This is a genomic window from Paenibacillus sp. JT31N7, from assembly GCF_059692095.1.
Genome location: NZ_JCAUAT010000006.1, coordinates 57,672 through 115,342, shown reverse-complemented (window position 1 = coordinate 115,342; position 57,671 = coordinate 57,672). Strand labels below are relative to the sequence as shown.

Annotated in this window: 35 protein-coding genes and 1 CRISPR repeat array (1 of these 36 only partly in view); of the genes, 10 read left to right on the top strand and 25 right to left on the bottom strand. The window is 54.8% G+C overall.

The genetic code is table 11. From position 1 onward, the window contains the following. Positions 1-134 precede the first annotated feature (134 nt). Entirely contained in the window at positions 135-692 is a 558-nt protein-coding gene (locus AC58P5_RS22660) for a phosphodiester glycosidase family protein (RefSeq protein WP_497390603.1), read from the bottom strand. 294 nt (positions 693-986) lie between these two features. On the opposite strand from AC58P5_RS22660, the gene AC58P5_RS22655 reads away from it, so the two are divergent. From AC58P5_RS22655 to AC58P5_RS22645, 3 genes are all read left to right on the top strand, one after another. After that, positions 987-1,577, top strand: a complete 591-nt coding sequence (locus AC58P5_RS22655) for a DUF1989 domain-containing protein (RefSeq protein WP_497390601.1) — start codon at positions 987-989, stop codon at positions 1,575-1,577. Positions 1,578-1,659: 82 nt separating this feature from the next. Beyond that, a complete protein-coding gene (locus AC58P5_RS22650; protein WP_497390599.1) occupies positions 1,660-2,286 on the top strand; it encodes a LysE family transporter in 627 nt (208 codons plus the stop codon). A gap of 102 nt (positions 2,287-2,388) precedes the next feature. Further along, a complete protein-coding gene (locus AC58P5_RS22645) occupies positions 2,389-3,150 on the top strand; it encodes a YqcI/YcgG family protein (protein WP_497390597.1) in 762 nt (253 codons plus the stop codon). 56 nt (positions 3,151-3,206) lie between these two features. Here the strand turns inward: AC58P5_RS22645 and AC58P5_RS22640 are convergent, their stop codons facing one another. Together AC58P5_RS22640 and AC58P5_RS22635 are read right to left on the bottom strand one after the other, a co-directional pair. After that, positions 3,207-3,863, bottom strand: a complete 657-nt coding sequence (locus tag AC58P5_RS22640; protein ID WP_497390595.1) for a spore coat protein — start codon at positions 3,861-3,863, stop codon at positions 3,207-3,209. Positions 3,864-3,951: 88 nt separating this feature from the next. Further along, a complete protein-coding gene (locus tag AC58P5_RS22635) occupies positions 3,952-12,975 on the bottom strand; it encodes a glycoside hydrolase family 94 protein (RefSeq protein WP_497390593.1) in 9,024 nt (3,007 codons plus the stop codon). A 210-nt stretch (positions 12,976-13,185) separates the two neighbouring features. Between AC58P5_RS22635 and AC58P5_RS22630 the strand changes: the two genes are divergently transcribed. Further along, entirely contained in the window at positions 13,186-13,719 is a 534-nt protein-coding gene (locus tag AC58P5_RS22630) for an LURP-one-related family protein (RefSeq protein ID WP_497390591.1), read from the top strand. Positions 13,720-13,797: 78 nt separating this feature from the next. On the opposite strand, the gene htpG is transcribed toward AC58P5_RS22630, so the two are convergent. From htpG to AC58P5_RS22580, 10 genes are all read right to left on the bottom strand, one after another. Next, positions 13,798-15,678 carry a molecular chaperone HtpG gene (htpG, locus tag AC58P5_RS22625; RefSeq protein WP_497390589.1) on the bottom strand — a complete coding sequence of 627 codons (1,881 nt, stop codon included), beginning with the start codon at positions 15,676-15,678 and terminating at the stop codon, positions 13,798-13,800. Positions 15,679-15,875: 197 nt separating this feature from the next. Next, the gene (locus AC58P5_RS22620) at positions 15,876-20,045 is read right to left on the bottom strand and encodes an S-layer homology domain-containing protein (RefSeq protein WP_497390587.1); all 4,170 of its coding nucleotides are present in this window, start codon (positions 20,043-20,045) and stop codon (positions 15,876-15,878) included. A 289-nt stretch (positions 20,046-20,334) separates the two neighbouring features. After that, positions 20,335-21,468: a response regulator gene (locus tag AC58P5_RS22615; protein WP_497390585.1), complete on the bottom strand. Its 1,134-nt coding sequence runs from the start codon at positions 21,466-21,468 to the stop codon at positions 20,335-20,337. After that, the gene (locus AC58P5_RS22610; protein ID WP_497390583.1) at positions 21,449-24,586 is read right to left on the bottom strand and encodes a hybrid sensor histidine kinase/response regulator; all 3,138 of its coding nucleotides are present in this window, start codon (positions 24,584-24,586) and stop codon (positions 21,449-21,451) included. The genes AC58P5_RS22615 and AC58P5_RS22610 overlap by 20 nt, the downstream gene beginning before the upstream one ends. A gap of 415 nt (positions 24,587-25,001) precedes the next feature. Beyond that, complete coding sequence (locus tag AC58P5_RS22605; RefSeq protein WP_497390581.1) at positions 25,002-25,436, bottom strand: hypothetical protein; 435 nt, start codon at positions 25,434-25,436, stop codon at positions 25,002-25,004. A 167-nt stretch (positions 25,437-25,603) separates the two neighbouring features. Then, a complete protein-coding gene (locus AC58P5_RS22600; RefSeq protein WP_497390579.1) occupies positions 25,604-26,788 on the bottom strand; it encodes an acetyl-CoA C-acetyltransferase in 1,185 nt (394 codons plus the stop codon). 6 nt (positions 26,789-26,794) lie between these two features. Then, positions 26,795-27,469, bottom strand: a complete 675-nt coding sequence (locus AC58P5_RS22595) for a 3-oxoacid CoA-transferase subunit B (RefSeq protein WP_497390577.1) — start codon at positions 27,467-27,469, stop codon at positions 26,795-26,797. Further along, a complete protein-coding gene (locus AC58P5_RS22590; protein ID WP_497390575.1) occupies positions 27,466-28,176 on the bottom strand; it encodes a CoA transferase subunit A in 711 nt (236 codons plus the stop codon). The genes AC58P5_RS22595 and AC58P5_RS22590 overlap by 4 nt, the downstream gene beginning before the upstream one ends. 37 nt (positions 28,177-28,213) lie before the next feature. Next, on the bottom strand, positions 28,214-28,999 hold the full coding sequence (locus AC58P5_RS22585) for a 3-hydroxybutyrate dehydrogenase (RefSeq protein ID WP_497390573.1): 786 nt from the start codon (positions 28,997-28,999) through the stop codon (positions 28,214-28,216). Positions 29,000-29,254: 255 nt separating this feature from the next. After that, positions 29,255-30,634, bottom strand: a complete 1,380-nt coding sequence (locus AC58P5_RS22580) for a GntP family permease (RefSeq protein ID WP_497390884.1) — start codon at positions 30,632-30,634, stop codon at positions 29,255-29,257. 211 nt (positions 30,635-30,845) lie between these two features. On the opposite strand from AC58P5_RS22580, the gene AC58P5_RS22575 reads away from it, so the two are divergent. Next, the gene (locus AC58P5_RS22575) at positions 30,846-31,730 is read left to right on the top strand and encodes a LysR family transcriptional regulator (RefSeq protein ID WP_497390571.1); all 885 of its coding nucleotides are present in this window, start codon (positions 30,846-30,848) and stop codon (positions 31,728-31,730) included. A gap of 150 nt (positions 31,731-31,880) precedes the next feature. Here AC58P5_RS22575 and AC58P5_RS22570 read toward each other — a convergent pair whose 3' ends face one another. Further along, a complete protein-coding gene (locus tag AC58P5_RS22570; RefSeq protein ID WP_497390569.1) occupies positions 31,881-32,264 on the bottom strand; it encodes a response regulator in 384 nt (127 codons plus the stop codon). A gap of 213 nt (positions 32,265-32,477) precedes the next feature. Further along, positions 32,478-33,293: a GNAT family N-acetyltransferase gene (locus tag AC58P5_RS22565; RefSeq protein ID WP_497390567.1), complete on the bottom strand. Its 816-nt coding sequence runs from the start codon at positions 33,291-33,293 to the stop codon at positions 32,478-32,480. A gap of 465 nt (positions 33,294-33,758) precedes the next feature. Between AC58P5_RS22565 and AC58P5_RS22560 the strand changes: the two genes are divergently transcribed. Both AC58P5_RS22560 and AC58P5_RS22555 read left to right on the top strand, forming a co-directional pair. Further along, positions 33,759-39,437 carry an OmpL47-type beta-barrel domain-containing protein gene (locus AC58P5_RS22560; protein WP_497390565.1) on the top strand — a complete coding sequence of 1,893 codons (5,679 nt, stop codon included), beginning with the start codon at positions 33,759-33,761 and terminating at the stop codon, positions 39,435-39,437. A 438-nt stretch (positions 39,438-39,875) separates the two neighbouring features. Next, positions 39,876-41,171: a hypothetical protein gene (locus tag AC58P5_RS22555; RefSeq protein WP_497390563.1), complete on the top strand. Its 1,296-nt coding sequence runs from the start codon at positions 39,876-39,878 to the stop codon at positions 41,169-41,171. A gap of 257 nt (positions 41,172-41,428) precedes the next feature. Further along, positions 41,429-41,800: direct repeats of the CRISPR family, unit length 32 nt; unit sequence ATTTCAATCCACGCACCCGTAAGGGGTGCGAC. 472 nt (positions 41,801-42,272) lie between these two features. On the opposite strand, the gene AC58P5_RS22550 is transcribed toward AC58P5_RS22555, so the two are convergent. Continuing rightward, positions 42,273-42,728: a hypothetical protein gene (locus AC58P5_RS22550; protein WP_497390561.1), complete on the bottom strand. Its 456-nt coding sequence runs from the start codon at positions 42,726-42,728 to the stop codon at positions 42,273-42,275. 241 nt (positions 42,729-42,969) lie between these two features. On the opposite strand from AC58P5_RS22550, the gene AC58P5_RS22545 reads away from it, so the two are divergent. Then, positions 42,970-43,770, top strand: coding sequence for an endonuclease/exonuclease/phosphatase family protein (locus tag AC58P5_RS22545; RefSeq protein WP_497390559.1), 801 nt, complete (start codon positions 42,970-42,972; stop codon positions 43,768-43,770). A gap of 219 nt (positions 43,771-43,989) precedes the next feature. Here the strand turns inward: AC58P5_RS22545 and AC58P5_RS22540 are convergent, their stop codons facing one another. Beyond that, positions 43,990-47,190, bottom strand: coding sequence for an FG-GAP-like repeat-containing protein (locus tag AC58P5_RS22540; protein WP_497390557.1), 3,201 nt, complete (start codon positions 47,188-47,190; stop codon positions 43,990-43,992). A gap of 263 nt (positions 47,191-47,453) precedes the next feature. Here AC58P5_RS22540 and AC58P5_RS22535 point away from each other — a divergent pair, with 263 nt between their 5' ends. Beyond that, the gene (locus AC58P5_RS22535) at positions 47,454-47,693 is read left to right on the top strand and encodes a hypothetical protein (RefSeq protein ID WP_497390555.1); all 240 of its coding nucleotides are present in this window, start codon (positions 47,454-47,456) and stop codon (positions 47,691-47,693) included. Positions 47,694-47,760: 67 nt separating this feature from the next. Then, positions 47,761-48,177 carry a hypothetical protein gene (locus AC58P5_RS22530; RefSeq protein ID WP_497390553.1) on the top strand — a complete coding sequence of 139 codons (417 nt, stop codon included), beginning with the start codon at positions 47,761-47,763 and terminating at the stop codon, positions 48,175-48,177. A gap of 160 nt (positions 48,178-48,337) precedes the next feature. On the opposite strand, the gene AC58P5_RS22525 is transcribed toward AC58P5_RS22530, so the two are convergent. The 8 genes from AC58P5_RS22525 to AC58P5_RS22490 form a co-directional block, all read right to left on the bottom strand. Beyond that, positions 48,338-48,619: a hypothetical protein gene (locus AC58P5_RS22525; protein ID WP_497390551.1), complete on the bottom strand. Its 282-nt coding sequence runs from the start codon at positions 48,617-48,619 to the stop codon at positions 48,338-48,340. A gap of 48 nt (positions 48,620-48,667) precedes the next feature. Beyond that, on the bottom strand, positions 48,668-51,085 hold the full coding sequence (locus tag AC58P5_RS22520; protein WP_497390549.1) for a DUF2357 domain-containing protein: 2,418 nt from the start codon (positions 51,083-51,085) through the stop codon (positions 48,668-48,670). After that, the gene (locus AC58P5_RS22515; protein WP_497390547.1) at positions 51,057-53,276 is read right to left on the bottom strand and encodes an MrcB family domain-containing protein; all 2,220 of its coding nucleotides are present in this window, start codon (positions 53,274-53,276) and stop codon (positions 51,057-51,059) included. Before AC58P5_RS22515 ends, AC58P5_RS22520 begins: the two co-directional genes overlap by 29 nt. Positions 53,277-53,303: 27 nt before the next feature. Beyond that, the gene (locus tag AC58P5_RS22510) at positions 53,304-54,101 is read right to left on the bottom strand and encodes a hypothetical protein (protein ID WP_497390545.1); all 798 of its coding nucleotides are present in this window, start codon (positions 54,099-54,101) and stop codon (positions 53,304-53,306) included. Positions 54,102-54,158: 57 nt separating this feature from the next. Then, positions 54,159-55,145 (bottom strand): restriction endonuclease, encoded by a 987-nt coding sequence (locus AC58P5_RS22505; protein WP_497390543.1) that lies wholly within the window; start codon positions 55,143-55,145, stop codon positions 54,159-54,161. Positions 55,146-55,194: 49 nt separating this feature from the next. Continuing rightward, positions 55,195-55,878, bottom strand: a complete 684-nt coding sequence (locus tag AC58P5_RS22500; protein WP_497390541.1) for a nuclease-related domain-containing protein — start codon at positions 55,876-55,878, stop codon at positions 55,195-55,197. 196 nt (positions 55,879-56,074) lie between these two features. Further along, entirely contained in the window at positions 56,075-56,341 is a 267-nt protein-coding gene (locus AC58P5_RS22495; protein WP_497390539.1) for a hypothetical protein, read from the bottom strand. A 276-nt stretch (positions 56,342-56,617) separates the two neighbouring features. Further along, positions 56,618-57,671, bottom strand: the 3' portion of a protein-coding gene (locus AC58P5_RS22490; protein WP_497390537.1) for a hypothetical protein. It continues 629 nt past the right edge of the window; the window shows 1,054 of its 1,683 coding nt (coding positions 630-1,683); the start codon falls outside the window, past its right edge; the stop codon is at positions 56,618-56,620.

The following is a 57,671-nucleotide window of genomic DNA, read 5'->3' as shown; positions in this document are numbered from 1 at the left end:
GCAGATGAACTAATTCGTTAAATGCCCATACAGTATACTTTTAAATGGCAATAACTGTATATGTTTTTTTATTAAGCAGCTTTACTATTTCATTTTTCATCAACAAAAAAAGGGCACAAGGCCCTTTTTAACAATCAGCTCTTCAAAGCGACCATCTGGTAAACAAGCCGCGGATTGGCATCCGATCCGCCGTAGGATTTTTCGGCCACTTTATACTGCGAGGAGCCGCTTCCGTCCAGGAAAATGCCGTCCACCAGCGTCCCGGAGCCGATCTTCTCCTTGATCGCGGTGCGGAAAGCGGCCGCCGTGGGCTTCGAGTCGGTCACGATCAGCCAAATATTGTTCGTGTTGTTGTACACGAGGGCGGTCCGGTTGGCCGCGCCGTCCGGGTTCTGGATATTCTCCGCGGCGGCCTGGGTTTTCCAGGCGGACTCGCTGCTTTTCAGCATCATGCTGATGCCGCCCTGCGCCCAGTAACTGCTTTTGTTGGCTACCAGAATGTCGTCCGTCTTGCGGACGACCTGAACGGAGAACTCTTCGTATTTGTTGTCCCACACCAGCGTGCCTCTGGCATACTTCGCGTTCTCGCTGCCGTTAGGCGCAACGGGAATGTTGTTGTTCACCGCAATTTGCAGTAGAGTCCCGTCGTAAAAATACCCGCCGTTCACCCCGTACGACGTCTGCCCGACCACGCTGGACGCGCCGATGGATTACATGTAAATGTTTTTAGGGCTCGTTTTAATCGAATAGAGCTTCACTCCGTTGGATGCGGTAACCGTAGAAAAGGTATAGGCCATTCACATTCACTCCCCTTTACGTTTTCAGGGCTTCAGCCCCTTCACTTTAAAGGCGGAAAACGAGGTCCGGTTACAACCACCCGTCCCGATTTATTGCCGACTCCAGCTGCGGCAACCCCTCCGCGAATACCTCCCCCGGACCGGAGCCATACTAATAAAATCTTTCCATACAGAGGAGGAGGACCCGTTTTGTCCACGCAAAAATGGCGGATTCCCGCAGGCGAAGGGCTCGGATTCCGGCTGCGCAAAGGCCAGATCGTGCGGATCACGGACGTGGAAGGCGAGCAGGTTGCCGATATCGTAGCCTACCGGGCGGATGATCCCGCGGAGAAGTTCGACCCGACCGTCACAATGGATGCTCTGCGCAAAATGAAAGTAACGCCCGGTGACATTCTGTATTCCACCCGGTATACGCCGCTGCTCACCATTGTGGCCGACACGGCGGGCCAGCACGATTTTATCAACTCCGCCTGCCGGCCGGAAATGTACGAGTTCACGTACCAGAAAAAAGATCATGCGTGCTGTTACCACAACTTGAACCGGGCCATCGCCCAATTCGGCATAGAGCCTCCGGAGCAGCATTATCCCTTCAATTTGTTTATGTACACCGTGATACAGCCGGACGGCTCCATCCAGGTTAAACGCCCTCTCTCCAAACCCGGCGATTACATCGATCTGCGCGCGGAAACAGACCTGCTTGTCGCGATGTCGGCTTGTCCGGCCTCGGAAAGCATCTGCAACGGTTACGTCTGCACACCGATCGATGTAGAAATTTCGTAAATTCTTCTAAGTGGGACATCCCCTGAATACAATGACTTGTACGCTTGTACCTGTCATCCATTTCTAAGGGGAGTGTTGCTTTTTGAATGCCTTCTTGACCTATATCGTGCTTGGCATATCGTTATCCGCGCCCGTTGGCCCCATCAATGCCGCCCAACTCGAAAAAGGTGTCCGTTTCGGCTTTCTTCACGCCTGGCTGGTCGGAGTAGGCGCAATGTTTGCCGATCTTTTTTACATGCTGCTGATTTATTTCGGCGTGGCCCATTTCCTCGATACCCCCTTTATGAAAACCTTCCTTTGGCTGTTCGGCTGCTTTGTTCTTCTCTACACGGGAATCGTTACCCTGAAAAGTCTCAAGCTGAGGGAAAGCGGCGAAATGCGGGAGTCTCCTTCCGAAATGAGTTCTTTCCGGTCCGGCTTTTTTATGGCGCTTACGAGTCCCTTGACCATTCTCTTCTGGCTGGGCATCTACGGCTCCATCCTTGCCCAGAGCTCGCAGAGCCACGGCGCCGGCCAGGCGCTTTGGCACAGCCTCGGCATATTTGTCGGCATTATGGTCTGGGATATCTCGATGGCCCTTATCGCAAGCTCTTTCCACCGGTTCGGCAACCGCCTGATTCTTCAGATCACTTCCCTGCTCGCGGGGACCTCGCTCCTTATATTCGGGCTTTATTTCGGCTATCAGGCTCTTCTGATGCTTGCGGGCTGACCCTCTATTCTCTCCGGTAATCAAAAGTCCTCACGGGACAGGGGCATTCACCTAATCCCGCCCGATCTCATACACTGCTATGTGTGAAGAGGAGGTGTGGAGATGGCAGAACTCCGCAGCAAGATGTGGATCGAGGAGCACGGGGCGGAGCTTTCGGAATGGCAGCGGAAGGCGTTCGGGGAATTCGCCGGGATGATCGCGGGTCCCGAGAACAATTATCCGTGTGTACCCGGGCATAGAGGCTTCGTCACAAACAATCTCCGATTCGGCTTCGCACCCGATCCCCGGTCTGCCCAAGCCGTTTCGGATACGGCTGAGCTTCTGAACGTATATGGCGAATGTGCGCGTGAAACGGGAAGATATGCTTCTCTCGTTATCTTCTACGAAACGCCGGAAGACTTGAAGAATAAAGCGGACGTTCGGGAGTACGAGCTCCTTTTCTGGTCCCTTCTCAACCGATTGCACGACAAAGATTCGGCCCCTTGGCCCGAAGATGTCCCGCAGGACCCCAGGATGCCCACGTGGGAATTTTGTTTCGCCGGTCAGCCTTATTTCGCCTTCTGTGCGACACCTGCGCACGGACAGCGCAGAAGCCGGCATTTTTCTTCGTTCCTAGTCGCGTTCCAGCCCCGCTGGATTTTCGACGAGATCAACGAAACGACTGCATTTGGACGGAATATCAGCAAGCTGATCCGCCAAAAACTCGCGGCCTACGACGATGTGCCGGTGCATGCTTCACTGAAATGGTACGGACAGCCGGACAATCAGGAGTGGAAACAGTATTTCCTGCGGGACGATGAAACGTCCCCTTCCAAATGCCCGTTCATGGCAATGAAAAATAAGTTGAAAAATGAACGCTCCTGAACAAATAAGAAAACCCGGTAAGGTTCAAACGAACCGTAACCGGGTTTCATGTGTTTTTACTGGTAGCGCGGAGCGAAATTCGCCGGAATGCCTTGATTGCCGATAGGCGATTGCGGGTAACCCGGCGTCGGTACGAACGTGTTCAGCATGCTCTGCATATCGTTTTGCTGAAGCTGAGGCACCTGATAGTACGCATGCTTGTTTTGGTAAAGGAAAATCTCATAGGCCAGCTCGATGAAATTCTGCACCTGCGAAGCAAGCACGCGGCGGACAACCGGGTTCGTGACTTCCAGAGCGGACATGGTCAGAAGTGCCGCATGCGTTTTGATCAGTCCGAGCATATGGCCGCTGATGCCGGCGTCTTTTACGTCCGCCAGGGACTGGTTCGGCTTCTTGGGCTGGCTCGGCTTGATGCCGTACTGAATGTTGGTCGGCTGCTGCATCATGTACGTGGACGTCTCATGGCTCGGCTTCCGGCCTGTCGCGAAACATTCCGCGGTGAGGTTGTACTGGGAAAGGATAAAGCTGTACTGGCGGTCGATGATGTCCAGAAGCTCCGGGTCTTTGACGAAAGTCCGGAACAGCATAAACTGGTCGAGTACGTTAATCGTGCCGGAAAGCACCTCGTGCATGTCAAAAAATTCATGGCCGCCGTGGTTAAAGTTAGGCAATCCTTGCTGGTTCTGATTGTTGAAATAATTTTGCTGCTGCATGTGAAATCCCTCCGCTATGTTGATGGTTAACAACTTGAATAGTTTAGGTTTCGAATCGTCATTTTATGAGGAAACTTTCTCCCTCTGGTTACAAAGTCAGAACAACCTCATGAAGCCGGTTGTCGTCGATCAGCGGAACGAACGGACCGTCACCGGAGTTTGCGGCCGGCACTTCCTGTCCGTCGAGCGTCAGCCGGGTGTACCCGCTTGATTTCCGCGACGGATTAAGGACCGTGATCCGGTATTCGGATCCCCCGAAGCGGTATACCGCCGAGAATTGCGGCCATTCCGAAGGAATACAAGGACGGATGTGCAGCTTCGCGCCCCGGCGTCTAATCCCGAGAATCCACTCCAGCCCCGCCTGGTACATCCATCCGGAGGCGCCTGTATACCAGGTCCAGCCCGCATGTCCCCTGTGAGGCGGCTCCGTGTATACATCGGCAGCCATGGCATAAGGCTCCCCGACATACTTCCGGACCTCCGCCGCCGTTTTGGTATGCATGATAGGGTTAAACATTTGGAACAGCTCGACCGCCTTTTCCCCGTTCCCCAGACCGCACCATGCCACAATGCTCCAGATCACGCCATGCGTATACTGGCCGCCGTTTTCCCGGATACCGGGAGGATAGCCCTGAATATATCCGGGGCTCGGATCGGTCTTGTCGAACGGAGGCGTCAGAATATGGGCGACGGACAAGCTGCGGTCGACGAGTTCCCGGTCGAATGAATTCATGGCCTGGCGGGCTCTCTCGTCCGGAGCCATGCCGGAGATGACGGACCATGACTGGGCGATGGAATCGATGCGGCATTCCGCATTGTGGATCGACCCGAGCCATTGACCGGCATCCGTGAAGGCGCGGCGGAACCACTGGCCGTCCCAGGCGCTTGCGTTCAGTGCCGCGGCCAGCTTCTCCCGCTGGCTTCGGAAGCGTTCGGCGAGTTCTTGTTCTCCGCGGATTCCGCAAAGATCGGCCATTCCCTGGAGCACATCTCCAAGGAACCATCCCAGCCAGACGCTCTCTCCCCGGCCCTCGGGGCCGATCATGCTCATGCCGTCGTTCCAGTCACCGATGCCGATCAAAGGCAGCCCGTGCTCCCCGAACTTCAGAGCGCGGTTCACGGCCCGCAGACAGTGATCGAAGATCGTGCCGCTTTTGCCGGACAGGACCGTTTCCTCGTAGCGTTCGTGTTCATCCGGTCCCAGGGGCTGACTGGTCAGGAACGGCATAGTTTCATCCAGGATACTCATATCCTCCGTATGATCGATATACCGGGATACGGCGTAAGGCAGCCACAGCAGGTCATCCGAAAAACGGGTGCGGATGCCGCGGTGCGTTTCCTCGTGCCACCAGTGCTGGACATCCCCTTCTTCGTACTGATGAGAGGCGTGAAGCAGAATCTGGGCCCGGGTCAGGTCCGGACGGCTGTTCAGCAGTGCCAGCGAATCCTGAAGCTGATCGCGGAACCCGTAGGCTCCCCCCGCCTGATAGAATGCGGTACGGGCCCACATGCGGCAGGCCAATGTCTGGTAGAGGAGCCAGTGGTTCAGCATCATATCCATCTCCGGCACGGGAGTGGAAACCGTCACGGTTCCAAGCAAACCGTCCCAGAACGTACGGATGTCCTCATAAGCGGCCATGCAAGCCTCAGGCTCCCTGTACTTACGGGCTATCCTCACCGCTTCTTCGCGGGAATCCCCGCAGCCCAGAAGAATATAGACCGTTGCCGAGGCACCCGGTTCCAGTTCAAACTTCGTCCGCACGGCCCCGCATCCGTCATAGCCGGGACCGGTCACCCCCGACAGATCGAGGCGGCTCATCGCGGCCGGATCTTCTGTCGTCCGGTTGCGGCCGATAAATTCAAGCCTGTCACCGGACCAGGACAGGCGGCTTCCGTCGGCATGCACGGTCAAGAAGGCGGTGGCATTCCGGAAGTTTTCCTGGTACGCATTGCGGGCGATCAAGCTGCCCGTCTCGTCATCCCAGTCAGTCATAATGAAGGAGGCGTTCCCTTCCCGCTGGACGCCCAGCACCCATTCCGCATAGTAGGTAGCGGATAAGGATTTTTTATGGGAAGTTGTATTGCTCAGCTTCACTTCGACAATCTTGACGGGGTCCTCCAGCGGAACGAATACCTTCATTTCCTGCCGGATTCCCCGGCTTTCATGCTCATAACGCGAATATCCCTTGCCGTGAGCCACCCGGTAAACGGACGGGTCATCCTTCCGACGAGAAGGCGTCATTTGCCAGAAGTCCCCGTTTTGTTCATCGCGGATATAAAAGACTTCGCCCGGCGGGTCCAGGGAGGGATCGTTCGACCACGGGGTCAGCTTGCATTCCCGGCTGTTGCGCCACCACGTGTATCCCGTATACAGCTCGGAGGCCAGGCAGCCGAACCGCGGATTCGCCATCACGTTAATCCACGGAGCCGGAAGATGCTCCCCGTTTTTGAGCGTAATCCGGTACTCCCGGCCATCCGGTGAAAAGCCTCCCCACCCGTTGAAAAATAAGGTGTTGTCGGAATCAGCCGCCGGACCGGAGGTTGGAGGCACCTGTTCGGCGCCAGCCGAGTCAGCTGGCGAGCCCGCGGCCGGCGCTGCGGCGGCAGTACCGGGAGCGGCCGTTGTGCCTGTGGCAGTGCCGAAAGCCTCCGTTGTGCCTGCGGCGATATCGCTTGCTGCGGTCGCACCCTCGGCTGTGCCGGATACTGCGGATCTGCCCGCGGCAGTATCCGTAGCCCCAGCCGTATCCTCGGCCGCACCGGAGACTGCGGACGCATCCGGCCGGAGCGGAGCCGATGCTATCGCAGCCGTAACCGGCAGCGGCACATCGTAGGCATCCTTCCGCGGCCAGACCTTCAGCTGAGCCCTCAGGCTCGGCCCGTCCGCACGCAGGATTACTCGCGCGGCCGCCAGCAGAAGCGTATGGTCCTCTTCCGGCATTGCGGAAGCGGGAACGACGTGAATGCCGCCCTGGCCTGCGGCATCCGGATTTCCGGTTGCCTGCTCCGACAAGCGGACGAGCGCATCCCTCAGCTCCTGCTGATACCCGCCCGGAGATTCGTTAAACAGCACGAGATCGAAAAACAGGCCGTGCCGCCGCAAATACTCGAAGCCTCCGAGCAGCTTCTGCACGAACGGCAAATTTGCACGGTCGGCGATTCTCGCCAGCACGATGGGCCTGTCGCCGGAAACTCCGTACGCCCAGAGACCCTGCTGCCCTTTGCTGTTGGCGGCGATGCTTTCCGCCTGTTCAGGCTTGAGCGGACACGTATAGAGCACTCGGCCCGCCAGCGCCCGGTAAACAGCGGCCTCCGCCGGTGTGATATGCAGATGCTGCAGATCGATCTGGCTGCGGGTCCAGGCGAGCCGGAAGGTTCTGTCGACCTGCCGGGCCTCGGAAAGCTTCCGGGCCATGTCCAGGCTCTGTTCCTTCGAATCCGCGACACCCGTAACCGCGCAGAGCTGGACGCTCTCGCCCGGATTGAGACGGATGCGGCGCCGCATGACGAAGGCCGGATCGGCCACCGAACCGACCGTTCCCTCAAGGCGGGAAGAGAGCCCTTTCGGCCTCGCAAGGGAATGCCCGCGGCCGATGAAAGCTCCCCGGTCGGTCTCGAATTCGGCCGGACCCAGAACAGCGCCGAAGGCCGACAAGTTATGAAAGGCCCAAAGCGACTTCTCCCCCGCATTCCGCGGGCGTTTGCGGGCAAGCAGGCAGCCCGTCTCCTCTTCGAACTGCGTTTCGACAAACAGTTTCGTGAAAGCCGGATGAGCTTTATCCGCATCGGGCAGCGCCAGAGCGATTTCCAGAAACGTCGTCACTTCGACGATGCGGGCCTCGCTGCTTTTGTTCTCCAGCGTCAGCCGCCGGACTTCCGCATTCATCTCGGGCGAGACCGTAATTTCAAGCAGGGTCTCCATGCCGTCGTCTTGGCGGCGGAAGGTAGTCCTCTCCTGGGAGAAGCGTACGCTCTGAGAGTCCGAAGGAACGCGGCAGGGCTGGAAGGTCGGGGACCATACCTTCTCCCGGGTAACATCGCGGATGTACAGGTATACCCCCCACGGGTCTCCGACCGGATCTTCCCTCCAGCGGGAAACGGCCAGTCCGTTCCAGCGGATAAACCCGCTTCCGCTGTTGGTAACGCCCGTCGTGAACGTCCCGTTGGAGTGGACGCCCACTTCCGGAACCGGCGTATCGGCCGGTATGTTCTCCGGCGCGGAATGAGTTCGTTCCGCCTCCGGCTTTTGAATGCGCGACTTTCCCGTTAATTCCCGGGTCAGCATCGACTCGCGCGGCGGTATGCGTTCGACCAGGAGAAGCTCGGCCGCCTGCACGCGTTTGTCGTTATGAAAATAATCGTACATTTTAACAGGGAGAAGAAGGTTCGCGATCGTCAGCAGGCTCATGCCCTGGTGGTGGGCCATAAAGCTGCGGATAATTTTGCAGTCTTCCCCCTGCGGCATTCTGTCCGCCGTAAAATCAATCGCCTCGTAAAAGCCGTATTTCCCCCTCGCTCCAAGCTCCTCCATCCGGTTCAGGTCCTTCAGCCCTTCCCGGAGGGCAAACGGAAGCGCCATAACCGCCGCATAAGGCGCGACGACAAGATCCTCCTCCAGCCCCCGCTTGAAGCCGAGGCCCGGCACGCCGAATGCCCGGTACTGGTAGTTCATCTGGTAATCGAACGCGTAATAGCCCGATTCCGAGATGCCGAACGGGACGCCACGTTCATGCGCGTATTCCATCTGACGCTTGACGACGCCCCGGTAGGTGCTGTCCCACAGAGTATTCCGGTAAGTCCGCATAATGAGCCACGGCATCATATACTCAAACATCGTGCCCGACCAAGAAATCAGCGTGGTCTTGTTCCCCTGGAGCTTGACCGTACGGCCCAGCGCCATCCAGTGGGATACGGACACCTGGCCCAGCGCGATAGCGACGAAGCTGGTCTGCCTCGCCTCGGACGCCAGCAGATCGTACAAAATGCTGTCCCGCTCCCCTGTCGCGGCATGATAACCGAGAACAAACAGCTTCGCCTTATGATCGTAAAGCTGCGTAAAATCGGTCGCCCCTATGAGCGCTTCAAGCCGCTGTACTAGCTGCTGCCCGCGAAGCAGCCAATCCGGTAGGTTCGACGGAGCCGCATGACCCACGTGCTCATGCTTTCTTCCGCCAGCCGTGAGGACAGCCGGGCGGTCGCCGTTTCGGGGTTGCCGGTCTTCACGGTTTTCACGGCTTTCGCCATCTATGCCGTTTTTGCCGTCTTCCCTGCCTTCTCCGGTCTTTCCGTCTATCCCGTTCAGCGCGGATTCCCCGGGCGGAGTCTGCTCCAGATCGACGGCAAATTCTACGCCGTAGGCTCCTGCCGCTGCCGGATTAATCCCCGTAAAGCCGCCCTGCGTTTCCGCTTCTTGCCGCAGCCAGCTTGCCAGTCCCTGCTTGACCGTCATCAAGCTTGCGACGAAATTGCCCGAATCGACTGTGGACACATAGGCGGGCGGCAGAGTCCGGAGCGTCAGCGTGTCGTACCAGTTGTACAAATGACCGTGCCATTTATCGAGGTTTTCGACCGTGCCGATCGTATTTTCCAGCTTTTCAACCAGCGAGGGCGTGTCGATAAAACCGAATTCGCGCGCCGCAAGCGCCGAAGTCAGCAAAAAGCCGATATTGGTCGGGGACGTCCTGTGGGCCACTCCGTTCGGCGGGTCAACCTGGACGTTATCCGGAGGCAGATAATGATCCTTGGGACCGGCATAGTCTTCATAGAAGGACCAAATTTGTCTCGCTAGCACCCGGAGCTTCTCCTGTTCCTCCGCTCCAAGCGGAGCTTCCTCCAGCGCCACAGGCCGGTCCAGCCATGAGACAGCCAGAGGGGCCAGCGCCCAGAACAAGCTTAGCCCAAGGCCCGCCCACAGCAGGGACGCCGAGGACTGCACAGCCGAGGCAAGCGCAAACACGATAAGGAGGACATAGCCCCAACCCGCTTGAAGAAGCGGTGTGCGCTGCTGTTCCCGGCTTTTTCGCTCGATATGAGACGAACTGGTCCATTCCAGCAGCCGCCGCTTGCTGACGAACACCCGGTACAGCGTTCTGCCGATCGCATCCAGCAGCACAGCCGTTTGAAAAGGCAGCGTCCAGATCTGGATAAGGACGTGCAGGGCCGTCGCCAGCAGCCGTCTAGGCTGGCCATACATCCGGTGGAGCACAAAGAACTGCCGCAGCAGAGGTAGAAGCATCGTCGCCAGCAGCACAACGGCCCAGCGCCACGGCGATCCCGGCAGAACGGTCCAGGCGAGGACGAGCAGGACGAACACCGCAGGCGGAAGCAGGCTCCGTCTCAGATTATCGAGCATCTGCCAGCGGGTCAGAAAAGATAAATCAATGGGCCGGAGTACTCCCCGACGGTCGCATATACGGGAAAAAAGCCAGCACAGAAGCTGCCAGTCTCCGCGTACCCACCGGTGCAGCCGCTTCTGGTAGGAAACAAACTTGGCCGGATGATCGTCGATCAGCTCGATATCGGACAACAATGCGGCACGCATAAAACCGCCTTCCAGCAAATCGTGGCTGAGTACGGTATTGTCCGGAATCCGTTCGCACAGAAGCTCGGCGAAAACATCCACATCGAAGATACCCTTGCCCGTAAAAATCCCTTGGCCCAGCGCATCCTGGTAAGGGTCCGAAGCCGCGAACGCATACGGGTCCATGCCGGGCTCGGACCAGAAATATGCCAGCCGCGAACGCATCGCCGAATCGTGGCTGATCCCGATGCGCGGCTGAAGCACCCCGTAGCCCTCCACGACCCGTGTACGGGCTTTGTTCAAGCGGGGCCGGTTGTACGGCAGATGCAGGGTTCCGATCATCCGCTGCGCGCTGCCCATCGGAAGCTGCGTATCCGCATCCAATGTGATCAGATAGCGGATACGCGGAAGTATGGACGCGTCGCCTTGTTTCACCGCATAGCTGGTATCGCCGCTGCCTTTCAGCAGTTCCACGAATTCGACCAGCTTGCCGCGTTTGCGCTCCCAGCCCATATACACGCCCTCACGTGGATTCCACAACCTGCGCCGCTGATAAAAATGAAACGTCGTTCCGCCTGCCGCGGAATACTTCTCGTTAAGCGCACGAATTTTGTCCTCCGCAAGACGGACCAGCCGGTCATCTTCCGGAAGCGTTTCTTCCGATGCATCCGTAAAATCGCCCAAGAGAGCGTAGTGAATGTTGGAATCGCGATTTGCCAGATAGTGAACCTCCAGGCGGTCCGCAAGCTCCGACACCTCGTCGGGCGAGGACCAGATCGCCGGTATGACCACCATCGTGCCGGCTTCCGCCGGAACGCCGGCTGAGAAATCGTAGCGGAGCAGAGGACGCGGACGGCAAATTCGCTCAATGCCGAAATGCAGCCAGGTCATTCCCCATTCGCTCACAGGCAGCAGCAGCGCCGCAAGGACGGCTGTCCAGGCGAGCGCAGACAAGCCGTACCCGCTTCCGATCCATGCGGCCGCGATAAGCCAGAGCACGGCGAACAAGCCGAACATCGAGGCGAAATAGGTACCGGCCGGGCGCTTGGATATCGCGTTCTCCGGCATCGTCCGGGGAGAGCTGCACTTTCGCAGCGAGGCGATCAGCTTCTGTACACCTTCCGATTCGAACAAATAATAGGAAGGAAACTGCAGGCGGGAACGTTCCCCCGCCGCCAGAGGCGCTGTGACTTCTCCATTCTCGTGGAGAATAAGGACATCCCTTTGTGGGGAAGCGGCCAAATCTTCCGGGGATTGCGGCTGGCGGAGAGACTCGCCTGTATGTGCGGCTACACGGTCTGCTCCAGACGTATCCGCTGTTCCTGCCGATGCAGGGGGCTCTCCGGACGGGAAATAGTTCGTGGCCGCGGCCGGATGGTCCGCCTCAGGGCCGACGGACGCGAAGCCCGCTTCCACGGCTGCCCCCGTCGCAGACGCCTCCGCCGCTCGTGCCGATGCAGGCGCTTCCCCGGACGCAGCGTCCGTTTCTGCGGCTGCTCGTACCGCCGCAGGCGAAGTGCCGGTGCGGCCGTCCATGTGGGCGCCGCCGCCCAGGCTGCCGGAACCGGCACGGACTTCCTCCGTCCTCTCCGCCGCTTCCCTGGCCAGTGCCACCGCCTGGCCGGCGACCAGATTCTCGGGCACCCGGAGACGGCGGGCGAGCCGCTCCACCTCGGTGAGAATCTGGTTCCGGCTGTACGCGTCGAGCAGCGGATACACGCCCGTATACTCGAGACGAAGCGTCCGGTCCGGCAGACTGATCTGCTCGAACAGATCGTTCCAGTCCCAGCGCTCGTTTTTGCGCAAGCTGGTGATTAGGCTTCCCGCCCGGACCTGATAAGCCGCCTGGAGCTGATGCTCGTAAGAAACGACCCGGTCCAGATCCTCCGCCCCGTTCTCATAACTGCAAATCAGCCATTCCCGGACGGAAGCCGTATCCCCCGCCCATTCCCGCAGGTGGCCGATTAAATGGACAATCCACGGGCCCGGTAGAGGGAGCGTCAACCCCGTTGTCTCCAACTGGGCATGGACCGTTTCGGGGCTTAAATCGGCCGGCTCGATCCGGGAAAGGACACGCCCGACGTCTATGCAGACTTCACGGCGTTCCCGGACGAAAGCCATCGTTTCCGCCAGCTTCTTCACCAGAACCACGCGCAGAATGAGCGGCACCGAACGGGCTTCGGTCAGCGTTAAGGCGCTCACTTCCTGATAAGCATGGATATAAGCGAGGATCGTTTCCTCGCTCAAAATCCCCTCGACATGTGTCAAATAATCTTCCATCATGGACTGAATGCGAAGAAGCCCGTTGCCGCGCAGTCTCGGCATCCGGCCCAAAGCATCCTGAAGCAGCAGAGCCCTGACTTCCTGGGCCTGCTCTTCTATAAATTCGGCATTATCCAACAGCCATTGCTCGGCCGGTTGGGTACAGCCGGCATGAACCGTCTGGAGGGAACGAACAAATTCCCTCAAGCTTTCTATGTCTTTCGTAAAATGTTCTTCGATATAAGCAGGCCGTGTGCGCGGTACAGTCGTTACGTGCTGCAGCGCAAGCTCCCGCGCTTTTTGACAAAGTTGTTCGTTCGTATAGGTCATCGGTTCCTCCGGAGATCAGTTAGTCAAAGGTGTACTGTTCGTCCGGTGTTACTAAACAGTCCGGGACAACTAAATTATTCCCAGCTCTGGTTGGTTTTATGAGCCGGAAAGCATCCTCCGAAGGAACGGGCCTTAACGAAACCGTTTCGCCTTCATGCCGTATGCAGTAAATAAAGGAAAATGCTTGTTTTTGGAAGGAGTGAGTGGAAAATGGAACTTTATTTCAAAGAAAATTTTTTCAGTACGGGTAAATGCCCCATTCTGGAGGCGAGCGGTCTTCCGGCCGGTACGCTGGACATGAAGCACATGTTAAGTTCGTCTCTATCCGTGCTGGACGCCGGCGGGCGCAAAGTATGTTCCGGCTCATTCCGCCTCTTATCCCTGGGACGCAAATGGGACGTGAAGGACGACCAAGGAAACATTCTCGGTGTTCTGCGCCCCCGGTTTACGCTGCTGGCCAAGAAATACGAATATGATACCGGCAGGCGCGGATTATTCGACATTGAATCGCCGCTCCTGTCCAAACACTATACGATCCGTGACTCGTCGGGCGTTCTCGCTGCCGAGTTCCACCAAGTGAACGGCTGGCTCCAATCCGGCGCCTTCCGCCTGCGCAACGAATCGACCTTGCTGGACAGCTTCGAGCTGATCGCCGTCGTAATGGGCGTCCACGAGCTTCAGCGGCAGAATCATATGACGGGCAGTACGACAGAGAGCCAGACGTACACGCCTAATCAATTTTAGTTTATCCCAAGCGCAAACACGCAAAAAAGGCCTCGTTCCGGAAGGAACGGGCCTTTTTGGTCTAAAGCGCCGGGCGGCTTAGACCATGATTTTGCAAATATTGTTCGTGAATTCGACCGGGTCGTTCACTTGGAGACCTTCGATCAGAAGAGCCTGATTGTACAGCAGATTCGTGTACAGGTTCAGCTTGTCTTTATCGCTGGCGTAAGCCTCTTTAAGAGAGCGGAACACGTCGTGGTTGACGTTGATTTCCAGCACTTTATCCGCCTGGACTTCCTGTCCGTTCGGCATGGCCTTCAAAATTTTCTCCATTTCGATCGTCAGCTCGCCTTCGGTGGACAGGCAGACCGGATGGGATTTCAGACGTTTGGACGCTTTTACGTTCTTCACTTTGTCCGACAGGATCGTTTTCATCGCTTCGAACAGATCCTTGCTGTCGTTTTCCTCTTCTTCCGTCTGCTTGTCCGCCGCGTCCGGCTCGATTCCGAGGTCGCCGCTGGATACGGATTTGAATTCTTTTTCCTTATATGCCATTAGCATTTTAATGGCGAATTCGTCGACATCGTCGGTGAAGTACAGAATCTCGTAGCCTTTGTCGAGGACCATCTCGGTTTGCGGAAGCTTCTCGATGCGGTCGATAGACTCCCCGGAAGCGTAGTAAATGTACTTCTGGTCTTCAGGCATGGCCGATACGTATTCATCGAGCGTAACGAGCTTTTTCTCTTTGGAAGAGGTGAACATCAGCAGGTCTTGAAGATCGTCCTTGTGGGTGCCGTAGTCGTTATAAACACCGAACTTAAGCTGACGGCCGAAAGAATTGTAGAACTGCTCGTATTTCTCTCTTTCGTCCTTAAGCATGCTTTGCAGCTGGCTCTTGATTTTGTTTTTGATATTTTTGGCGATCAGCGTCAGCTGGCGGTCGTGCTGCAGCATTTCCCTGGAAATGTTCAGGGACAGATCCTCCGAATCGACCATTCCTTTTACGAAACCGAAGTAATCCGGCAGCAGATCCCCGCACTTGTTCATGATCAGCACACCGTTGGAATACAGCTCCAGACCCTTCTCGTATTCCTTCGTGTAATAATCGAACGGAGTACTTTCCGGGATAAACAAAATCGCCTTGTATACGACTGCGCCGTCCGCACTGATATGAATATGTTTGAGCGGCTTGTCGAATCCGTACCGTTTTTCCGCATAAAAGTTTTCATAGTCTTCCGTCGTCAGCTCATTTTTGTTTTTGCGCCAGATCGGAACCATGCTGTTGACCGTCTGTTCTTCCTGGACTTCTTCGAATTCGTCGTCGCTGCCTTCTTTGGGCCTGCGTCCGGATACGTCCATCTTGATCGGATAGCGGATAAAATCGGAGTATTTCTTGATAATCGCCTTCAGCCGGTACTCTTCCAAATACTCGTCGTAGTTGTCGTCCTCGGTATTCTCTTTAATTTTCAAAATGATTTCGGTTCCGACCGTTTCTTTGTCGGCAGACACAATCGTGTAACCGTCCGCGCCTTTGGACTCCCATTTGAACGCTTCCTCGCTGCCCAGCGCCCGGCTGATGACCGTAACGACGTCCGCCACCATGAAAGCGGAATAAAAACCGACGCCGAACTGCCCGATAATGTTGTGGCCGTCCTTGGCTTCGTTTTCCTTCTTGAAAGCGAGCGAACCGCTCTTGGCGATCACGCCCAGGTTGTTTTCAAGATCCTCTTTGGTCATACCGATTCCCGTATCGGAAAGCGTCAGCGTACGGCTGGCCCGGTCGGCCTTCAATTTAATGAAATAATTGTCGGAGTTGAACTCCAGGCTGTCGTCCGTCAGGGCCTTGTAGTAAATTTTGTCGATCGCATCGCTGGCATTCGAAATCAGCTCTCTTAAAAAGATTTCCCTCTGGGTGTAAATCGAGTTAATCATCATTTCCAGCAAACGCTTGGATTCCGCTTTAAACTGCTTCTTAGCCATGAGTGAATCTCCTTCCGAAAGATCATAGTTAGCACTCAAATGTCATGAGTGCTAATTCCTAGTTTTATAGTACCTATTCCATTTTTTGAAGTCAACCGCTCCGTTAAAAAACATGCGTGCGTTTCTCTCTTTTTGCATAAAAAAAGAGCTATTCCCCGGCCGTCTGCAAGACCGCCGAAGGAATAACTCTCCTCTTCTTAAATCAGTTCGGATTTCTGAAGAAGTCTCTGCACGATGGCGGCGACTTCCGCTCTTGTAATCGATGCTTTCGGAGCCAGCTCCGTGGCGGTTCTACCCGCAAAGATTGCGCCCTGCAGGCAATCGGCCACGCCGCTTTTCGCCCATTCGGCAGTCGCTGCGGCATCCGTATAAGGAGCCAGCGATTCCGCCGCTTCTTTGGACGGCAGCTTGTCCCGGAGGCCGGTAGTCTTCATCGCTTTTGCCATGATGACCATAGCTTGTTCCCGGGTGATTTTGTCGGACGGACGGAACGTTCCGTCTTCAAACCCTCCGATGAGCTTGTACGCGTAAGCGGTTTGCACCGCAGCGCTGTACCAATCCGAAGTTTTTACGTCCGAGAAAGGCGCGGACGCTTTTTCCTGTTTAAGTCCCAGCGCACGTACCATGATGGCCGCAAACTCCGCACGCGTGATCGCCGTATCGGGGTTAAACGTGCCGTTTTCGACTCCATTGATAACCATGCGCGAGCCCATATCGTTGACCGCATTCTGAGCCCAGTGCCCGGCAACGTCCCGGAATTCGAGCGGGTGCCAGACCACGGAGTAGGTGCTGTTCGTCAAACTGTTGATTTTCGCAAAATAGTGCCCGTCTACGTTTACGATCCGGGTCGGCACGTGACGGACGGTGCCGTCCGCTTCCACGACAACACCGGTCGTAATCTTGCTCGGATCTACGCCATCCGGGATGGCGATCGTACGCTCCACGTAAGCGTTGAAACGGGACACTTCAACCGTTGTGCCGCCGTAAGTTCCTTTAACCGCAAAGTTGAGCGCTGGAGCTACCAGCGTGAAATTCCCGTCGGCCGCCGAATTTTCGACGACTTTCAGCGTTTCCTTGGTCGGAGCGGCCACTTCGATGCGCACTTTGATATCGTCCAGTGCGGCCGGCTTGCCGAGCAGATCCGACAAAGCGGAAACGTTGATTTGCTCCGCAGGGATCGTATACGTGACATTTCCGGCGGAAATTTTAACGACCGCCTGCTTTTGCTCCATGGATTTCACCATTTGGCCCGTCAGCTCGCCAATCAGTACATCCGCTTTCTTGTCTTTCGCAAGCGGGATGGTTACGACTGCGTGCCGGCCTTCGGACGCCAGTTTCTCGTCCAGCTTCTTCGGATCGACTACGATCGTCAGAACGGATTGACCGTTTACTTCGGACGACTTCAAGGTTCCTGCACGTTCGGTTTTCCCGTTAACGAGGATATCGGCTCCTTCGTTAGCCGGTACTTCCGTAACGGGCGGTGCGGTCGGCGTTGACGTGCTCGTTTCCGAGGAACCTCCGCCCCCTCCGCCTCCGCCGCTTGACGGAGCATAAGGCGTGACGGAATTCGATGGAGCCGAAGCCGCGCTTCCGCCCGCCTCGTTAAGAGCCTTAACGGTAAACGTGTACGCGGTTCCGTTCGCAAGCCCGGTCACCGTGATCGGACTTGCCGTACCGCTCACGACTTTATCGCCGGACGAAGCGGTGACTTCGTAGCCGGTGATGACGCTGCCGCCGTCGGAGACCGGTGCCGTAAAGGAAACGACGGCTTGCCCGTTGCCCGCCGCGGCGCTCACGTTCACAGGAGCGGACGGAACGGTGTACACCGTCAGAAGCGCCTCCTCGGACGTTACCGGCTGGTTCCCCGGATTCGCTATGACGACGCGGTACTTAAAGCCGTTCATCGCTTTCGTTACGGGAGACACACTGAGAGAGCGGTTAGTTTCGTGAGGAATTCCCACAAAACCCGAACCCGTATCCACCTGCCATTGATAGGTCAGGCTGAGTCCCGAAGCTTCGACCGAAAGCTTGAAATTGCCGCCTTCGGCCACTGCCTTGCCGGCAGGCTGCTCCTTAATGACCGGTGCCCGGAATGTCGGAATGACCGTTAAGATCACCTCATGAGACGTTACCGGCTGGCCGCCTGTACCTGATACGACAACGCGGTATTTGTAATCATTCATTCCCAGTGAAACGGCCGGAATGCTCAGGATGGCGTTCGTCTCGCCCGGCAGGTCCTGGAAGCCAGTACCGCTGTCTACCTGCCATTGGTACGTGAGTCCCGTTCCCGTGGCCGCAACTGCAAAAACTGCCGGTGCACCTTCAAACACAGGCGGCACGTTTTGCGGCTGTACCGTAATCACCGGAGGGAACGTTGGAATCATCGGCAGCACGTTCAACACCGCCTCATTTGATGTCACCGGCTGGCCGCCCATACCCGATACGACGACACGGTATTTATTGTTGTTCATGCCCATCGAAGCGGCCGGAATGCTCAACGTGGCGTTCGTCTCGCCCGGCAGGTTTTGGAAGCCTGATCCGGTGTCCACCTGCCACTGATACGTCAGTCCCATTCCCGTAGCCATAACGCTGAAAGAAGCGGGGCTTCCTTCAAGCACCGGCAGCGGGCTTTGCGGATGCAGCGTAATCATCGGAGGAAACGTCGGAAACATCATCACGTTCAGCGCCGCCCCGTTCGACGTTACAGGCTGGCCGCCCGTACCCGACACGACGACACGGTACATGTAGCCGTTCATATTTGACGAAACGGCCAAAATGGTCAGTGTGGTGTTCGTCTCGCCAGGCAGGTTCTGGTAGCCTGATCCGGTGTTTACCTGCCACTGATACGTCAGTCCTGTTCCCGTGGCCGTAACGCTAAAGGAAGCGGGCATTCCCTGCAGTAACGGCGGCGTGTTTTGCGGTTGCGCCGTAATCGCCGGAGGGAATGTTGGAATCGGCTGCACGTTCAGCACCGCTCCGAGCGACGTGACCGGCTGGCCGCCCGTTCCCGACACGATGACCCGGTACATGTAGCCGTTCATACCCGGCGAAACGGTCGGAATGCTCAGCGTGGCATTCGTCTCGCCCAGCAGATTCTGGTAGCCCGATCCGGTGTTTACCTGCCACTGATACGTCAGTCCCGTTCCCGTTGCCGTCACGCTGAAAGATGCGGGATTTCCTTCAAGCGCCGGCGGCAGCACGTGTTGCGGTTGCGTCGTAATCGCCGGAGGGAACATCGGCATCATCGGCATCACGTTCAGCGCCGCCCCCTTCGACGTTACCGGCTGACCGCCCGTTCCCGACACGATGACACGGTACATGTAGCCGTTCATACTCGGCGAAACGGCCGGAATACTCAGCGTGGCGTTCGTCTCGCCAGGCAGGTTCTGGTAGCCCATGCCGCTGTTTACCTGCCACTGATACGTCAGTCCCGTTCCCGTGGCGATAACGCTAAAGGAAGCGGGATTTCCTTCAAGCACCGGCGGCAGCACGTGTTGCGGTTGCGTCGTAATCACCGGAGGCGCGGCAGGCGCCGAGCTTTTAACGTTCAAAGTAAAGTCCTTGGTGACACTTTCATTATTTCTGCTGATCTTCGCTTGCAGAACAGCCACCACATCTCCGCCGGCCGAAGGCGTCACTGTGCCCGTCGCCGGGTCGATGACCCCGTTGCCTCCGGTCCAGGTGATTTGCGTGAAATGCGTTCCCGCTGTCGGAAGGGTCACGTTCCGGGTTACATGTTGGGCACTGTCTCCCGCCGCATAACCGATCTCCAGAGCCGTCTTGTCATCCTGGAGTGCTCCGGACACAATCTGTCCGACCGTCGTGTCTATAATGGTTTGAATCCCATACGCGGCGACATACCCGTTGACAGGAATGCCGTCAAGTACGGCCTGGTCTACGACCGCTTGTTCCGTATAGTCCAGAACGGCATATTTGTCCAAATCCAGTCCGGGATTGAGGAAGGTTCCGTCGATAACCCAGCCAAGTGCGGCACTTACTCCCGAATTATCCGTTGCTTCATGAAGAAACAAAAAGAAATTCCGGTTATCCAAAGCACTGCCGTAAGCATCGCGTAGATCCGTAACCGTCGCAAACGGACGCTTGCTGATCAGGTCATCCACGATAAAGTCGTTGTCCGCTTTCCTGTTCGCGTAAAAACTGTCTTTTTGCGGTACAGTTTCAAAAAGTTCGTCCGGGAAATCCGTAATGGCCTGATACATTTCCGCAGCCGTTGCCGCGGCATTATAGGCAGAAAACCCGGGAAGCGTCGCCTTAACCGGCCCCGCCGCACCGAACAAAACATTAAGTACAATCACGCTCATCAACATGACCGAAATCCATCTGACAGAGGATTTTCTCTGATGCATACATTCACCTCATAATTTGTAGAAAACTTTTCACATGCTGACAAAGCGGCTATCCACACAATCTTTTCTCTTTATCTGAGCTTTATCGAGTCCCTTCCCCCTGTCTTTACCATGGAAAATTGTATCAAACGCCGCTGAACGGATTCTGGACAAAATTCGTCATTTTTCGCCAAAAGGGTCTAATTCGTATATCCTCGGTCGCAAATCTCCTCCATTGTTTTCCACGCCGCAAAAAAAAGCCCCGCCGCTCAATAACGGCAAAGGCTTCGTCCGGGACAACCCGAATCGCTTAGATGCTCTGCATCAAGTGTTTATACAGGTTGACCGTTTCCCGTCCGGGTTCGGATTCCAACTCTTCCCGGAGGGAGCATGCGAACGCTTCGTAATGCTTCTTCAGCGAAAGCTTGTCTCTCAGCCCGGCATGGACTTCCATACCCGCCCGGCAAATCTCTTCCGAGAACGGTTCCCTTTTCTGGAGCTGCTCCAGCCGCTGGAGTGCCGATTGGGGCTGGCCTGCCGACACTTCGTAGGCCGAGGCCAGAAGGCTGGCCTGGATATACTGCTGGAGGAGCTGCGCACGGTACGATCTGGCCCAGAAATAATCGTGCTCTTCCAGGTAATCTCCCCGGTACAGGAGCAGCGCACGGTCGAGCCGCTGCCACTGCTCCCGCGACGTAATCTCGCTGACGGAGGCTTCGGCCAAAAACATGTCCACATCAATAAGGGCATCGTCCGCCGTGAAGCGGTAGCTGTCGTGAGAATAATCGATGCCCGCGCCCATTCCCCAGGCTTTGAGCATTTTGCGCACCTGGTAGACGGAGGTGTGAAGCTGGGTTACCGCTTTGTCCAGAGAAAGCTCCGGCCACATCGTTTCCAGAATGATATCCTTGGCCACCCGTTTGCTCCGGTGATGAACGAGGAAGGCGAACAGCTCCTGCGCTTTCTGCGTGCGCCATTTTAAGCTGCCGCCTGACCCGGCGCTTCCGGCCAACGACAACTGCTTGAAGCACCGTACGGCCGGCTCGCCGGACGGTACCGCCTCCCGGCGGACGGCCTGAAGCTGGCTAAGACGCGATTCCAGGCGGCTGACGGTCTTGGCGAACCGTTCCGGGTCGACGGGCTTGAGCAGATAGTCGAGCGCGCCAAGCTCGAACGCTTCGATCGCGTAGTCATTGTAGGCGGTCACGTAAACGATCTGAACCTCCGGGTTCAGCCGGTACAGATGCTCCGCCGCTTCGAGGCCGTTCATCTCGGGCATCTCAATGTCCAGGAAGACGATGTCCGCCTTCTCGGAAGCCATATGTTCAATCCCGTGCCGGGCCTGCGTATACAGGCCACCGACCTCCATGCGCCCGTCCGTCAGGAGCAGGCGCTCCATCTGGATCAGAGCGGGCTTTTCATCGTCAATCAGAATCGCCTTCACTGTTTTTCCTCTCCTCCCGAAAGGCTCCGGCTCCCCCGCTATTCGGCACATGGAAGCGGATAGTCGTTCCCTGTCCCGCCTCGGTGCGGATGTCGAGCCCTTCCCCGAACATCGTCAGCAGACGGGTATGGATGTTGATCAGACCTACCCCTCTCCCGGTCTCCGCAGACAGGAGGGAGGCCGCACATGCGGGTTCCATCCCGACTCCGTTATCCGTAATTTCCACGAGCAGGCCATCATCCCGCTCTTCGACGGTAATGCCGATCGTTCCGCCTTCCGCACGCCTCATGATGCCGTGGCGAACCGCATTCTCTACGATAGGCTGGATGCTGAGCGGGGGGATCAGCCGATTCGGCTCGGCCCGAATATGGTAATCCACCTGCAGCCGTTCTTCGAAACGTGCCTTCTCCAGAAATAAATACGACTGCACGAGAGCCATTTCCTTCTGTAAAGGAACCAACTGGTCGCGATTCTGAAAATCGAAGCTGCCCCGAAGGTAGCGGCTGAGCTCCAGAAGAAGCTTCGTCGTTTTGTCCGGGTCGGAGGGCAGCAGCGCGATAATCGTATTGAGCGCATTGTACAAAAAATGCGGCTTGATCTGCGCCTGCAAAAACGCCATCTCCGCCGAAACCGCGTTCCGGACGGACTTGCGCATCTCAAGCAGGGTCCGCACCCGGGCTCTCAGCTCGTCGGCATCGACCGGCTTGCGCAGAAAATCATTGGCGCCCGCCTGGAAACCGGTACGCACATCCTCCGGCAGACTCCGCGCGGTCAGCAGCAGAACCGGCAGCTCGGCCAGCGAGACACGGGCTCGGATCGCCCGGCACAGCTCCAGGCCGGACATGCCCGGCATCATCCAGTCGGCAATGACCAGGTCGATAGACTGCCCGGAGCCGATATGCGCCATCGCTTTGGCCCCGCCGTCCACCGCAATGAGCCGGTATCCTTCAACCGACAGCAGGTTGTACAGCACCTGCAGGTTGACCGGATCGTCGTCGACGAGCAGAACAGTCGCGTCGATCTTGCGGGATGGCCGATCCTCCCGGCTTGCGGGCAGGGCGGCGGCAGCCGTTTCCTCCCTTGCCGCCGAGGCCAGGGAACTTCCGCCGGAAAAACGTGCCGCTTCGGGGACAGCCGTAGTCGAAGGAACGGTAAACCGGAAAACGGAGCCTTCCCCGAGCCGGGACTCCGCTTCGATTTTCCCTCCCCCCAGTTCGACCAGCTTCTTCGTAATACTCAGTCCGAGACCCGTCCCCTCATAATCCCGATCCCCGGGGCCGGCGGCCTGGTCATACGCATGGAAGATGTCTTCCATACGGTCTTCCGCGATCCCGATCCCCGTGTCTTTGACGTAGACCAGCACATGGCCGTTCTTTGTCTCCGCACCGATCGTGATGCTGCCCCCGGATGTGAACTTCACGGCGTTTCCGAGCAAATTGTACAAAATCTGCTGCAGCCGATCTTCATCCGTGAGCAGCCAGGGAAGCCGGTCCGGCCAATTTTGCTCGAACGTAATTTCTTTATGCCTCGCGACATGCGTCATGACTTCCAGCACCGCGTTCGTTGCGGCTTTGAGATCGACCGGCTGCCGCTTCAGCACGATCTCGCCGTTTTTGAGCTTGCTGAAATCCAAAATATCGTTAATGAGATAAGTCAGCCTCCGGCCCGTCGATACAATGATGGTTAAATCATTCCTCTGCTTGCCGTTCAGATCGCCCGATGCGCCTTCCAGCATAGATTGCGCCATGTTGACCATTCCGTGAAGAGGCGTGCGGAGTTCGTGAGACGTGTTCGCCATAAATTCATCCTTCAGCCCGTCCAGGGAAAGCAGCCTTCGCGAAAGCTGGTCCACCTCCACGAAGGTCCGGTTAAACCGCTGTGCCAGCAGAACGGCCTGGGTCAGCACGAACAGCAGCATTTCCGCCGGAACGAGCAGCAGCCCTTCGTACAAGCCGACCAGATTAAGCACGTACGCCGCTATGACCATCAGAATGCTCATCACACCGGCGATCATGGGCAAGGTGTCCTCGGAGCGCTTGCGCACGTCCCTAAGCAGAACAAACGCCATATAGCACATGCTGAGGAAGGAAACCGCCAGGATCAGCGCCTCCAGCCGCGAGAAAACAACCGGCGGCAGCAGCAGGCCCGCAAGCAGACCGACCGCCGTCACGGCGGAGCTCAGCCGCATGGCAAGCGGATGAACGCCGCCCGGTACGGCAACGGCTACATAACGGAGCAAGAAAAAGTACACGAAGGAGGACACCATAAGCTGCAGCTTGAGCATCCAGATATAAGAAAACCCCGGCCAGGCGGCGGCAAGCAGCTTCTCCCCATGCGTGAGCACAAACAACAGCCCGACCAGACAAAACAGCCCCAAATAAAGCGAGGCGGGATCTTTCCTCCGCATTCTGTACAAAACCAGAAAATAAAGTCCGGGAATCAGGAAGCCCGCCATCGTCATCCACTCGGAAAATAAGGCCGCTTCCCGGCTTTTCATGACGGACTTTTCGTCTCCGAACAAAATCGGCGTGAACATACCGCCGGAGGAATAGCTGTGGTTGGAGATCTGAACCACGATCTCGGCTTCACTGCCCCGCAGATAGGAAAAACCCGTATACGGGACGTTGTCGGGACTTTCTTCGGCGGCCGTACGGCCCGGCGTTCCGCTTGCTCCCACCTCCCGGCCGTTCACGAACACCCGGTTAGCCATGCGGATATTGCCTGTTCGGATGCCGTAAATGGCCCCGTCCGACTCGTTAAGCCGCACTTTGAGCCGGAACGTGGCATACCCTTCTGCGGCGGAATCCTCGTCTGTGCCCATGTACGCATTCCATTTGCCCGGAATTTGCACCATGCCGGTCGGCACGGGAAACGTCCTTGCCGCTTCCGCGGAAGGGTGAAAATCTCCGGGAACGAGCAGCTTTTCCCGGTAAAATTCCCATTCGCCACTGAGCCGGACCGTGCCCTGTTCCGCAAAGTTCCAGTCTCTGAGATCAAGCTCCCCGCCGACCGCATCGGGATTCCGGTCAAGCGACACGACGTGCTGAAGAACGGAATACACCGGCAGCAGCAGAATAAGCACGGCCCCGAGTATAAAAAGCAGTCCTTGTTTTTTCATAGTTTAGTCCGCAGCTCATGAAACCGTTTGCAAAATCCCTGTAAGCCATCCCTGCAGTTCCTGTACCGCTCCTGACCGCCGCACGTGTGCAGCACCGCAGACAAATTGTGCTCCCGTATACTTCTATGATATAAAGTCCTCATTGTTTTTCACCTGCCGGAAAAAAGTAGCGATGCTGTTGTATTGTACCATAGCCCGCGCCAGGTTTCTTTTGTTCGCATAGATTCATAGCTAAGAATTAAGCCGTTCCCTTTCTCCGCACAATACCAGGGCAGCGCTTCGGATACTTCGGTTTTTATTCAGCGAATAAAACAAAACGCCCGCCATAAGAGCGGACGTTTTAATCTCGTAAAATGTTAAGATCCTCCGTACTTACAGGACATCAAGTAATATCTTTGTAAAAAAGTCCCCTGGTTTATTTCGGCAAAAACAGAAACGGCCTTCCTCCCGTTTCTTCCTTTCTGACTAACAACTTATCGGAACCTTTGTACTTCAAGAGCTTCCCGCCCTCTGTACTAAAGTTTTTATCCAGCATGGCGTAAGAAACGGCCTTTCCATCCTTGGAGGTGACCAGAAAATAATTTTCATGGGCCGAAGCTTGCTTGTATATATATTTCTTGCTTTGCTCATCCACTTCCAAACTATCCAGCGCCTCTCCCCCTATGTAGGGCGGAATGATATAGACCCAATCGTATTCTTCGAAATGGTCCGGCTCGACGGTTTGACCGGCTTCTATTTCTTGGACACTTTCCTTTAACCGGTCCGAGATTTTGTCGTCGTAGGGAATTTTAGCAGCCGCACAGCTCATTAACAGCAAAACGGTCACGAGTAGGATCAAATGCTTTTTCATAGGGTCTCCATTCGGGTGTGGTAATGTAAATATTAACCATTAACCGCTTTATTGGCAATCAATATGAAGTCTCCATGCACAAAAAAGAAGATGGGCCTCGATTTAAATAAGAGACTCATCTTCCCGCATAACAATATTAAATTCGAATTACAGATACGCTCGCCGCCCTAATCGCGCTCCACCAGCAGCGCCACGCCCTGGCCGCCGCCGATGCACAGCGAGGCCAGGCCGCGCTTGCCGCCGCGCCGCTCCAGCTCGTGCAGCAGCGTCACGAGCACGCGCGCGCCGCTGGCGCCGATGGGGTGCCCGAGGGCGATCGCGCCGCCGTTGACGTTGAGCTTCTCCGGCGGTACGCCGAGCTCGCGCCCCACGGCAAGCGACTGCGCCGCGAAGGCCTCGTTGAACTCGAACAGGTCGATGCCGCCAATCGGCACGCCCGTCCGGCTCAACAGCCGCCGCACGGCGCTTACGGGCCCGAGGCCCATCACGGCCGGATCTAGCGCCGCCGAGGCGTAGCCCTTGATCCGGGCCAGGGGTTTCAACCCCCGCCGGCCGGCTTCTTCGGCCGACATGACGACAACGGCGGCCGCCCCGTCGTTGATGCCGGAGGCGTTGCCGGCGGTCACGGTCCCGCCGGAGCGGAATGCCGGGCGCAGCCGCGAGAGCGTCTCCGCGGTCGTTCCCGCGCGCGGGAACTCGTCGCGGTCGAACGGCAGCGGGTCCTGCTTCTTCCGCGGCACGGGGACCGGCACGATCTCGCTCCGGAAGCGTCCGGCCGCGGCTGCCCGCTCCGCCTTCTGCTGGCTGTGAGCCGCGAAGTCGTCCTGTTCTTCGCGGGCGAGGCCGTACTTGTCCGCGACATTCTCCGCGGTTTCGCCCATGTGGATGTCGCACACGGCGCACCACAGGCCGTCGCGGATCATGGAATCGACGAGCTTGCCGTCGCCCATGCGCAGGCCCGAGCGGGCGCCTTCCAGCAGGTACGGCGCCGCGCTCATGTTCTCCATACCTCCGGCCACCACAATGTCGGCATCGCCGAGCATAACCGACTGGGCCGCCAGCATGACGGCTTTGAGCCCGGAGCCGCATACTTTGTTCACCGTCAGGGCGGGAACGCCGTCGGAAAACCCGCTTTTCAGCCAAGCCTGTCTGGCCGGGTTCTGCCCCAGTCCCGCCTGGAGCACATTGCCCATGATCACCTCATGGACCTGCTCCTGCTCCGTTCCCGCGCGCTCCAGCGCTTCACGGATAACGATGCTTCCGAGCTCCGTGGCGGGCACGCCAGCCAGGGAACCCTGAAAGCTGCCGATCGCCGTACGTACCGCGCTGACGATAACCGCTTCTCTGGTCATTTCGGTTCACCCTTCCTGTCCGCAGGCTTCGAGCCGCTCTTTTAAAAGAGGGCTGAGCGTGAATGCCGCTTCGGTCTTGACCCGGACTTCGTCCAGTTCCGTTTCACCGAGCAGTTCGGCCAGCACCATGCCCTCCGGCGTAAAATCGAACACGGCCAGATCCGTAATGAGCCGGTCCACCACTCCCCTGCCTGTTAAAGGGAGGGTACAGGTTTTTTTCACCTTGGATTCCCCGTATTTGTTCACGTGTTCCATGATGACGACGATGCGCTTGGCTCCGCTCACCAGATCCATCGCGCCGCCCATGCCTTTGACCATTTTTCCCGGAATCATCCAGTTCGCAAGATCGCCTTCGCCAGACACTTCCATCCCGCCCAGGATCGCCAAATCGATATGGCCGCCCCGGATCATGGCAAACGATTCCGCACTGTCGAAATAGGATGCGCCCGCCACCGCCGTGACGGTTTCTTTGCCCGCATTGATCAAATCCGGGTCCTCTTCGCCCCGCTTCGGATAAGGACCGATGCCCAGCAGGCCGTTCTCGGACTGGAGCATCACCGTGATACCGGCGGGAATTTCGTCGGCCACGAGCGTCGGCATGCCGATCCCCAGGTTGACGTACATACCGTCGCGGATTTCCTGTACGGCGCGTTCCACGATTATTTTGCGCGGATGGCTCATGCCGTCTCCTCCTTCGCTTCGCGGACCGTCAGACGCTCGATCCGTTTCTGGTAAGTCCCGCCCCGCACGACATGCTGGACAAAAATGCCCGGCGTATGAATATCATCGGGGTCCAGCTCGCCCGCCTCCACAATTTCCTCCGCTTCAACAAGCGTAATCTTGCCCGCCGCCGCCGCGAGCGGATTGAAGTTGCGGGACGTTTTGCGGAACACGAGATTCCCCGCGGTGTCGGCCTTCCAGGCTTTCACCAGCGCGAAGTCGCCGGTGATCGCTTTTTCCAGAATATACGGGCGGCCCCCGAAATGTTTCTCCTCTTTGCCTTCCGCTACCAGCGTCCCCACGCCCGTCGCCGTATAAAAAGCCGGAATGCCCGCTCCGCCGGCCCGGATGCGTTCCGCCAGCGTGCCCTGCGGCACCAGTTCAACGTCCAGTTCGCCGCTTAGGTACTGCTTCTCGAACGTTTTGTTTTCTCCGACGTAGGAGGACACCATTTTCTTGATCTGCTTGCTTGCCAGCAGCAGCCCGAGCCCCCAATCGTCGACTCCGCAGTTGTTGCTCACCACGGTAAGCTCCCCGGTGCCCTGCCGCCGCAGGGCCGCGATCAGATGCTCCGGTATGCCGCACAGGCCGAAGCCTCCCACGATCAGGGTCGATCCTTCGCCGATGACACGTACGGCTTCCTCCGCTGAATTCAGAACCTTGCTCATGTCTGCCCCTCTCCTTTCGCGTGATTTTCTTCTCCGTTTACTGCGCCGTATATCCGCCGTCAATCAGCATCGACGTTCCCGTCACGCCCTTCAGCTTGTCGCTGGCGATAAGCATGGCGAATTCGGCGATCTCATCGACCGAGAGGAGCCTTTTTTGCGGCACCAGCGGGTAGATGACCTCCTCCAGCACGCTTTCCAGCGGGACGCCCCGCGTTCTTGCGAGATCTTCCAGCTGGCCGCGTACGAGCGGCGTATCCACGTAGCCCGGACACAGCGCGTTGACCGTGATGCCGTGCGCCGCACCTTCCAGGGCCGCTACCTTCGTAAGCCCGATGAGTCCGTGCTTTGCGCTGTTGTACGCGGCTTTGCCCGCGAAACCGATGACGCCGTTGATCGAAGCCATGTTGATGATCCGCCCGTACTGCTGCTCCTTCATGATGGGCAGGGCGTGCTTGATCCCGATAAAAGCCCCGGTCAGCATCACTTTGATCATGAATTCAAACTTTTCCACCGGGAATTCCTCGATAGGCGCGACATGCTGCAGACCCGCGTTGTTTACTAGAATATCGAACCGGCCGTAGGTTTCGTGCGTTGTCCGGATCGCTCCGGCGAACTGGCTTTCGTCGGTAACGTCGCAGGCCAGACCGATGGCTTCGTATCCTTCATCCGTCAGCCGCTGAGCCGCCGCTTTCGCCTTTTCCTCCTGAATGTCGGAAATAACGACCTTGGCCCCTTCGCGGGCGAATGTGCGGGCGATTTCAAGGCCGATGCCGCTGGCCGCGCCAGTGATCAGGGCTGTTTTATGAGCTAAAAATGGGGTCATGACCGTCACTCCTTCCGTGAGTTTTCATCTGGAATTAAAATGAATGCCGAAACAGGAAACATCTAAACAGTTAAGTGGGCTAAGTTGATCTGAGTTAGCCAATTTGTTCTGAGTTGGTCTAGATTAAGGCTCAATTAAGTTATGCCGAGGTGAACAAATTGGAGGAAGCTCCCTTCATTACCTATGAAAGGCCTTGACAGTTAACAGTTTAAAATATCCGCCGGACGCCCTCGCTGCATCCCGGCCTCTCCCTGCTTACAGGAAAGACAAGACAGCGGCGAGAATAAGCACCGTGAGCGTTTTGACAACGGTTATGGCGAAAATATCCTTGTAGGACTGCCGGTGCGTAAGTCCCGTGATCGCCAGCAGCGTAATGACCGCGCCGTTGTGCGGCAGCGTATCCATCCCCCCGGACGCCATCGAAGCGATCCGGTGCAGCCATTCCGGGCTGATTCCCGCGGCCTGGCCCGCAGCCAGGTACTGTTTGCCCATTACTTCTAGCGCAATGGACAGCCCTCCCGAGGCGGACCCGGTAACCCCGGACAAAATGTTGACCGATACCGCTTCGTTAATCAGCGGCTGGGAACTGATATTGAGGATAAAGTTCTGGATCGCTTTGAAGCCGGGCAGCGTCTTGACCACGTTGCCGAAGCCGACCTCGGAAGCCGTGTTGAAAATCGCCAGAAGCGATCCCATCGCGGCCGCCGTCAGTCCCGCCGCCAGCTTGCTCTGCACGTGCCGGACGTTGATACAGAGCGCCGCCGCGATGCCGATGAACAGGGCGATAATTAGCGCCCATGAAGATGCAACCGTTTTCACATTCGCGATGTTAAACGTTTTGAGAAGCTCCGGGCTGTACCACGTGTTGACCGTCAAAAATCCCCGGCTCAGCAGGTAGTTGAACACAAGCACCAGCGCAAGCGGGATTAGCGAAACCCACAGGTTCGGGTAACGCTGGCCTTCGGCGGTTTCCGGCTCGTTCTTGTGCCCGGTTCCGTAGCCTTCGCTTGCGGCAGCCGCCTGCTTGCGGCGTCTCTCCAGCCAGAACACGCCCGCCGCCAGCACCATGATTCCGCCCACAATTCCCACGACCGGGGCCGCGTAAGCGTCCGTTCCGAAATACGTGGTCGGAATAATGTTCTGCACCTGCGGCGTTCCGGGGAGCGCATCCATCGTGAAGGTGAAGGCGCCGAGCGCGATCGTGCCGGGAATGAGCCGCTTCGGAATATCCGCTTCGCGGAAAACCGCCACCGCGAAAGGATAGACGGCGAAAGCGACCACGAACAGCGAAACGCCGCCGTAAGTCAGCACCGCGCAGGCGAGAACGACCGACAGCATGGCGCGTTTGGAGCCGAGCACTTTGACGATGGACCGGGCAATCGAGGAGGCCGCTCCGTTCAGCTCCATCACCTTGCCGAAAATCGCCCCGAGCAGGAAGATCGGGAAGTACGTTTTAATATAATTCGCCGCATTCGCCATATAGGTCTCCGTGTAGCTCGGCATAAGCGCGAGCCCGGAAATGACCACGGCCAGCAGCGTAAAGATCGGGGCGAACACGATCACCGGATACCCCCGATAAGCGAAAAACATCAGCAGCCCCAAGGCGAGCACAATCGCCACGACCTGAACAAACACCATGCGCCTTCTCCTCTTTTCTGTTAGAAGATCCCTTGTAAGCCCTTACATTCTTTTAAGTTGCGTGCTGCTCTCCATGAAATTCCGGGGCGTCCCCCTGAAATTTGAACGTTCTGTGTCCGCTTCTAGTTTACACGGCAGGTGAGGCAAGGTAAAATTCAGACATCGAATAGCTACCATTCCAAAATTTTATGGCTGGGGATGAACGACCGTGGATGTAAGGAACCTCGCCTCCGTTCTGGAGGTCGCCAAGCAGCAGAATTTCACGAAAGCCGCCGAAATTTTACATATGACTCAACCGACCTTAAGCAAGCTGGTCAAAAGCATGGAGGACGAGCTCGGCGTCACCCTGTTCGACCGCAGCGGCAAAACCGTCAAGCTCACCGACTCGGGTGCCGCCGCCATCCAGCGGATACAGGTCATCCTCCAGTCCGTGAACGACCTCTATACCACGCTGGATGACGTGTCCCAACTCAAAACAGGCACCATCCGAATCGGACTGCCTCCGGTGATCAGCACCGTCTTCTTTCCACGCGTAATCGCGCCTTTTCAGCGGAAATATCCCGCGATTCAGTTCGTCATGATCGAGGAGGGCGCCAAAACCGTCGAGCAGCGCGTCCTGGACGGATCGATCGACATGGGCGTCGTCATCTCGCCGGACGAGGATTCCAGCCTGGGGCGGCTGCCGTTCATTCGGCAGCACGTCTCCCTCGTCCTGCATCGCACGCATCCGCTGGCCGAACGGGAAACGGTCACTCTCGCCGATTTGAGCCGGGAGCCGTTTCTGCTGTTCGCCAAGGGTTTCGCCGTGCGGCATCACGTCTTGGACGCCTGCCACAGCGCGGGTTTTCACCCGGTCATCGCCCACGAAAGCTCGCAGTGGGACCTCCTGGTGGAGATGGTCGCCGGAGGGCTAGGGGTCTCTTTTATCCCGGAGCCCATCACTTCCAAAATAGCGAACCCGGATGTCCGGGTCATCCCTAAAACCTCGCCGGGCATTCCGTGGAATTTGTATGTGCTGTGGAACAAGGAAAGGTATGTCTCTTACGCGATGCGGGAGCTCTTGGAATTTATCGGGGAAAAAGCGGAGGTTTGAGTCAGGGACAAACTCTGATGCGCCCGCTGCGAAACGAAGGCATAAAAAAAGGATACCTGCCTGTGCGTGCGGGTATCTTTTTCATTTTTGGCGCATACCTGAGCATTTACTATCTCATTCCGGTGCTGTTAGCGGAGAAAATCACGAGCCTTACAGAATGCCGATTTTCATCCCCTGCCCGGCAAAAATCTTCTCGACGGCCTCCTGCAAGCGTTCCTTCTGAATCGGCTTGACCACGAAATCGCTGGCCCCGCTGCGGATGGCCTCCATGACAACCCGCTGCTGCCCCATGGCGGAGCACATGATGATTCTGGCGCCCGGATTTGCGGATTTGATGCGCTTAACGGCTTCCAGTCCGTCCATTTCGGGCATCGTAATATCCATCGTCACGAGGTCCGGCTTCAATCGGCCGTAAAGATCGACCGCTTCCTTCCCGTTCTGGGCTTCGCCGATCACGGTGTGCCCCATCTGCTCCAAAAACATACGGACCAGCGTTCTCATAAATGCGGCGTCGTCCGCAATCAGTACGTTCAAAGTGCCCCCTCCTTCTGTCTGTTCCAATGTATCAAAACAAACTGAACAAAAACTAAACATGCCCGGAAAGGAGGCGTTTACTGATCTGAAAGGATACAAAAAAAGCCGGCCATGCAGCCCGCCGTATTGTTAGGCCGACGGCGGATCACCCATTCAGCTCAAGCCTGCCGCGGATGACGGTGCTCAACCGCTTGTCTCTTGGTGCTTCTCGTATTATTCAACCAAGTGCCTATTCTCGTAAACCGTAACCTCGCAGACCGGTTCGAATCCCGCCCGCTTGTAGATCCCGATCCCGTCGGGCGAAGCCTGCAGGACACACAGCCGGGGCTTCCCTTTCCGCGCTTCCCCGATCAGGAACCGGAACATGGCGGAACCGAAGCCTTTTCCCCGGAAGTCCGATAGAGTTGCGATATCATAGATGCCGACGCTGTCATCCGTGAACATAAGCGTACCGGTACTGACCGGCCGCCCCCGGTACGAGCCGATATACAGCTTCATAGGAGAAGGCTCCCACAGCGGCAGACCGGATATTTTCCGGTAAAAAGCCCTCACGTTAGCCCCCTCCTCCGACTCTCCGAACAACGCAGCCAGCACGTCTCCGAATTGCTCCGCTTCGGCAGGGGAGGCAATTTCTTTAATCCGAAAATCCGCCGGGCATTCAGTTCCGGGATGAAGGGCATCCAAGTCCGCGTACATGGCGATGTTCGTTTCCGCTTCTTTCAGACCCGCCCGCCTTAACGTCTCGAACGTGACGCTGTCCTTGTCTTCCCAAGACCATAGCGCCATCGGGTATTTTTTGCCCGTAAAATAATGAACCGCCTCTTCGAGGATATCTGCGTTCTCCGCAGAGAGGCGGGGTTGAAGCAAAACCGCCACGTTAAACGTATCCGAAGGGAGGCCGCAATCCGCCCTTATGTATTCGAGTGTTTGTTTAAGAGTATAGCCTTCTGCCCGGCCGGCCAGATGGGAGATTTTCGCGATAAAGTTATCCCGGATCATGCGGGCCGCTTGGCCCTGCGCTGTGTTCATGACGATGTCCTCCTTGCTTCCGGCTGCGGCCGCAGCCGGTTCGCTTAAGCCTGACGTTTATTAATGACACTTATTTAATGAAAGAAAGCGAACTTTCCTCCCACTCTTTCCTTACTATTTATTCTTCCATTCTAGCACATCTATCCCATTAGACTCTCTTCGCCTCCTATCTCGATTTCCCCCAAAAATACCGGGGGACCGGCTTTTCGAAGGGCATCCGATTTTACGAAAGAAACAAGAGTGTCGCGCTGCCGGTCCTCTACCGTACCTGCAACTTCCCGTACCGGGCCGGCCCCCGGCCTTTCTTCCTGCACGCTCATCGAAATTTTAGGCAATTAACCAAAGTTAATTCTCAAGTCCTATAGTTTTTGCTACACTGGGACCCTGCTAGTTATTTGCGGCCGTCTGAGAAATATTTCTTTCGGCGGCTGCAACCGTATTTCTCAAAGGAGTGATGACATCTTCATGTCTAACAGGCTGCGCAAAATATGGGGGACGACTGTCCTGATAGGAGGAATACTGGCCGGAGGGTGTCAAACAGCGAATGCGGCGGTCATGATGGAAGCTCTTCCCGCTTCGGCCGATTTGCCCGCAGACCTGGCGGGAGTTTCGGCAAGCGGTGTGCTGAACGGCAGCAGCATCTTTGTAACCGGCGGTCAATATAACCGGAACAATTCGTTCGCCCAAAACTCGTACACCTTCTCGCCCTCGACCCAAACCTGGTCCACTTATGCTCCCGCGCTGAACTTGGCCTACCACACCCAGTCGGAGATGAAGGACGGAAGAGTCATCGTCACGGGCGGCAACGCCTTTCTCAGCGGCACCGGGTACGTGTACAACAATTTGACGCGGATTTACAACCCGTATACAAACGCCTGGACCCAAGCGTCCAATCTGCCCAAAAATATGCTCGGCAACTCGCAAAGCACCCTGCCGGACGGCAGAATCGTCAGTGTCGGGGGAGCGGATTCCATCTTCTCGCCGGGAAGCAGTACGCTTTACAACAATACCTACATCTACGATCCCGCCACCAACACTTGGACGGAAAAAGCACCTCTTCCGATAGGCATTTACGGAGCTGCGCAAAGCACGCTGCAGGACGGCCGCGTACTAGTGACGGGAGGCTTGAGCGGTTACGTTTACTCTTTTTCCTCGTATATTTACGACCCGGCCGCAGACACCTGGACTAAAGCGGCAAATTTGCCTTATCAATATAACGACCTTTTCTTCCGGCATCCCCAGGTGACGCTGCCTAACGGCAAAGTGCTCGTCATGGGCAATTACAATTTTTATGTGTATGATCCGGTCAGCAATACATGGACCCAAGACACTCCTTCCCTTAAAAGATTGCAAAACGCCAAACTGTCGCAGACCGGCAGCAGCATGTACGTCATGGGCGGGTACGACGAGAACTACGGCCTCAACACGACCGTATACAAGCTATCGTTTGATTTTACGGCGCCTACGGCTCCCGTTATCATAACGTCCTCGTCTGACTGGTCTCCAGCGGATGTCACCGCGACCCTGACGGCCGGAACGGACGCGGATTCGGGCGTCAAGCAGACGGAATACAGCTTGTCCGGTGCGACTGTGCTCGGCTGGACACCTTATGCTAACGGCGATGTGATTACCGTTTCGAATTCGGGTGAAACCACGATTAGCGCCAGAACAATCGACAAAGCGGGCAACGCAAGCAGCGTGACGACCGCAGTGGTGAGGGTAGATAAGACAGCCCCGACTGCTCCCGTTATAAAAGGAGCGAGCTCCGCGTGGACCAACCAGAACGCGTCGGTCACGCTTACGCCCGGTACGGACAAAGGCGGTTCGGGCATACAGCGGACGGAGTACAGCCTCTCCGGCGGCACCGTACAGGACTGGACTCCTTATACGGGGGCTGTTGCAATCCACAGCGAGGGAATTACGACCGTACACGCGCGGTCGGTTGACAATGTAGGCCATGTGAGTGCCGAAAGTACGGCCGACGTGTCCATCGACAAAGCTCCGCCGACCACTCCTTCCGTCAAGCCTGCCGTAACCGGCTGGAGCAAGGACAACGTGGACGTTACCGTCACGCCCGGCACTGACGCCCGATCCGGCGTGCGGCGGACCGAGTACAGCCTGTCCGGTGCAAGCACGCTCGTCTGGACGACTTACACGGGCCCCGTCGCGGTAAGCGCCGAGGGTCAGACGACTGTCCGCGCGCGCAGCGTGGATGAGGCCGGTAATATAAGTCCGGTTGCGCAATCTGTTATTCAAATCGATAAAACGCCTCCTGCCGTTCCGGCGGTCATCCCCGGGACAATAGGCTGGACAGCGGCGGCAAGCGTGCCGGTCACGGTTAATCCCGGAACCGATACAGGCGGCTCGGGAGTCAACATAACGGAGTACAGCCTGTCCGGCGCCGTGACCAAAGGCTGGACGGCTTATACGGGTCCCGTCACCGTTACGGCTCCGGGACAGACCACCGTCAGCGCAAGAACGACGGATGGGGCCGGGAACGTCAGCGCAGCGGGGACAGCCACCGTCTCCATCGACCGGACTCCTCCCGCCGCTCCGGGAATCACGCCGTCGGCGGCGGGCTGGACCTCCGCGTCCGGTGTTTCCGTAGCGATTGCGCACGGCGCGGATACCGGCGGATCGGGCGTTAACCGGACGGAGTACAGCTTATCCGGCGCGGAGACGCTCGGCTGGACCGCTTATACCGGGCCGCTGACCGTTAAGGCCGAAGGACAGACCACCGTCACGGCCAGAACGGTCGATAAAGCGGGCAACGTCGGTCCGCAGTCCTCGTCCGTCGTCAAGATCGACCGCACTCCGCCGGCTGCTCCGGTGATTACGTCGCCTTCGGATTCGGCGCTGTTGAAAACCGTTCCCGCCATCACGGGAACGGCCGAACCTTCTTCCTCCGTCGTCCTTACCGTCGACGGGAAAGCATATCCTGCCGTGCAAGCGGATAACGCGGGCAAGTTTTCCTATACCCCGCCCGTTCAGCTTGCGGACGGGTCACATACCGTAACGGCGGCCGCAGCCGATGCCGCAGGCAACACGAGCCCTGCCGGCGGCGCCGTACGCTTCATCCTGGATACGACGGCTCCCTCCGTTCCCGTGATCTCGGTTCCGGCGGATGGGGCGCTGACTAAAGACGCCAAACCGGTCATTTCCGGTACGGCGGAAGCCCAGTCCTTCGTCCATATTTATATCGACGGATCGCTTAAAACCAACGTCCGGGCGGCCGACGCAGGGATCTGGAGCTATGCCGGAGCCGATTCGTTAAAAGACGGTACGCATACCGTCCGTGTATATGCATCCGATGAGGCCGGCAACAACAGCGCCTCGACGAAGACGATAACATGGACGGTCGATGCGACGCCGCCACCGGCCCCTGTCGTGCTTGCCCCCGCGGGCGGATCAAGCACGAACCGAAACCAGCCGGTGATCAGCGGTACAAGCGAACCCGGCACCCTTGTCCGGATTGAGCTGGACGGCACCGCATCAGTGGGATCGGCGACGGCCGACGGAGCCGGAAAATGGTCCTTCACCCCGGCACCGCTTGCCGACGGGTCCCATTCCCTCCGGACATGGGCCGAGGACAAAGCAGGCAACGCCGGGCCGGACTCCGGACCTCTGCGGTTCACCGTGGATACGCAGGCGCCTGCGGCTCCCGTTATCCTGAAGCCGCTTGCGGATGCGCTCTTAAACACAAAGACGCCGAAGGTCGAAGGCCGTGCGGAAGCGGGCGCGTTCATCAGCGTCGTGCTGGATGGCGGCAGCGTTCAAACCGTTACCGCCGGTCCGGACGGCAGCTGGGTGTACATTCCCGCTTCCCCACTTGCGGACGGACCGCACACCGTGAAAGCGGCGGCGGCCGACGCTGCTGGCAACAGAAGCGCGTATTCGGCCGAAACGGCCTTCCGCATCGACGCCACGGCACCAGCCGCTCCGGTCATCACGGAGCCGGCTTCGGGAACCGTCACGAATGTGAGCCGGCCTCTCATTCGAGGAACAGCCGAGGCAAGCGTGACCGTGAACGTATATGTAGACGGCGCCCCTGCGGGAATCACGACAGCCGGTTCAGGGGGCAGTTGGAGCTTCACCCCTGCATCCTCTTTATCCACAGGGACGCATCGGCTCACCGCTCTTGCGGTTGATGCCGCAGGCAATGCAAGTCCTTTATCGCTCGAAACGGCATTTACGGTTGTTTCGTCCAATGCCGCGCTGCATTCGCTGAGCCTCAGCGGAGCCGCCTTGAACGAAACGGTAACCGGCTCCACTTACCGGTACACGGCTCAAGTGCCCTATTCGGTAACGGTTACCTCCATACAGGCGGCAGCGGAAGATGCGCAGGCGTCCGTACGCGTGCTGCAAAACGGGCAGCCGGTGACCAACCCGGTTGCCCTGGAAGTGGGCGACCAGACGTTCACCGTCGAGATCACCGCGCAGGACGGGATGACGGTAACCCCTTATACCGTAACCGTAACAAGGGCGGCTTCCAGCGAAGTCACCCTTAGTGAATTAACGGTTACGCCGGGTGAGCTCACTCCCCGTTTTGACGGCGCAACGACCGTTTATTCGACCACGGTTACCAACGATGTGTATACCGTTACCGTCGGAGCCAAAGCTTCCAGCTCCGTGGCAACCTTGGCGATCAACGGCACTGTTTTCAGCGGAAATGCCGGCAGTCTGCCCCTTCAGCTGAAAGTCGGCTCCAATCCGGTCACCGTCACGGTAACCGCTCAGGATGGCGTCACGATGCAGAGCTATCAGTTGGAAGTAAGCCGGGCTCCGAGCAGCAACGTCTCGCTTAGCAGGCTGACGCTTTCCGAAGGCAGTCTCGATCCCGTCTTTGAAAGCGGGATGGTCCATTACCGGGCGGTTGTCGGCCAAGAAACGTCAAGCCTGACCGTGACGGCTTCCGTCTACGATCCCAACGCGACAATTGTCGTCAACGGCCAGCCGGTTCTCAGCGGACAGCCTTCCGCAGCCATCAGTATCAAGCCGGGCGTGAATCCGATCACGGTTGTCGTGACGGCTCAGGACGGCATCTCCACCCAGTCGTATGTGGTGGACGTGACCCGCAGGCTAAGCACGAATGCCGGTCTGACCGGTCTTGATTTATCGGCTGGCCGGTTGTACCCGGCTTTCGACACGGACACTGTCCGTTACGAAATGACCGTTGATTACGGAACCGACCGGACGACCGTTACCGCTTCCGTTTACGATCCCGATGCGTCTGTGACAGTCAACGGTGTTCCTGCCGTTAACGGGAAACCTTCGGCACCGCTCGCTCTTCGTGTCGGAGCCAACCCGGTTCAGGTAACGGTCACGGCGCCGGACAGGCAGACGGTACGGACGTATGACGTCCTGATCACCCGTCAGTCCCGGCAAGATTCCGGTGGCGGCGATACTACGGGCACTTCACCCGGAGGAACTCCTCCGACGGAAGAGCCTAAGCCGCCGGTTGACCCTGGCAAGCCGCACCAGCCGGGAGAACCCGGCGGCACCGGCAATCCGGGCGAGCCGGGGGTTCCCGGTAAGCCGGATGTTCCGGGAGGACCGGGCTGTCCGTCCCCGGCCTCTTCCCCGCACGCCGTGTCCTTCACGGATATGAAGGGCCACTGGGCGGAGAAAGAAGTTGCGCAGGCGGCGGACTGCGGCATCGTCAGCGGCTTCGAGAACGGAACGTTCCGGCCTCAGGAACAGGTCACACGCGCCCAGTTCACCGTGATGCTGACGCAAGCTTACGCAGAGGCTCTGCGGCAGCTGGAGAAACCGGCTTCCGCTTCCGGTTTTGCGGACAGCGCCAGCATCCCGGCCTGGGCCGCCGAAGCCGTCGCGCTCGCGCAGCGCGCAGGCATCGCCTCCGGCTACGAGGACGGCACGTTCCGGCCCGATGCCCCGGTCACTCGCGCCGAGATGCTCACCTTGGCGGCCAAAGCAGCCAAGCTGCAGCCGGTCCCGGCCGGTGCGCTGCACGAGCTGTACGCCGACGCGGGCGAAATCCCCGGCTGGGCCGCAGGCTATGTCGCCGCCGCCCAGCAGAAAGGGCTCGTGCAGGGACGCAGCCCCGGCGTCTTCGCTCCGCAGGGCTACACGACCCGGGCGGAAGCGGTCGCGCTGCTTCTGCGCCTGATTGAGTCGAAGTAAGCGGCGTCGCTCTTACGGCGACCGTCATGACGCTTTGCGGGACTGCGGGCAGCAGCCACGCCTGTCGGAGGCAGCAAGAACGCGGCCGGCTGTGCACCAGGGCACGGGCGTGAAGGTCGCCACCCGTCACGACGACGTGGAGTACGACGGACCGCCGTGCAGTGCCTCGACGCGCGTCTTAGAACTCTCTCCCGTTAAAAAACGCAGGCTGAGGAACGCGGAGCCGCAGAAGCATGCTCCGCTTCCGGCTTGCATCTTCTAAGCGAAGCTTTGTCCTTTCCCTCCTGTTCAAAAGCAAAGGCTGCCGAATAAACCCGGCAGCCTTTTTTATATACATAGTTCCTAAGACCTAATAAATATCCCTTACAACCTCAATCTTCCCCCTGCCTCTGCCGATAAATAAGGAATATACCTAACATTCCTTGGGAGAGATCTTTCATGAAGAAAAACGCAGCTCTGAGCACCCTTATCATTATGAGCCTGCTCATTGCCATCGGCGTGCTGGGGTACCTGCTTTATCAGAAATCTCATAGCCTGAAAACCGTCGTGAAACCGGCGGCCTCCAATCCGCCCGTAGAGACCCAAACCGCAGCTTCGGCCGGCGGCAAACAGGAAGAACAAGCCAGCCTTGTACTTGCGTTCGAGCAAGCCTTGTATGCGGTGGAAAAAAGCGCCAGCGGAGCCAAAAAAGAAGCCGATCGGGAAATCGGCAACATGCATCAGAATGTCATGCCGGATTCCACGGTCATTTTGAATGCTTACAATCAATTTTCGAAAGTCGCGGAAAAAGTAAGAAAAGTTCCCGTTCCCGCAGGACTCGATCCTGCCATGACCGCCGAACTTGAAAACTCCAAAGAGAAATACGCCCAGGCGTACGATCACAAAGCCCAAGGCATGTACTGGCTAATGGATTACATCAACACGACCAAGGCCGGGTCCGCTGTCACCTACGGGGATCATATTAAGAAGGCCGACGCTCTGTTGTTTGACTCCGTGGGCAAAATTATCGCCCTTCAGCAGCAGCTTGGCGTCGATTTTTCCAAAAAAGAGACGCTCATCCAGGAGAACCAAACGGCTGTGCAGGCGCAAGACTCAGGATCGGAATCGGCCCCTTCCGCCGGATCTTCGGCAGCCGCAGACAAGGCGGGCTCGTCATCCGTAGGCAAGGGAAGCTCCGCAGCTTCCACGAACAAAACCGGTTCCGCGACATCGGCAGCGGAATCTGCATCTCCGCAGGGCTCGGCCGTTTCGCCACAGACAGTCACGCCTAAACCTTCGGCAGCTCCGGGTTCCGCAGCCCCCGCCGGACAGGCCCAAGAGCCTCTTTCCCTGACCGGCATGAAAAAAGGCTATTTCGGCGGCATCGAATTCGGGCTCGGCACGGACTTTAAAGCCGTCGAGACCAAATGGGGTAAGGTAAAGCAGGACCAGCACAGAGAAGGCGGTGCAGGTTACCTTTACAAGCCTTGCCAGTGCTCCTTTTTTGTCGGCGCGCAAAATAAAATTTCCGCCATCGAGCTCAACACGTCCATGACCCTGCAAAAAGTCATCGACCGACTCGGCAAACCCGCTCAGGAAGGCTGGGACGAGATGGAGGGCTCATATATGCTCGTTTACCAGTTTAGCGGGAACAAGGAACTGTACGTCGAGACCCAGGTCACGAGCGACAACCCGGACGCCCCCCCGCCTACGCGTAGCGCGAAAACCGCAAGAGTCACCCTAATTCAGAAATAAGCGAATCCGCATAAAAAGAAGAACTCCGGAGTTTCAGCTTGTCTGCGACTCTGGAGCTCTTCTTTTTCGTTGTGCAAGCCTGTTGGTGGAGAAATAGCACAATAAAACAGGCGACCGCCACCGACTTTCATTTTTCTTGATTGAGCCGAAGTTTGCATTCTAAATTTTTTTCGTACGTGTTGAACATCACGAATTAAGCCATTTTACTATTTTATTCTCGTCACTAAATGTCCATTTTTAGCCTAAAAAAGTATTTCAATTCAATCCATGCACCCGTAAGGGGTGCGACGCCGCAGACACACTAAGGTGTCGGGTAAAAGGAATTTCAATCCACGCACCCGTAAGGGGTGCGACACTGTAAATTACACGGTCATATCCGCGTTCCCATATTTCAATCCACGCACCCGTAAGGGGTGCGACCTTGCGAAGGTTTTCGCCAACATCGGTGACCCGAATACATTTCAATCCACGCACCCGTAAGGGGTGCGACGTACGCAGTGCTGAGAAAGGTTGGTAAGTCTTTGGAGATTTCAATCCACGCACCCGTAAAGGGTGCGACGTAACACCGTGAAGGCTGAAAAGCTACTCGAAAAATTAATTTCAATCCACGCACCCGTAAAGGGTGCGACTCCGTTTTTTAACCAATAAATGGTCCGAAACGGCTTACTACCAAAAATAATATAGAGTTTAACTCTTCTATCCTGAATACAAATTACCGTATTATGTTCAAAACTACTTTTTTCTGGATAAAATTCGGTGCGAATCCCCCAGGAAAATCATGTTCGCTTCCCATTCGCACTAGAGAAAAAGCAGAACTTCGAGATCAAGCGATGCCTTGATACTGTCGGATCAATACATTCAATTATCTTTATTATTAACATAGCAAATTGCGCAGCGTCAACAATGCATTTAAAACGAAATTCTGAACACGCTGACTGTGATTAAATCAGCAGAGCCATTCTGACTGACATGGCTTCATTTTCGAAAGCGAGATATTACTTCTTGGCGAAGAACAGCATTGCCTCGGCTGGTCCCGACCACTCTTGCTTGAACCTGCCGATCATGCTAAGGAATTGCGCTCCGCCAATCCGGCACCCTGTTTTACTTGCCTGTACTTGTTTTTGTCACTTTCTCTACTTTCCAAGCATCCTCATTTTTTACTAGCTCAATCGTGTACGAAATACCGGCGCCCATCCTTTTGGTCGAATTCACGGTAGTTTTATTGGAAGATGCTTTACTAAGTAGAACGCCGAGTGCCAAATCTGTTCTCCCATAAATAAAATCATCACGAATTTGCTGAACAGATGCGTTGTACTTTTGGGCCACACGTTCGAACAATTTTTTCCTATCTGTTTCGTTTATAGGCTCCAGCGTTTCTTTGCTGTAACTAATTCCGGTAAATTGGTTGTTATAATCAACGTCCTGCTCGATTGTTGCAACAGTCGATAGAAATAATATTTCGCCGACATCAACAGAGTCTTTATTGGTAGAACAACCTAGTAAATTTAGACTTAATACCAAAAAAAACACGAACATCAGAAGTATTCTTTTCATCATTATCCCTCTTTTATGGTAGTGGATGATAAAAGTATTACGCCCGGCCGTAACCGTTTGTTGCGTGAACATTGATCGCTTTTTCTATAAAATTTTTCTATAAAACGGAGATTAAGATGCGGTGTTGTCTTTCAATCATGATCAGAGACTTGCCGTAAAAAGAGACCCCCCGTACGATATCGTGTAGACTATAGGTGGAGTTTGAATGTTGGATACACCGACGAAGGAGTTGTTACCTAGCAAGATGACGAAAAGCAAAATTTTGACCACCATGACCTTTAATTTGCGCGTAAATGTGCCCTCTGACGGCAGCAACGCATGGCCACACCGCAAACATCTCGCAGCTGATGCCATCCTCGGATCGGGAGCCCATCTGATCGGAATGCAGGAAGGCACAGCCGGTATGCTGGAAGATTTGGATGTGCGGCTGCCCGGATACAGCAGAATCGGGAACGGACGCCTCGGAGAAGATGAGGCCAAACTGCACCAGGACGAATACTGCGCGATTTATTACAACCGTGAGGCATTGACGATGATTAAACACGGCCAGTTCTGGTTATCGGAGACCCCTGACGTGAGGGGGAGCCTCGGCTGGGACAGCAGCTATCCGCGTATCTGCACGTGGGGCTGCTTCGAAAACAAAGAAGTGCCGGGCATGCGGTTCTTCTCGTTCAACACGCATTTCGATCATCTGGGGCAGCAGGCTCGTGAAGAAAGCGCCAAGCTGCTGCTGGCGCGCATCCGGGCATGCCGCGAAGAGGAGAACTGTCCGGTGCTGCTTATGGGCGATCTCAACGCGGAACCGGACAATTCCGCCATCCGACTGCTGCGCGAACAACTGCAGGATGCCTATACGCTTTTGGACGGGCAGGTCGGACAGACCTTCCACGATTTTCAGGGCGGTACTGATGGCGAGCCTATCGATTATATTTTTGCCACGGCGGATGTTGAAATGCTCCGGACCACCGTGGACCGTGAACAGCGCGACGGAGCTTATCCTTCCGACCACTATCCGGTTACGCTCGCTTGGCGGTATAAAGGATAAGGCGTTGCGGCGGGTTCCGGAAAAGTACTACGGACATAATTGTTAAAAAAGCAGCCAATCCGGCAATCGGACAGGCTGCTTTTCTAACGGTTAATCGTGGGTCATTTAGCTTCTTGCAATTATGCCTTTGTTGAGCGCCTTCGCTGCATATCCGGACAGCCGCCTCGGCCAGGCGGACTGTCTACCGCACCGTGTTGCTGCATAAGTTCAGCAACACGGCTACAAGTTCAGCAGCTTCGCCAAGCGAACCAGCAGCACGGCCGCTTCGGCCCGTGTCGCCTTCTCGTTCGGCGCGAAGCGGTTCCCGCTCCGGCCGTCGATCAGGCCGCGTTCGGCCTCCCCCTGCACGTAAGGCCGGGCCCACTCGGGGATATCGGCCTCATCTGCGAAAGCCACGGCTTTCCCGGCTCCAGCCGCAGGGCCATTCGCGACTTTGGCCAGCATCACGGCCAGCTCCGCACGCGTGACGGACGCTCCAGGACGGAACGTTCCGTCCTCGTAGCCGCTCACGATGCCTTTGGCGGCCGCATCCGCTACCGCACGGGTGGCCCAGGCCGGGATGGCGCCTTCATCGGCGAAGGAGAGCGACGCGGTGTTGGTCGCGATTACCTTGGCTATTCCTGCCCCCGAATCGGCCACATCTGTAGACGTCTTATCCCCCGTCTCCGCGCCCTTCAACAGCCGCTCCAGCATAACAATCCATTCGGCCCGGTTAATTGTCGCGTCCGGATGAAACGTACCATCCTCGTAGCCGTCAACGAGACCGAGAGCATAAGCCCGGCCGATGTCCGCTTCCGCCCAATGCCCGGAAATATCGGCAAACCGGCTCCCTCCGCCCGTTCCGGGCTCGGCGCCAGGCTCAGGTTTTGTACCCGGACCCGGCGTTGTTCCCGTGCCATTACCCGACCCGGAATCCGGCTTCGTTCCGGGACTTGTTCCGCCCTCTGCCGCCTTGCGCGTAACCGTCAGCTTATACTCCCGGGTGGAGCCGTCTTCCGCCTGAACGGCAATTTTGAATACATTGACGCCCTCGTTCAGCGCAGAGGCATATTCCCCGTTAAACGCGCTAACGGTTCCGGTCCCGTTGGTCACCCCGGCTCTCGCTGCGGAATCCATCGTCTTGTACCGGATAACACCACGGTCCGCATCCGTCTCGACCGCATAATCGCTCACTCCCGGCTGAAAGCCCGGCGTCATCGCAGCTTCCTTTTCTCCCGCCATAAAACGCAGCTCCTGCAGCCTGCTCTCCGCCGAAAGCGACGGTGAAGATCCCGACGATCCGCCCGAAACAGGCACGGCGAGTGTCCGGACCGTTCCGGCGAGCTCCACGCTGGCATTCCCCGCCCCGTCCTTGGCCTTCACCGCAAACGAGTACAGCGTGTCGCTCGTTAAACCTGCCGCCCGGTAGCTGTACGTATCCGCGCTGACCGTCGTCAGAAATGCGCCGTCTTTGTAAACCTCATAGCCCATAACGGCTGTGTTGTCCGCCGCCTCCGGCCAGCTTACATCCACGCCGGAAGTGGTAACGCCCGAGAAGGCTAGTACCGCGCCCGCAGGCCAGACCGGTGCTTCCGTATCCGGCGACGATCCTTTCGCAAGCGTCACCGTCAGGGCCGCCACGGCACTTTTCGCCGATTCGTTCCCGGCCGCATCCGTTGCCGTGATCACGTAAGCGTAGCTTCCCGGCGCAAGGTCGCCGATATCGGCAGCCGAAACTGAGCCGTCTCCTGCGCTGCTGCCCAGCGCTGCCGGCATCCCCAGCTCGCCTGCGCCCACGATGCCGTCCTTATCGGTATCCATCCACGGGTACGCTTTTACAGCCGCTCCCGCTTCACCTACAGCCCCGGCAGATCCATACAAACGATCCGGTGTGCCTGCGTAGTTGTCCGTGCTGCCGAATTTGGAAACGTCCACCGTAGGCGGCGTCGTATCCGGCACAGCATCGTCTTCCCGGATCGTCACGACCGCTTCGTCCGGTGACCCGATTACGTAGCCGTTCGCCGGATCGCTCAGCTTGACCGTAAAGGTTTTGTCCCCTTCATAGACCTGGTTGTCCATAACGGTGACCGGATAATCCCGGCTCGTTTCACTGTCCTGAAGCACGACCACCTCGTCGACGGCTGCATAATCTTTTCCCGCCACCGCCGTTCCGTCCGTCGTCCTGATCCGGACTGCAGTCTGGCCTGTGCCGGAGCCTGTCCGTTTTATTGTCACGCTGACAGCTCCGCTGTTCTCTGCCGTTTCGAACGTATTCGAAGCAAGAGAGAAAGCCCCTTCCGCTCTACTGTTCATCACGTTTACCGACGTATTTGAAGGAGAACTGCTCGCCAGAACAATATCCGATCGGCCGTCCCCGTTAAACTCTCCCGTCTCCAGATAAAAAGCATAACGGGGATACGGATAACTTATCGGCGATTGAAACGTCCCGTCTCCGTTGCCCATCAGAATGGCAAAATCCTGGCCCTGCGTTTGGCCGAGAATATCTATGTGTCCGTCGCCGTCGAAATCCCCCAGCGCAACATCAAGTGGAAAATTTCCCGCAGGGTACAACACCGCTTGTCCGAATCCTCCTCCAGCCGTACCGAGCAGCACCGTAACCCCGTTATCTCCGTTGGCGGCAAAAACCATATCCTTTAGGCCGTCCCCGTTGAGATCCGCTGCTTTCATTTTGTTGGGGGACGAGCCCGCCGCATAATCAACCCGGCTGAATTGAGTGCCGGTGCCGTCATTTTTCAATATACTGACCGTGTCGCTTCCGGAATTCGAGACGGCAAGGTCCACTTTTCCATCGCCATCCATATCCCATGCCGCAAGACTTCTCGGGTAAGCGCCAACAGGAATGGAAGCCCCCAGCGCAAAATTCCCGCTCCCGCCGACGTTAAACAGAATCGAAACTGAGCCGGAACTATTATTGACCACTGCCAAATCCGGATAACCGTCTCCGTTCAAATCCGATACAGCAATCTCCAAAGGTTCTGCGCCTACACCCGTAACATTCCCCCATGGAAGGAACGTTCCGTCCCCGCTGCCTTTAAGAATACTTACCGTATTATCCTGCGAATTGGCAACCGCCAAATCTGCACGATGATCCCCGTCTAAATCCGCAATCGCAACCGCTCGAGGGTTCCTACCTACCGCAAAAGCTGCCGGCGCTCCAAACGTTCCGTCCCCCTTGCCGAGAAGCACGGCCACCTGATTGTTTTGAAAATTCAGCGACACCAGATCATCCAGCCCGTCCCCGTTCACATCTCCGGTCGTTACGTCGTAAGCCCAGCCGCCCACCTCATAAGCGGCCGCATTTTCAAAAATCGGATTCGCCCCTTTCGCTTTCACCGGCCCAACCGGCACTGCGACTAACGACGCGCCCAATACAAGGGCCAGCCATTTTTGCGCTTGACCTTTTTTTGCAGATCGAATCAACTCTCTCACGCTCCCTAGTAGACAACTAACTAACTAAGTATATCGGATTTTGGGCATAAAAAAATCACCCTTTCGGGTGAAGTTGGGTTAACGGAGCATAATGGGAAAGCAGCGCAGCTTCAACGAGTAAATCAATAAGTAAATAAGATAGGTCGACTTTAAAACAAGGATTCTCCTTTTATTTAGAGAATCAAATAATATATTCCATTTAAAGGCGTAATCTAAACCGAGCAAGGAAATCATTTATCGAAAGGAGACTACGGATGAACAAATATGTCGCATATATTGTGGTCAGTATTATCGTCATTCTCATCCCTGTAATCGGCTTACTTTACGGGTTATGGGACATGAACCGGCCCAAAATCGGCCCGATTGGAAACGGCGTCAAAGCCGGTCCCACCTTCCCTCAACTGATCGTAATGATTATGACATTTCTCACCGGCATTCTGAATCTGATCGTCGCGATAAAAACTTACATGGATCATAAGGCAAAAGTCAATTGAAAAACGCCCGGCTCAAGGCTTGACGTTTGCGTGGTTACATTATGAAGGAAGAAAAAGGAGGTCCCTTATGAAGTTTTCTATCGCTCTGCCGCTGAGTTTGCTGTTGTTCGGATTTTCATTGACCTATAGTCCTTTCATACTAGGAAAAACACCTTTTGTCAGGGCTTTGGCTAACGAGTTCCAGCCAATCGAGAAGAGCCTGCAGCTGTGGTCGAACACCAACCTAGTGTTAGCCGTTTGTTTTGCACTGGCCGGTTTATTTTATTACATTCAAAAAAGTAAATTCGCGATTACCCTGCAAAAATGTATACTCCTTCTGCTGATTACCGTCCATCTTGTTCCTTTTTTCTTCTGGTCCGGCGCAGCTCTTTACAGCTTGGATGCCCTTGTTATGTTTGCCGCACACCTGCTTTTTGTCGGGTTTATGCTTTATGCCATTTTTTCTTCGAGGGCGCTCGTCAGTCCGTCAGGGCGAAGCGTGTAGAGGTTTTTGTTGTAACTCTAAAACCGTCCATTTTTGAAAAAACCGACATGCCAGCCGCTTCAAAGTTAGCCTCTGCTCCCTAAGTGAATCACTAACTGACTAAGTATATTGGATTTCGAGCATAAACCTTCACCCTCGGGTGAAGGTTGTTGTTTTCAATCTATTCAAGAGCAATGAAGGTATTGAAAATACCGATAGCCCTAACCTTATTTTCTTCAGAAATGTAAGTGTTACAGTAGGAATATACAAGTAGCTTCGTGCATCTTGATGAATTATCCAGTATACTATCGCCAACTAAATTCACACCTATATTGACCATAACACTGTTGGCCTCTTCTTTAACTTTATCCTTAATCCAATCGAAACAATCTTGTTTAGACGGCACAGTAAGGGCCATAAGAATAAAAACCAAGATAACACCTGGAAAAAACCATTTCTTCATATAATTCCTCGTTTTCTTTTTAATAAAGCACTTGAAGTTCTCCCTAGATCACCGAACCTCAACCCCCAACACTCGTTTCGCCAAATCCACATCTTGGTGGTCCAACTCCACTCTCACAGAGCCCTGCCGACGTTTTTCTCTCCACTGCGCAAGATCTGCTTCCGACTCCAATTTAAGCTCGGCAATTTCTACTGCACGATCCAGCATGTATTTTGACGTGAGCAACAAGGTGTGAATCCCCCGTCCACCAGGCATAACGGGCCGCTCTATCCGCTTCCACTCTTCAACCGTAAGCTTAACGTAGAGGTCATCCGCTGTACCCGGTCTATAAGGAATTTCTGTAATTTCACGGCGCCGCACCACCTTCCAGTCCGAAATACGACCGTACCAATGCACGCCTACTTCCCCATTCCTTCCAAACCCTTTGATCGACTGGTAAAGTCCAACATACTCCAGCTGCGTCAATATTTTTTGCTCCGTCAAATTCTTAAGAGGCAAATGGTAAAAGCCATGCTTTAACGCGGCTTCCAATTGTACAGGTCCGCTCCTCATGGATCCGACAATTACGTTCTTGCCCTCCAACTTGTTCCGGTAGTAATCCTTTGTACCACGAGGGCGGATGGAACGCTCGTAGGCTTTTTCCGGACTATCTAGAATGATCTCGTCCAGGAACGCTTCCATCAGCGAAGTCGCATTAGGCAAGAAGGGAAACGCACCAACGTTGACTAGCCCGATGCTCCGGTAGAACTTGTGCTCGCGAAACTTCTCCTCGTCCCCATAAGGGAAAAGCACATACGCACCGAACATGCTCCGCTCATACTCTCGCTCCAGTTCATGCCTCGATCCTTCGGCATACACTATAGCGTCTCGGTAGCGATGCATCGTGTTGATATCGTCCTCGACCGGACCCGGAGACTTGTAGGCATTGTAATAAGGAGTGCCCTCTACAGCCGGGTTCATGCGGTATTTGGCATCAAAAATATACTTGTACTCCACGGGCGAATCGTTCTTCTTAAGTGTCAGTACATTATCCGGCCTCTGTCCAAGGGTCTCGCTATGGTCACGAGGCGGAAGTGCGTTGTAATAGAGCGTAAACACTTCGCCACTGGCTGGATTCCGATAGGTCATTTTCGCTTTCTGCGTCCGATCCAGTGTCACGAACAGCCCGGTCCGGTTCACCCGTACCAGATCCTGCGACACCAATTCGTATTTGCGACGAAGCAGCTCGTGAATTTTCAGGAAACACCAGTACTCGTACAGCTGCGCCACGTCCTTCATCGACAGCTTGAACAGATCGCTCTGAACCGACAGGCCCTTCATCAACATCAAATAATGGCGGTGCACCTCCCGGTAACCCGGTGCCATTTGAAGCACCAGCGTCACTGTGAGTTGCCTCATCTCCCCCACCTGCAAAAAATCAAGTCCCAGCAGCCGCTGCAACTGCCCTTGCATTCCTTGAATCCGCTTCGCAAGAAGCGGATCCTGCATTCGGCCGCCCTGGGTCAGACGGGTTTTCAGCTCACTTAGCTTTTTCGATACACGTACCAGCACCCACCGGACAAAACGGTTCTCCTGGGTGTTGTAATCCACCTGCCGTCTCGCCTCCAGCGCATGACTCGGTGTGTACATCCTCCCGTTTAGCGAAATAAAACCCTGCTTCTCGTCCTCCACCAGCAGATGTGGGCGTTTGGTCAAGTACGCAACCGTCTCTCTGCCTGCTTTCCGTACCCGGGCTGCCTCCACGACGCGGTTCTCCACCCTCATGCTGGCATGGGGCGACGCCTGAATCCGCTCTACAGCCTGCACAAGCTGCCCAAACACCACTTGCAGAATCGTAAAAAACTCCGTCAAGCTCTGATTTCCCGTCTCTCTGAGCCCCGTCATGTGATACGTCTTCCGCAGAAAATCAAAAGACAAATTATAAATTTGCTGATTCACATCATGAAGAATTTGTCGGTAGTCGTTCTGGTAATCCATTTTGGCTGGAAAGATTTCAAGCTGTATCTGGAAAATCGGTTCACCGTGTAACCTAAGCTGAAGCTCCGTCAAACCGACTTCATTCTGAAAGTTCAGTTCTCCCGCCAAAATCATTTGTCCCAGTGGCTCCACTGCCTGACGCAAATGCACATTCTCATGATGGAATGTCAGGGCAAGATCCTCTTTCTTTTCCACCACGACTTGGTAAGCCTGAGTTTCATAGAATAAGGGGTTTCTCCACTCTCCCTGCTGCCATTCCGCCAGCTCTCCCATCTCGGAATCAAACACAGACACCTTTTCAATCGTCACAGATGAACCCAGAGCCGACACCAGGAGATGCGCATCCACCCCCTGCCCTTCCCGATGCAGTTGGAGCGATTCAACGGTTGGATGAAACGGCTTCCCTTGGATATAGAAATTAAACCAATTCGTCTCCACATGCAGCAGCACCACACTCTGATTAAGAGAGCCAGAAGGAGGTAAAGCCATCTTCCTCTAACCTCCTGATCATAAAAGCGATCTTCCGCGCGCTTTGCGGATATAGGGCCACTTCCGTCGACTGCCTTGAACCCCACTTGCGGGTTAATTCCGACGCGTCGTCCATCAGCGCCCCCATGTTCAGCGGCTTACCTACCGCCACCTGCATAAGGCCTAGTAACGCTCGTTTCACAGATGAGCTACTTCCCTGCACTCGAGGCAGAAGCTTTTGTAAAAGCTGCCAATCGAACGCTTCATTCTCGGAAAGCAATTCGAACCGTTGATTATAGACCATATAAAAGCACACGGCATCTCGGATCCTGAATCCAACATGCGAATGAATGTCTTCCAGAATTTCATTGATGGTTACCAGTTTCTCCGTAGTCCTCTGGATCAGTTCCGAATAATTCGGATAGGCATCTACCAACTGCAAGTAATCCGCCCGCAGAAAACCATTCGAAGCTGGTACAACTACCGTCCCTTCACTCATCTCCTCGTAACCCGGATACTGCATCAGATTAATGTAGTTAAATTCGATTGTGTTGGCGCGGTCTAGCACCTTTTTGCTAAAAGGATGCGTCGTCTCGTCCATATTCACCGTCCCGACCAGATACACATTATCCGGCAGAGCCAAGCCGCCGTACACAGACCGATCCTCCAGGCCCAGTGCTTCCGCATGGATCAAAGGCGACGTGACAATCTGACCCTTCTGCCATTCTTGGGTCTCAATGATACTGAGTAGATCGCTAAAATAATACTCGACACGCGCCAGATTCATCTCGTCCAAGCAGATGAAATACGGCTTGTGACGATTCTCCCGCCGAGAAGCCTCCACCAATACCTCCGCCAGACGGCCCGGTCGGAAAGCTCCGGACAAGTCTTTATATCCCAGCAGATCTGAAGGATCACTCCAATCCGGTCGTACCGGAATTAACGTGAACTGGTGGTTCACACTCGTGGCCCCGATCGCCTCCGCGAATAACTTAACGAGCTTCGTCTTTCCCGTCCCCGATACCCCTGCCAGGATGACAAAGGGTTTTGTTTTAAAAGACAGATACAAATTCTCAATGAGTGCTCCTGGGTAGTGGAAGCCTTTCTGCTCGATATAGGTTTTGATCTGCCCTATTCTCTCAGGGACTGTGAACGTATCCGTAGGGATTGGCCATTCTATCTCTTTCACTAATTCTTCATCCCTCTCGGTCGTTTGCCCGACGACATGATCGACGTATAGCTTATAGTTGTTCATGACATTTTCTAGATCGGCTAACAGTTGATCCTCTTCCGGCAAATGATCTTTGTCGTAGCGAATATAAGCCACCGTCGAAACCTGGTAGTCCCGCCCCAACCCGCTCGTCGTCAGTAAGATGTTACCGTCCTTTTGCATACCGTTTAGGGGCAATAGCTCCCTCATCTCATGTACTTTTTGCATTAAATAGTGGTATCCATCTCTTCTGCCATGTTCTCTTAACGGCACGGTAACTCCCTGGTTTAAGGTCAGATACACTGAATTCATATCCTCGGAAAATAAGTAGACCACATACTCCCCATGCTGCGTCGTTTCCGTAATTCGTCTATCTAAAATAGCAATCCATGGAATTGTCGCCCAATTCCCCTGGCCGATCGAACCTTGCACCTTGTAATTTTCGTTGAGAAATGGCTGACTTCTAAAATACTCCGGAATTGCTTGCCTAAACAAAGTCCCTAAAGCGTGATTCGCGAAAGGTTCGTTTTTAGCTGCTGTGTAGGTATTAAGCGTATTCTCCAAGGCTTGTCTTAGCGAAATAGCTGTCAGCAGTTGATGATTGTATTGTTCAAGCTCTTGTTCCGCATATTGCTCAAGCTCCGCCAGCTCTTGCTCGTTTAGCTGATTCCAAATCGATTCCTTGAACGTAATCGTCTGTTGCTCGTTATTTAAATCTAGGATGGCAGATAGAGCATTCAAAGGTGTATTCAACAGAGACTTCGTCTGGGTCAACGAAAAATTGCTCCATCTCGCGGCAGCACCGCTAGGCGGAATATCTCCCTTACTCCCTCTGTCTTCGTTCGTTCGGTAATAGCTCAAAAACCGTTCAGCCACCTGGCCAAACGGTAGGAGTCGTTGTTGAGAATTTCGGTACTCCTCTAACATAGAGAGAATGAGGACCATTTTATAAGACTTTTGTTTATTACGAAAAATCGAGGACAACTCGCTTGGTAAAGTCATGATGGTTCCTCCAAATATAAGACTCGTTTACTTAAGCAAGATCAAAGAGCTTTTGGCTTTTCTCTTCTTTTTAATAAGCAGTATAAAAGCAATCACCTGAATACTGATGCTGACCCACCATAATCCTGTATATAGCGAGAAAACAAACGGAGTGAACACAATAGTAGTGTGAAGCATCCAGCGGTAGCGCCCTTGTTTGCCTAATTTATTATCAAGTCCAACCGATAACAAGACACTAAAAAATACAAAGGAAATTAAGGTAGAGACAAAAAACATAGTCAAATGAATTTTAGCGGACATATCCTGCTGGTGAATTAAAACCAAAACATAGGAGACAAGCAGTAAAACAAAAGCCCATATAAATACGATAGGAACAAAAGGCTTTATCATTCTCTCAATCTTGTCTATAACGTCTGTAGAGTTCTCGTATTTAGAAAGCTCTGCTTTTTCCTCTCTAGAAGTATTAATTTGATTATCAATAAAAATTTGCAAGGCCGACAAGATATGAGGATGTCCTTGCGCGTAAAAGGTACGAGTCACTTCCCTCATTTCTTTCGTGAATAGAGCGCTGCTTTCTCCAAGAATATCGTATAATTTTGCTAAAATGTTCTCATCTTCAGGCTTCTTCAATGCTAATGCAATAGCGGCTTCCAGCTTCCCGAAAGTTTTTAAACGTTCATTTATAAGATTTAGTTTGGCTATGTTATTTCGATTCAATATTTCTTTAAACTCTTTGTACATCCACAAAGTAGAAGTGCCAACCACCAAAATTAGTAAGGTCACTATCGGATTGCTGCCGAACAAAGCAGCTATATCTTTCCACATATATACTTCCTTCCTGTCCTTGTGTGCCTAGTTGTGTGTCTGCCTCTCTTCCTCACCCTACGAAGGCACATAAATTCTTTTCAACGGAATCAACGCCTGCTTCTCCGCCGGCATCTTGTCGTACCACTCGTTGATCAGCTCGACGATGCCTGCCAAATCCAGCAGCTTGACGCCATTATGCTGCGCCGCGGTCCTGGCTGCCGCCGTAAAACCGCCAGTGGACACGAACAAACAGCTCGCTCCGAGAGGACTTGCTCCTACGAGCTGCTGCACCTCGGGCCCGCCGCTGGTGGCACGTCTATGCTTGACCTGCACCTTGATGATCGGCTTCTCGAACCCGAACGCATCCCGGTGAGCCAGCACATCCACTCCCCCGTCGGGGCCTTTCGGACTCACCTTCGTCTGGTAGCCCATCGCTTGAAGCAGCCCCGCGACCAGTTCCTGCATCTCCCATGGGTCGAGCTTGTCCACCCGATCTTCAATGAGCGACTTGGCCCGTCCCTCAAACTCTTCCGTGTTAAACTCTGCCGCTTCTTCATCTCGAACGGTGACATTCACAGGTGCAGCTGGTGTTTGGTGAAATAAAGCCAGAATCTCCTCCTGCCAATCGTCTATCCGGAAAACCGTCAATGTGCTGCCTAAAGAGTACTTGGCTCTTTGCGAAAACAAATCGCGGGGAATTCGTTTGGACTCCCAGTCCACTGAAATCACATTGGGATACAAAGCATTGATATCCGTCCTGTATTCCGGCGCCTTGGTCACCGTTCCGAGCATATACTCCCGGGTTTCTCTGGAATAGGTAATCACCCGATCATTCAGAGCAACCTCATTGTAATATCTCCAAACCTGCCCCGCCCATGAAAGCCGCGTCCCTGGCTTTTGATCCGCATAGATCACATGACTATGTTCAACAAACTTCTCTCTGGATGCAAACTTCCTCGGATCTCCTAACTGCGGCCAGCCGATCGAAGCAATTTTATTCGCCTGCCACTCCGGAATTAACTCGTTGTTATCTCCTGCGCGTACCATCCACCACTTGGTCATCTTTGTATCCCCCCGTTTATAAAATGCAACTGCTCGCATGTAACGAACGCTACGCTTTTTTGCTTTTCGCGATATGCTCGGCTCTGATCTTCTTGTCTATAATATTCGCTGCCGCGACTAGCTCGTAAATCCCCCTAATATCTGTTTCGGATAGAGACGGCTCCGGGTTCTCTGCCTTCATGCGCACAATCTTGCGCCCGATAAACTCCGAAAGCTCGACATCATACACGATAAGTTCATCGGACTGAATTTTCCGCAGCTCCGGATCTATGCTAAAACGGCACCGCATCGTAAACGAAATCATCGAAATGAATTTAACCCGCTTGTAAGCCGGAATTTGCAGCTCCACCGCTTTGATATGCCCGTAGTTCTGCATCAGCGGATTGTACATGTTGAACCGGTTGCTTACACGCCAGTATCGGTCCTTACGCGCACCCTTGATTTCCCCGTTGTAATTCTTCGTTTCAATGACGAAAAGCCCATAGGGAGAAATGACCAAATGATCAATTTGAGAGTATCCTGATCGTGCCTTTGGATTCGGAATCAGCAGATCGCTCAGATAGCGGCATTCCTTTGGAAGCTGATCCAATTGAATATTGATTTTGTGCTCCCCCAGTTCCCCGATCCGGGTGGCTTCCACTTTGGGACGTCTCGCGGCGGGTCCCTGTTTAGCTTTCTTTTGGGGTGGTTCTGATGCTGGCTTGGCAAAAAGCGCCCGTAGTTTAGCAAACATACGTCTTCTCCTCATTCATAAAACGATATAAAACATCATTCGATAAAATTCCATGGATTTCCTTTCTTGGAGGGCACAAAACAAAAAAAGCCTAGGTCTCGATACCTAGAAGGTAATGAGAACGAGGCTTTGAATTGTGTATGGTATGGTAGATCAATTCGCTGGTTGACTAAAAGGCAAACATAACTAAGACCAGTCATTCATTATAAAGCTGGGACAAAATCTTGATGCCGTCCTGTACGCCTTTGATGTAAATCCACTCTTTCTTCATGTATTCGAGAGCTAGCCCCATGTCCTGCCACTCTCGGAAAGTCATTTGCTGATCTTGTTGAAGTGATTGCAGCAATTCCATTTCTAAGGCATTAAGCTGCTCCGTTAAGGGCTGGAAAACCATTGAGGTGTCAGCCCTGTTTGCGAGTTTATCAAAGCGGTGAATCAGGGAATTGTTACGCCAGAAATTCATGAATTTACCTCCATCCTGTATGGGTTAAGGATAGAGTAGCAGAATTTTGAAAGTGAGGTGGTACGTGAGGGCGTATAGGCACTTTAAGACATAAGATTAGTTTTATTAATGCATTAAATTTACTAAATAAAAGTCCTTTCTCTCTTTGAGGGTTTTCTCATGTTTGATATTAACGTACTGCGCTTAGAGAACGGGGGACAAACAGCCGATGCACTTGTCATCAGCGATATATTGCATTAGTCAATTTATACTCTAATCTATTAGTTTAATTAGCCGTTACTCATTTTCAAAAATTGATTTTAACATTACTTCATTTTTTATGTAATCCTCATTATTTAATACATGATACTTTTCATTTTCCAATACTATGATATTATCAATGTTTATATTTTTATAATCATTTTTATCAAATCCTAAAGTGGATAAAATTAATTGAGTATTCTCATAAATATTATTAAATATAAATTCAAATAACGCATATTCTTTATTATCATCGGACTCAACATTATTAGGGCTATCCAAAACTAAAGGGAACCTAATTGCTTTCTTGTTCAAATCGTTTTTGATCTTTAAAAGATTAAAATACCATATTATAGTCGATATAGCTTTATTGCTTCCTCTAGCCTCATAATTTAATTTAATATTCTTTATCTTGTCCTTACCAATTTCCTCTAATCCAAATCTTATTTTAGAATCATTCATATATTCTTCATATAACAAATTGGCAGTTTTTTTCATATCATTGTATTTCTTAATTTTAGCAGCATATCTATCATGTTCACTTTCATTAATAGCAATACTCTCAATTACAGTACCTAATTCTTTTATCATATTCTCTTGTGTTTCTATATACCCCATGTGCTTTAATGAATCAGTTATCTGTGAATCACTAATTTGAAGCTTTTCTTCATAGATTCTTAAGAGTTCAAGTAATTTACCATATTCTTTTTCTTTAATATCTAATTTTCTATCAACTTCAAGTATTAAACCCTCAAATTCGTCTTTCATGATATAAAAATCTTCTAAACGGCTGCTGCTTTTAATTTTCAACTCTAATTCATCAACTTCATGAGAGCAAACTGGACATTTATTATGGTTTTTGTTAACAAAAATATTATTTACCTCTTTATGATTTGATATAAGTTCTTTAATATTTAAATCCAATTCCATCCTTTCGTTACGCATTTTAATTAAGCTATTTTTCACTTTCTTTAATTTCAAGACAATATCAGAATATTCTTCTTTCTTTCTATCTACTTCTATATTTAATAAATTCAAATCTTTAGGAGCATCCATGCCTTCTAAATAATTTTTAATTCTATCTAACATG

What these genes read in the sequence shown, in the direction of transcription:
- AC58P5_RS22510 (WP_497390545.1), bottom strand. Translation starts at nt 54,101, where the DNA reads ATGTGGAAAGATATAGCTGCTTTGTTCGGCAGCAATCCGATAGTGACC.
- AC58P5_RS22495 (WP_497390539.1), bottom strand. Translation starts at nt 56,341, where the DNA reads ATGAATTTCTGGCGTAACAATTCCCTGATTCACCGCTTTGATAAACTC.
- AC58P5_RS22565 (WP_497390567.1), bottom strand. Translation starts at nt 33,293, where the DNA reads ATGAACACAGCGCAGGGCCAAGCGGCCCGCATGATCCGGGATAACTTT.
- AC58P5_RS22620 (WP_497390587.1), bottom strand. Translation starts at nt 20,045, where the DNA reads ATGCATCAGAGAAAATCCTCTGTCAGATGGATTTCGGTCATGTTGATG.
- AC58P5_RS22645 (WP_497390597.1), top strand. Translation starts at nt 2,389, where the DNA reads ATGGCAGAACTCCGCAGCAAGATGTGGATCGAGGAGCACGGGGCGGAG.
- AC58P5_RS22505 (WP_497390543.1), bottom strand. Translation starts at nt 55,145, where the DNA reads ATGACCAAGTGGTGGATGGTACGCGCAGGAGATAACAACGAGTTAATT.
- AC58P5_RS22525 (WP_497390551.1), bottom strand. Translation starts at nt 48,619, where the DNA reads ATGAAGAAATGGTTTTTTCCAGGTGTTATCTTGGTTTTTATTCTTATG.
- AC58P5_RS22520 (WP_497390549.1), bottom strand. Translation starts at nt 51,085, where the DNA reads ATGGCTTTACCTCCTTCTGGCTCTCTTAATCAGAGTGTGGTGCTGCTG.
- AC58P5_RS22595 (WP_497390577.1), bottom strand. Translation starts at nt 27,469, where the DNA reads ATGAGCCATCCGCGCAAAATAATCGTGGAACGCGCCGTACAGGAAATC.
- AC58P5_RS22535 (WP_497390555.1), top strand. Translation starts at nt 47,454, where the DNA reads ATGAACAAATATGTCGCATATATTGTGGTCAGTATTATCGTCATTCTC.
- AC58P5_RS22555 (WP_497390563.1), top strand. Translation starts at nt 39,876, where the DNA reads ATGAAGAAAAACGCAGCTCTGAGCACCCTTATCATTATGAGCCTGCTC.
- AC58P5_RS22545 (WP_497390559.1), top strand. Translation starts at nt 42,970, where the DNA reads ATGACGAAAAGCAAAATTTTGACCACCATGACCTTTAATTTGCGCGTA.
- AC58P5_RS22500 (WP_497390541.1), bottom strand. Translation starts at nt 55,878, where the DNA reads ATGTTTGCTAAACTACGGGCGCTTTTTGCCAAGCCAGCATCAGAACCA.
- AC58P5_RS22530 (WP_497390553.1), top strand. Translation starts at nt 47,761, where the DNA reads ATGAAGTTTTCTATCGCTCTGCCGCTGAGTTTGCTGTTGTTCGGATTT.
- AC58P5_RS22550 (WP_497390561.1), bottom strand. Translation starts at nt 42,728, where the DNA reads ATGATGAAAAGAATACTTCTGATGTTCGTGTTTTTTTTGGTATTAAGT.
- AC58P5_RS22590 (WP_497390575.1), bottom strand. Translation starts at nt 28,176, where the DNA reads ATGAGCAAGGTTCTGAATTCAGCGGAGGAAGCCGTACGTGTCATCGGC.
- AC58P5_RS22605 (WP_497390581.1), bottom strand. Translation starts at nt 25,436, where the DNA reads ATGAAAAAGCATTTGATCCTACTCGTGACCGTTTTGCTGTTAATGAGC.
- AC58P5_RS22635 (WP_497390593.1), bottom strand. Translation starts at nt 12,975, where the DNA reads ATGACCTATACGAACGAACAACTTTGTCAAAAAGCGCGGGAGCTTGCG.
- AC58P5_RS22585 (WP_497390573.1), bottom strand. Translation starts at nt 28,999, where the DNA reads ATGACCCCATTTTTAGCTCATAAAACAGCCCTGATCACTGGCGCGGCC.
- AC58P5_RS22515 (WP_497390547.1), bottom strand. Translation starts at nt 53,276, where the DNA reads ATGACTTTACCAAGCGAGTTGTCCTCGATTTTTCGTAATAAACAAAAG.
- AC58P5_RS22600 (WP_497390579.1), bottom strand. Translation starts at nt 26,788, where the DNA reads ATGACCAGAGAAGCGGTTATCGTCAGCGCGGTACGTACGGCGATCGGC.
- AC58P5_RS22630 (WP_497390591.1), top strand. Translation starts at nt 13,186, where the DNA reads ATGGAACTTTATTTCAAAGAAAATTTTTTCAGTACGGGTAAATGCCCC.
- AC58P5_RS22560 (WP_497390565.1), top strand. Translation starts at nt 33,759, where the DNA reads ATGTCTAACAGGCTGCGCAAAATATGGGGGACGACTGTCCTGATAGGA.
- htpG (WP_497390589.1), bottom strand. Translation starts at nt 15,678, where the DNA reads ATGGCTAAGAAGCAGTTTAAAGCGGAATCCAAGCGTTTGCTGGAAATG.
- AC58P5_RS22640 (WP_497390595.1), bottom strand. Translation starts at nt 3,863, where the DNA reads ATGCAGCAGCAAAATTATTTCAACAATCAGAACCAGCAAGGATTGCCT.
- AC58P5_RS22610 (WP_497390583.1), bottom strand. Translation starts at nt 24,586, where the DNA reads ATGAAAAAACAAGGACTGCTTTTTATACTCGGGGCCGTGCTTATTCTG.